The following is a 57,671-nucleotide window of genomic DNA, read 5'->3' as shown; positions in this document are numbered from 1 at the left end:
ATGATGCTTCTAAAGATGCTGGTCTACGTCCGAGGTGACCGCACACGATGCAGTGCGCACACCGGAGAGTCTGTGATGTGGCCTGTGGCTGGGACAACAGGTCACCGCGCTGCCGTTCGAGCCGACGGGTCGTGTTGAGTTGTCGTCGCCATCCGGGGTGACGGCGAAGGCTGGCTGGCCGGGCGTCCGTGTCGTGGTGCTGATCGTTCGGTCAAGGAGGTCTAGAAAGGCGATCACGGACGTGCTGATGCTATCAATGCCTGACATCGCTCACCAGAGCCTGGCATGTCCGCGCGATCCGACCTACCCACCCACCGCCGAAAGACGGCATTACCTTCATAGAGCCCCCGTCCAGCTGGCCGATGGCCGACTGCGGCGGTCTACTTATCCTGATCAGTTGCGACCGGGTAAGGGCGGACTGATGCGGTCGGTGACGAGGAGAGCCACGCATAGGAGACCCGCGCAACCCATAGGGTCTACTCGATGCTGTGAATCTTCATTATCGCATTGACGATACTAGCGAAAATCTGTTGTGCCCAGCCTGGGAAATCATCTGCGCCTGCTGCGTCGAGAGCCTGCGTTGCCAGGTTCTCGGAGAGTCGTTCCGTCTCGGCACGCGCTCCTGTCGCTTCAAGGACTTCCTTTATCTCGTTCATCTGAACTTCGGAAAGGTCAGGACTTCCAACGTCCTTGAGTATGTCATTCTGCGCTGGCGTGGCCCTTTTCATTGCTATCGCGACTAGTGTGCTCAATCGCCGCTCTTGCAAGTCTTTTGGATATGCATCGATTGTGCTGGCATCTCCGAACACACCTTCCAGGTCATTCCGGAGGATATACGCCTCGCCGAGAGGTTCGCCGAACCGGGCCAGTGCCTGATCCAGGGACTTGCTGCCCCCGGCCAGTGCGGCGCCGAGTTGGAGTGGTGTCGCCGCCGCGTATCGCCCTTTCAGCCGAGCCACCGTGCGAGCCGAGTCAACCGATTGGGCGCTGCTGCCATGGGCCGACTCGAGAAGGTCAAGGTGCTGAGAAGCCCACACTTTGGTCAGTGCTCGCGTCCACACGTCTCTCGCATGGTTGGCCGCTTCGGTGGGAACGTCGAGCAATGCCTCGGCGAAGACATCGTGCGACCAGAAATACAGCAGATTTCCGAGCCATATGGCCACACTATGACCGAACTGCGACGCCCACCGCTGCGAAGCATGTAATGCCGCGTACTGTGCCCACGTTGAAGGCTGCCAGTCTCGCGTGGTACCGCCATCGACGATGTCATCGTGGATCAGTCCGCCACGGTGAAACAGTTCGGACGCGATAGCTACCCGGGCCGGAAGCCTGGATTCCGGATCTCCGCCTGCCATCAGCCAGGCGGTATACGTTAGCGTCGCCCTCTCACTTCTATGATGCCGCACCGTCAGGGAAATCAACTCGTCGACCGCCGATTGCATCGGATCACCGACCCCTTTGAGCATACATCCACGAGTTTCGAGTAATGCCCTTCTTTCCGGCTCCACCACTTCGGAATAGTAGCGTGCCACGATAAGACGAGCCTCGCTGTCGGCCAGCGGCTCGTAACTCCCACGCAACGGGTTGTCCACCTTTTCCCTCGTTCGATTTCAGCTTCGGACCGGACAATAACGGCCTAACATACAGTGCAAGACATATAAGCGCTGACCAAAGTCGCATCCGCCCTAATCAATTAATGATTTGCATTCCCTCCAGCCTCGATTTGCCGAGGGAATCGCCGAACGGACCCCCGCGAAAGGTCGTGAGTGGTCGGCAGAGCGTAGATGCGGGTGGTTTACGACCTCAGCGCTCGGGTCGCGCGGTCACCAGCGTTTGCGCGTGGTTCACGGGACCCGATCTCGAACACACGGTCACGCGCTCGGCACCGGAATCGCGAAGGGCGGCCAACCACCCGATGTGGCGGCGGATCTCTTCGTAGGATTCCCGTGACCCGAAATAATCCATCGGAACACGGAATACCGCAGCGATGTCTGTGACAGTCGATAGGGCGGGAGTGCGCTGGTCCCCCGACAGCAGCTGCGATAGGTGCTCGATGGTCACCGAGCCGCCACTCGCGCGGATCATGTCCACCACTTCGGCCTGAGAGAAAGGGCCTCGCCCTCGCGGATGGACGTTGTCGAAAAGGACGCGGAGCCTCTCGGCGAACGACGGGCCGTCCCCGGACGCCGAAGGCTCGACACCGCTCGGATTCCCCATGATCCATCTCCTCTGCTCAGACCTGCATTAGTTGATCGTGATCGGACCCAGCTCCCCTACAGGCGCGATGAAGGTGCGCGACTGGGCAGCACGACGTTCCTCGGGGATGGTTTCATCGCTCTCGCCAACTCTTGCTTCCAATCGGAAGCAGCGTAGTCGACCTGGGGGTAACCGGGCGAATCGGATACTTGGGTGGTCGAGCAAACGAGCATCGGGGATGAACAAGAACCCGATGTCGACCCCCGGCTGCAGCCTCGACCGGACCAGCGGGAAACTGGCTCGCCCGTCGGCGCACCGGCCCAGAACCGGACCGTCGCCTACTCGACGTGCGCGGGTGCGGGCCGCACTCGACAAAGCTGCAAGCGCGATGTCCGATGTCGGCCATTCTCGAGGAGTCCTTCCGGTGAAAGCACCTTGCTCACCGAAAGGAATTCACCATGCCCGAGCAGGAAAACGCCGTCACCCCGGCAGACTCTGCCGATGGGGTGACGCGCATCAACCGGCGTGACGACTTGCTGACCACCGTCGAAGTCGCAGAAGAGTACAAGTTCAATGTCGGCACTCTCCGGTACTGGCGGCACCGCGGCTACGGTCCGGCGTCTTTCGCCCGGGGCCGCAAGGTGGTCTACCGCCGCTGCGAAGTCGAAGCCTGGATCGCCGAGCAAGAACAGCTCACCCGGCGCGGCGGCACCACCGCCGCATGAATACCTTCTCGAATAACCAATATATTTCTAGAAATACCCGATAGAATCGGTGGTCGTGAAGCGACCCGACAAGCGGGATTGGTCCCGCGCCGACTTCGCGACCATGAACGCCGACCAGCGCAAGGAGGTGGCCCAGCAGATCACGGCCGAACGGAAAGCCCGCAACATCACCCAGGAGGATTTGGCACGGCTGGCCGATGTCCCAGCGAAAACCATCAGCAATCTCGAGACCGGGCGGACCCCGCACGCGGGGACGCTGCGCAAACTGGTCGACGCGCTCAGTGGCAGCCCACGTGGCAAGCCGACCGATGACAGCGCACTGCAGATGTTCACCGATGTCACCGCACCGATGTATCTGCGACTGTCCGAACACGGCAGAGCGCAAGCCTTGCGCGACATCGTGCTTCTGCTCGGCGCGGCACTGGATCGCGAACGAACAGACAGGCAGAAGGCGCAAGCGACCGAACGCCCTTGACGAAAAGAGCTGGCCCCCGCCGGTTTACCCCGCTGTTGGCGCAGCGGGCGACGGAGGCCAACGCCCCCACCACGACCAAAGGAGTAGGAGGCATGGTCCAGAATAGACGTGGTCGCCCCGAGTTGGATCCGGGTGATGTCCCGGAACCGAATCTGAAACCACATCCGACGAAACCAGGCGTATGGGAGGCATCGGGACGGCCCCGCGACTGGAACGGCAACTACCAGCGCATCTACCGGTCCTCGCCGCCGGAGACCGACAGCCGAGGCCGCGCCAAGCCGGACCGCTGCGGCGAACGCGCCCGCCGCGCCTACTTCGACGCCGCCCACGAGTGGATCGACTCGTCGGTCACCCTGGCCAGCAAACTGACCAAACGGTCCACCGTCGCGGAAGTGTGGGCCGCGTACAAGGACGATCTCCGCAAACGTGGACGGCTCGAAGAGACGATCAACAACTACGAGCCGATGATGCGCGACACCATCATCCCCCAATACGGACGCCGCGAGATCGGCCTCACCAACACTGCTGTCATCGAAGACATGCTCGACTACGTAGCCCGTGAGCGTGGTGGCAGCGCCCCGCGCATCCTGAAAGAGAACATCCTGTCCGGAATGTTCCGGTTCGCGATCCGGGTCGGCGCGCTCCCTCCGGGCAACCCGGTCCGGGAAGCGTTGCTACCCAAGCCCGGGAACTTCCAGCGTCGACGCGGTGGTTCCGCGTTCGTGGACTCCGCGACGGTCGAGCGCATCCTGATCGACGTGTACACCTCCGATGCCCCATGCCCCACACTCGACAAGCGAAAAGGCAAGGGAGCGTGGAAACAGCGAGTGCCTACGGTCGCGGAGTACTGCCAGACCTACGATGTCGCCGACTGGGTGGTGTTCGTCGCCGCCACCGGCTGGCGGCTCGGCCAAACACTCGGTGTCTGCGAATCCGACATCGACTTCGAGACCGGGATCGTCACCCCGCGCGGCGCGGTCCGTACCCGCGACGGCTCGGCACAGGTGTGGATCGACTACACCAGCGACGACGCCGAAGACATCCACCAAGGCAAGTTCGCGAGCAAGCCCGTCCAGCTGCCACGCGCGGTGCTGAACGTGCTGGCTGCACGTGTGCAGCGGTCGCAAGCGGTGCGGCAGGCTATCCGCAAGCGCCGGTTGAAGGCGGGTTTGCCGCCGCGGCCCAAGGATGCGGACTGGCCCGAGGATCTGCTGTTCTTCGATCTCGACGACGGTGGACCCCGCAACCTCAAGAGCATGCTTCATCGCTGGCGGCGGCTCGCCGCCGCCCTCGGGCTCCCCGCAGGGGTCACACCACACAGCTTGCGCAAGTACATCGGCACCGAAGGCATCACCGCCGGACTCGACGCCACCAAGGTCGCCGACCAACTAGGAAACACCTCACGCGTGCTACGCAAGGCGTATGTGCGCCGCTACCAGCCCCACGCCGACGTGACCGCACTCATCGGCGACAAGATCGGCCCCGCACTCGACGAAGTAGCCCGCCGCCGCTCCTGCTAGACCACCGCCCGGCGGGACGTTGCCTATATTCTTGACGACTAGATGGCAAACGACCGCAGGTCACGCAGTACCGTTGATGCCGTGACCTGCGGCCCACCCTTTAGTCAGCACATAGGTAACTCGCCGGGTACGCCCGAAACCGACCCCGCCCCCAACGCAGGACCTGCACAAAACACTTCCCCCTCCCAACCCGTATGGCCAAAAAACCCGGAGAGGCGGGTGGGCGTGCAGATCTTGGGGCCGGTGCGGCTCCTGATCGACGGCGTATCCGTACCCATCGGCGGCCCGAAGCCGCGGGCGCTGCTGGCCGCGCTGGCGGTGAATCGGCGGCGGGCGGTGTCGTCACAGGCGCTGGCCGACATCGTGTGGAACGAGGAGCCCCCGGACTCCTATCAGGCCAGCCTGCAGGTATTCGTCTCGAATATCCGCAAGACGCTGCGCACCTCGGGCGTGGACCCGGCCGCGGTGCTGCGCACCGAGTCCTCCGGATACCGGCTCGAGATCCCCGACGACGGCTGCGATCTGGGCCGCTTCGAGGCCGCCCGGCGCGCGGGCGCGGCCGCCGTCGAGGCCGGTGACCACGCGGGCGCGTCGCGCTGGTACGAGGCGGCGCTGGCGGAGTGGAGCGGCAAGGCCCTCGACGATCTGTCCGGCCTACAGTTCGCCGACACCTTCGCCACCGCCATGGGCGAGGAGCGACTGCTCGCCGCCTCGGCCCGCATCGATGCCGAAATCGCCTGCGGCCGAGCGTCTTCGGTGGTCGGCGAGCTGATCGCGATGACCACCGAGTTCCCGCTGCGGGAACCGCTGTGGGTGCAGCTGATCACCGCGCTGTATCTGTCGGGCCGCCAGGCCGACGCGCTGGAGGCGTGCCGCCGGGTGCGCACGGTGCTCGCCGACGAGCTCGGCATCGATCCCGGTCCGGCGCTGATCGAGTTGGAGAAGCGGGTGCTGCGGCAGGAGCCGCTCAACACCATGGAGATCGCACAGGCCGAGCGGATGGCCAAGGCGATGACCGAGACGGTGACCGAGGTGCCGCGCTCGGCCGCCGGCGGCCGGTTACGCACCGTCGACGGCCGGGTGCTGCCGATTCCCAAGGGCGGCTTGAAGATCGGTCGCATGACCGATAACGATCTGGTGCTCGACGATCCGAAGGTCAGCCGGTACCACGTGCACATCCTGCCGAGCCGGGCCGGGCTGATGATCAAGGACCTGCACTCGGCCAACGGCATCTATCTCGACGAGGAACCCATCGATAGCGGGGCCATGCTGGTGGACGGCGTCGTCATCCGCATCGGCGCGACGCTGCTGCGGTTCGAGGCCGACGCGTAACGGAATTGCCGACGGAATTCGTATCGTCCCAGGTAATCTCGGGCGCTGGGTGAGCGGTGCACCGAACACACGACGCGAGGGATACGACGATGGCCATGCGATTGCTGGCTGCCATGGGAACGGTGGTAGTGGGTGCAGGGGTGCTGGCGGGCGCGCAGCCGCCCGCTCAGGCCGAGCCCGCATCCGCCGCGGCGATTCCCGGAATCGGGCCGTGCGCGACCGATCCGGTGCCCACGCACAATTCGCTGGTGCCCAAGACGCTCGAGGTGCCGGTGCCGTATCCGGTGGTGACCCTGGATCCCGGTCCGGCCCCGGCCGCGAAACCCGTTCGCACGCGCATGCAGTTGCCGCCGAACCCGTGCACCGATCCCTGCCCGGATCTCACCGATGCCCCGCCCCCGCCGCCCGGGCTGCTGACCCGGCTCGGTCTGCCGGAGCTGCTGGTGAATCCCAAGCCGTTCTTCTTCGCGCTGCCGCCGGGACCGTCGCCGCAGACCGGTCCGCCGCCCCCGCCGACGGCGCATCCGTCGGTCGACGCGGCCCCGCAGACCGCCGAGCGGCCCGCCCCGCGCATCGGCGAGGTGCGCGAGGTGGGCAAGGTGACCGGCGCGAATTCGATCAACCGCACCGACAAGCGCTGGCAGGTGTACGGCACCGATCTGGGCATCATGTGGGAGAGCGCGCCCGGTGAGATCGCCATGGCCTTCGGCGACACCGTGGGCGTCGGCTTCCATCCGCCGGGCGGGATGGGTGGCGACTGGCGCAGTAATCTCCTGGCGTTCAGCAGCAATCGCGATCTGAGCAAGGGCGTCGTGTTCGATCGCATGGTCACCGACTCCCGCTGCCACGCCGCCGAGGTGCTGGCCAGCCGCAAGCTGGACAATATCGAGATCACCACGATCCCGACCTCCGGCTTCGCCATCGGCGACCGGCAGTACCTGAGCTACATGTCGATTCGCACCTGGAACAGCGTGCCGGGCACCTTCTACACCAACTACGGCGGCATCGCCTATTCCGACGACCACGGCCAGACCTGGACCAAGGACCCGTACGCGCACTGGGACAACATCTTCGGCCTGGCGAATTTCCAAGTGGCGGCGATGGTTCCGCAGGGCGACTACGTGTACATGTTCGGCACGCCCAATACCCGCCTCGGCTCGGTCGGCCTGGCGCGGGTGCCGAAGGCACAGGTGCTGAACACCTCGGCGTATCAGTACTGGCACGACGGAAACTGGACCCCGGTGGGCGGATCCGAGTCCGCCACACCGATCGTCGACGGCCCGGCGGGCGAGCTGTCGGTGCGCTACGACGCCGACCGCGGCGTCTGGCAGATGAGCTACCTGGACACCTCGAAGGCGGCTCTCGTTGTGCGCGAATCGGATTCGCCGCAGGGCGTGTGGTCGGACGGGGTGCCGACGGTATCGGCCTCGCAGTACCCGGAGCTGTACGGGGGGTTCATCCACCCGTGGTCGTCGGGGTCGGATCTGTATTTCACGATGAGCACGTGGAGCGATTACAACGTGTATTTGATGCACGCGCAGGTGGACGACTGAGGGCTCGACCCTTGATTCCGGCGTGCTTTTGGCCGGAATCCAATGGTGACCGTCTGGGGTGTGTGGATCCCGGCCAAAAGCACGCCGGGATCAAGGGAAAGGGGAAGGCACGCCGGGATCAAGGGGAAGAGGAAGGCACGCCGGGCTCGTGTCCCGCGCGATCCAGTCGGGAGGCGAGTCTTCGGCAGCGCTCGCGGAATTCGGTGGGCTGCTCGATCGTGAAGTCCGCGTCCAGGACGACGAGGTTCAGGATCAGCCACTCGAAGGAGTCGACCCAGGTGGTCAGGGTGCAGCGGTCGGGGGTTACGGCCTCGATGTCGCAGTCCTGGAATTTCAGGGCGTCGGCTACGCGGGCGGCGGGAGCGGCGACGGTGACGACGGCGCGGTGGCGGGGGGCGGTCAGTTCGCCGCGCAGGTAGGCGGCCGCGGAGTCGGCGGGAAGCGGGCGGGGGGCGAAAACGGTTCCGCCGACCGATGTTTCGGCGATTCGGTCGATGCGGAAGGTGCGCCAGTCGGCGCGGTCGCGGTCCCAGGCCAGCAGATACCAGCGCAGGTGCAGGTGCACCTGGCGGTACGGTTCCACGCGGCGGCGGGAGGTGCTGCCGTCGCGGGCGGTGTAGGTGAAGGCGACGTGCTGGTGCCGGGCGGCCGCGGCGGCGAGGGTGGCCAGGACCTCGGCGTCGATCGGCGGCGCGGCCTGGGTCGCGGCCTCGACGGTGGCGCGCAGGGCGGCGGTGCGCGAGCGCAGCCGGGCCGGGAGCAGCTGGTCGATCTTGCCGAAGGCGCGGTCGGCGGCGACGCCGATCTCGGCGGGCGCGGCCTCGGCGGGCGCGGCGGTCGAGGCGAGCAGGCTCAGGCCGACCACCGTCGCCACCGCCTCGTCGTCGTCGAAGACCAGCGGGGGCAGGGTCCGGCCCGCCGACAGCCGATAGAAGCCGCCGGGCCCGGGCTGGGTGGTGACCGGATAGCCGTACTCGCGCAGGCGTTCCACATCCCGGCGCACGGTGCGCGGGCTGGTCTCCAGCCGCGCCGCCAGCTCCGGGCCACCGAATCGGCGGCCGGTCTGCAGATAGGTCAGCAGTGCCAGCATCCGGCGGGTCACATCGGCCACGATCCACCTCCACCGTCCAGCATAGGAAAATTGCGGTCATGATCCGGCCACATCTGGCCCTAGCGTCGAGGCATGACCGATTCGCTCAGCGCCGTGCCCGCGATTCGCATCCGGGCCGCGCGGACCAACAATCTGCGCCATGTCGACATCGATGTGCCGCAGCGGCGGCTCGTGGTGTTCGTCGGGGTGTCGGGGTCGGGGAAGTCGTCGCTGGTGTTCGACACCATCGCCGCCGAGGCCGGGTATCAGGTGAACGAGACCTATCCGCCGTTCGTGCGCAATCGGCTGCCGCGCTGGAGCAGGCCCGAGGTGGACCTGATCGAGGGGCTGTCGCCGGTGGTGGTCATCGATCAGAAGCGGCTGGGCGGCAATGCCCGATCGACCGTCGGCACCATCACCGACGCGTATACCTTTCTGCGCCTGGTGTTCTCGCGGGTGGGCGAGCCGTATGTCGGTGATTCGAACCATTTCTCGTTCAACGATCCGGCCGGGATGTGCCCGACCTGCTCCGGGCTGGGCGAAACGCTGGTCCCCGATGTGGACGGCATCGTCGACCGGCGAAAGTCCCTGTCGCAGGGCGCGATCGCCATGCCCGGCTTCACCGGCGACAAGAAGTACTGGTACCGGCGATACGCCGAGCTGGAGCAGTTCGATCCGGACGTCCCGATCGCCGACTGGCCCGCCGACGCGCGCCACGCCCTGCTGTATCGCGGGGCGGCGGCCGCCCGGCTGGGCCTGCCCGCGGACTACGAGGGCGTCATCGACCTGTTCGAGCGCATCTACCTGCACACCGCCGACCACCTGTCCGATCGCAAACAGGCCGTGCTGCACCGCTTCACCCATGCCGCGCCGTGCCCGGACTGCCACGGCGAGCGGCTGAAACCCGAGGCGCGGGCGGCGCGGGTGCTGGGGCGCACCATCACCGAGATGAGCCGGATGGAGATCGGCGAACTGGCCGATCTGGTGCCCGGCATCCGGGAGCCCCGCATCGCGCCGGTGGTCGCCGCCCTGCACGACAAGCTCGCCGCGCTGACCGAGATCGGGCTCGGATACCTGTCGCTGGCCCGGCCGACCACCACGCTGTCGGGCGGTGAATCGCAGCGCATCAAGACGGTCCGGCACCTGGGCAGCAGCCTCGTCGAAATGCTGTACGTGTTCGACGAACCGACCGTCGGGCTGCACCCGCACGATGTGCGGTCCATGGTCGGGCTGTTGAAATCGCTGCGGGACAAGGGCAATACCGTGCTGGTGGTCGAGCACGACCCCGATGTCATGCGGGTCGCCGACCACATCGTCGAGGTGGGCCCGGCGGCGGGGGCCGCGGGCGGGCGGCTGGTGTTCCAGGGCGAATTCGGCGCGCTGCGGTCCGCGGACACGCCCACCGGCCGTGCCCTGCGCGCCCGGCGCGGCGCCCGGACCCCGCGGGTGCCGGGCGGAAAACTGCGGATAGACAACGCCACTCGCAACAATCTGCGCGGGCTCAGCGTCGACATTCCCACCGGCGTGCTGACCGTGCTGACCGGTGTGGCCGGTTCGGGCAAGTCGAGCCTGGCCGCCGAGTTGGTCGCCCAGCATCCGGCCACGGTGGTCGACCAGCGCGCGGTCTCCACCAATCGCCGCTCCAGCCTGCTCACCTACTCCGGTATCGCGCCCGCGATCCGAAAGGTGTTCGCGCAGCACAATGCCGTGCGCCCGGCGCTGTTCAGCGCCAACTCCGCCGGGGCCTGCCCCGCGTGCAAAGGCGCGGGCGTGATCTACACCGACCTCGCCTTCATGGAGGGCCAGGAGAGCGTGTGCGAGACCTGCGGCGGCCGCCGTTTCACCGCGGAGGTGCTCGCCTACACCGTGGACGGCCTGAGCATCGCCGATATCGACGACCTCACCGTCGACGAGGCCGTGCGCCGCCTGCCCGATCGATCCATCGCCCGCGCGCTGCGCCACCTGTCCGAGGTCGGCCTCGGCTACCTGCGCCTGGGCCAGTCGCTCACCACGCTGTCCGGCGGGGAGTGCCAGCGGCTGAAGATCGCGAAGGAGCTGTCCCGCACCGGGAGTCACACGCTGTATGTGCTGGACGAGCCCACGACGGGATTGCATCCCTCCGATATCGACACGCTGCTGCACGTGCTCGACACCCTGGTCGAGAAGGGCAATACGGTCGTGGTGATCGAGCACAACACGGACGTGATCCGCGCCGCGGACTGGATCGTCGACCTCGGCCCGGGGCCGGGCAGGCACGGGGGGCGGGTGCTGTGCGAGGGGACGCCGCGGCAGGTGGCGGCGTGCGCCGAGTCGGCCACGGCGGCGGCATTGCGGCCGGGGAGCCGACCTACCGCCCGCGCCGCGGGCGATGGTCGTCCTCGTGGACGATGACGAAGCCGCGGTAGTACTCGTCCTCGTCCTCGAGGTCGTCCAGCGACGGGTCGTGGGTGACCGGCGCCGGATCGGGTTCGAGGGGTGATCCGATCACGCCGTCGCGGGGGGACGCGTTCTCGTCGAATCGGACGGGGGTGGCGGCCATTTCGCTGGCGCGGGTGGCCTCGTCCACCATGGCGCGGGCCGCGGCCAATGCCCGCTCGTGCAGCGCCGCGATCAGCGCCGCCACCCGCTCCGCGGGCAGCCGCTGTCCGGTATCGGACAGATCGATGCCGTGGATCGCGCCGTCCGCGCCGACCTCGATCGTCACCGCCCCGGTGCGCGAACTCGCCGTGGCACGGTGCTGTTTCGTCGCCTCGGCACGAATCGGAGTGTCCGCCATGCGTGTTCCTCCCGTATCGTCACACGACCGGTGTTCTCGAGCCGCTCCTGTGGCAGAATCGCCCCATCCCGGTGCAAACCGTGGGTCAGAGCATAGCCCTCGTCGGCGTGCGTCACCGGCGAGGAGACCGCAGCAGGGGGTGCCGTGTGCATGAGCCCGACCAGCGCGAAACCGATTGCGGGCGGCCGGAAGTCGTCACGGGGGGTTGACGTGGCCGTCCTAGCCACAGGCATCGCGGGCGCGCTGCTCGTCGCTGGATGCGGCGGCGGCGCAGGCGGATCCCCGCGGCCCGCGACCTCCGCGGCACCACCGGTCGCGCCATCGCCGCAGGCCACCGGCTTCGATCCGTGCCGGGACATCCCCGAAACGGTGCTGCGCGCCGAGAATCTGGAGCAGAGCGGGCCGCAGGACGCCAGCGTCGGCGGTGTCACCTCGACCGGATGCGGATACGTCGACCGGCAGGGTGACGGCTATTTCGTCCGCGTCATGAAATCCAGCCTCACGCTGGACATGATCAAGGCGAGATACTCCGACTCCTACCGTGCGCAGAGCATCGCCGGACGCAGAACCGCCTATTACACACCGCATCCCGACCGAGCGGCGCAGAGCTGCGCACTCGGCCTCGAAATCGCCTCGGGCACCGTGCTGTTCGATCTCTCGAATCCGGAGACCGCCGCTCGGACCGCGAGTCGGAATGCCTGCGACCTGCTCGATCATTTCGTGCGGCAGGTCGTCGGGTCCATATCACCCAACGCTTGACCGATACGCGAAAGAAAAGGGGCCGAGGTGGCCGATGACGACGCGCAAGGGGTGTTCGGGCCCCTGGTCGACCAGGCCCGCAACGGCGGGGTGTCGCTGCGGGTCGATCCGGCGACGTTCGTGGCGCTGGACAGGGCACTGGTGCAGCGCAAGAAGGAGATCCGGCAGATTCAGATGATCATCCAGGACATTCACGACCAGGAAACCTGGAAGATCGGCGAGGGATCGCAGTATCTGACCTCCGCGAAAACCATGGTGCAGAGCTTTCGGGAAAAAGCGGCCAGCGGCGCGAACAATGCCGATGCCACGCTCGAGGAGCACTTCCGCGTCGCCGACGAACTGCAAACCCTGCTGCGCACTATTCGCGAACGCTACGAACAGACCGATGCCGATTTCGCGGCGAAGTTCCGGGCCGCGGAATCGGCGCACCGACCGGAAGGGGGAGGCGGGCGATGACCGATTACGATCCGCCCCGAATCGTCAACCCGGAGAACGTCGATGCGCTGACCCACCGACAGATACTCGATGCGTTCGCTCAGGTCGGGGACGGCGTCGGGCCGATCGTCGCCAACTGGGACCGGGCGCGCAACGACTGGCGCAATTCCACCGAGGCCCTGGTGCGCGCCATCCGCACCGCGGTGGACGGGCACTGGACCGGCGCGGCCGCCGACGCCGCCGCGAACGCCGTGCTCGACTACTGCGCGCACGCCGAGGGCCTGGCCGATCTGTTCGAGGGGACCGCCAAGGTGGTCACCAATACCGCGGCGGCCGCGGCGGAGACGAAAGCCTTTCTGCCGCCGGAGTTTCCGGTGACGGCCGACCAGAAGAAGGACCCGACCGGCTTCGACAGCCAGACCCGCGAGGCGGCCCGCGCGCAGGACGAGGCCCGCCAGATCATGCAGCAGCGGTACGTGATCCCGTTCCGCACCCAGGACACCCTCATCCCGACCTTCCCGCCCGCGCTGTCCCCGATCGTCGACCCGGTCGCCCCGCAGGTTCCGGGTGGCACCACGACACCGGGCGGCGGCACCGTCGCCGATTCCGACGGATCGGACACCGGGCCCGGGGATACGACAGATCAACGGCCGCAATCTGATACACCCGGTACCGATCACCACGGCGACTCGACGGCGGGCGACTCCACGAAGGACGACTCCGGCCGGAGCGATTCCAAGCAGGATGATTCGACCCGAACCGATTCCACGCAGCCAGCGTCCACATCGTCCGCGCCGACCGCATCCTCGCCGCCCGACCCGACGACCTCGCATGCCCCGGCGAGTACCACCCCCGCCGGGACCGACGACGGAAAGCCCAGCGCCCCAGCCACTCCGGAACCGGCCACGGCCCCGACGTCGGCAGGCGCCCCCTCGTATGTCGAGGCCACCCCCGCCGCCCCGCCGGAACGGCTCGGCGTGCCGAGCCATCTCGCGCCGCCGCCCGCCGCCGTACCGGCCGATCCCCCCGCACCGCAGAGCGGGCGGCCGGGCGAGATCCCCACCGGCGGTCCCGCCCGAAACCCGGCCCCGAGCATCGGCCCCGCGCCCGCCCCGGCCCCGAAGCCCTCGGTCTCGGTGCCCGCCACCTTCGCTCCCGCCGCCACCGCCGCCGCGGCGGCCGGGGCCGCGACCGGCAGCGCGGCACACCCGCACAACACCGCACCCCCGCCCCGGGTCCGCCGCGCGCGCCGCACGGACGACGAGGAGAAGCAGGACAAGAAGGTCGACCTGCGGCACGAGTCGCACACCACCGAGTTGCTCGGTAAGAGCAGATATGTGCCGCCCACGATTGGTGAATGAATGGCGTCCTGGTCGTTCGATGCAGAAGAGTTCGCGGCGCTGTGGTTCGGGCCCGCCAACGATCGAATGCTGTACCCGCTCGGCTATTTATCGCAGTTCAGCCACGTCAACGAGCGCGATCTGCACTGGGCGCGGGTGCGCTGCGAGTACTCCGAGCAGGGCCGCCTGAGCTGGGGCGAGGCCGATCTGCTGCGCCGCGCGTTCGCGGTGCTGACCGAGCCGGAGACCTGGGCGGAGGTGCACGGCGCGTGCGATGCCGCCGGACCGATCCGGGTCTGCGCCGCCCGCCACGACCGGCACGGCGTGCTCGCGGTGCAGTTCACCCGGCGGCCCCGCATCCACGTCACCATCACCACCGCCGACGCCCTGCCCGCGGCCCTGACCACGCTGCTCCCCCGCCGCCCGCCCGGCACCCGCCGCGCCGAGGCGTTCGTCGCCGCCGACCTGTATCCCGAACGGCAGCCGGTGATCCGCTACACCGGCGATTCCACGCCGCTCGAACGCTACCGCCGCCTGATCCGCCGCCCGGCCACCGGCGCGGGCGTGGTCACCGTCTTCCGCGGGCCCCGCCACCGCGGCACCCGCCCGCCCCGCAAGGTCGGCACCGTGCGCTGGTACGACATCGAATCCGACGGCCGCTACATGGAGACCGGGACCCGCACGCTCACGGTCCAGCCCGCCGACGCGGACGCGCTGCAATCGGTCTGTGCCCGCCTGCTCGATCACGCCCTCACCGAATATCGCGAATACATCGAGGAACTCGGCCAATTCGCGCACTGATCAGGTCGCCGGACGGTTGTCGTCGGGGCGGGTTGCTCGTATTGTCGTGCCAGGCAAGTAGTTCGACCATGAACCGCTGCGTATTTCGCCCGTTTTTGCGCTTCACCACATCGATCAGATGAGTCAGATGAGCAAGTCCGGGCGCCGGGGAGGTGTCCGGGGCCAAAGCGCTTGGAGGACATGATGGATGGTACTGCCGCTGCCGAGACGCCCGAGGGCCACCCGGTGTCCTACCGGTGGGAGGCGGTCCGGCTCGTGCCCGAGGGCGAGCGAACGGTGCTGGAGCGCGGGGAGGGCGTCTTCGGCGCCGCCGATCCGACGTGCGGGCGGGTGTGCTCCAACTATGTCGAGGTCGGGACGGCCGTCTTCGACGATGTCTGCGAGGGGCTGATCGCGGAGCATCACGCGGACGTGCTCGACGCGCGCATCGAGGAGCGCGCCGATCCGGAGCCGAAGGCGCGGCAGGTGCGGATGGTGGTCTTCGATCCCGAGGGCGCCGAGCGGATGACGGCGACCGCGCGGCTCAGCTTCCGCGAGGTCACCGGCAAGGACCTCGCGGACTACCGAAAACAGCTGGCGCTGTGGGAGAAACGGGAGAACGAGCGGCGCGCGCGGCGGCTGCGCGCGGTGGTCGCGGCGGGGCGGCCGCTCCCCGAGGGCGACGAGATGCCGCGGCTGGTCCCGGCCGACCCGCGACTACGCGGACTCATCTCCACCCTGCGGGTGGAGGCCGACACCGTGCGCGAGGAGATCTACGACCTCGACCACTGCCGCGAACAGCTCGCCCTCGCCGAGAACACGGTGGCGGCGGCGCGGCGGGCGGAGCAGACCGCGCGCGCCAACGGCGATCTCGCCGAGGCCGTGCACGCCCGGGCCTACATCGACCGCTGGACGCCGCGGATCGGCCGCTGGGCCAGCCTCCTCGAGCTGACCACCGAGGCGTACATGGACGCCGCCGCCGTCGACGACCTGGCCGACCGGCTCAGCCTGCAACCGCCGATCGACAACTGAAAACCGCTGCGCCCCAGCGCATTACCACGCCGTGGTCAGGTCGGCGTGCTGGCTCACCCAGGCGTGCATGGCGATACCCGCGGCCACCCCGGCATTGATGCTGCGCGTGGAGCCGAACTGCGCGATCGACACCGTCATCACCGCCGCCTCGCGCGCCCGCGCGGTGACGCCCGGCCCCTCCTGCCCGAACAGCAGCAGGCAATTGCGCGGCAGCCGAGCGGTTTCCAGGGGAACCGAACCCGGCACGTTGTCCACCGCGACCACCGTCAGCTCCTCGCGCCCGGCGAACTCCAGCAGCTCGTCCACATCGGCGTGATGGACGATGTGCTGATAGCGGTCGGTGACCATGGCGCCGCGCCGGTTCCAGCGGCGGCGGCCGACGATGTGCACCGCGGCCGCGGCGAACGCGTTGGCGGTGCGCACCACCGTGCCGATATTGGCGTCGTGCCCGAAGTTCTCGATCGCGACATGGAACGGGTGCCGGCGGCGGTCGATATCGGCCACGATCGCCTCCCGCGTCCAGTAGCGATAGGCGTCGACCACATTGCGGCGATCGCCGTGCGCCAGCAGCTCGGGGTCCAGCCGCGGATCCTCCGGCGGCGGCGTGCCGAACTCCTCGCGCCACGGCCCGACGCCGTGCGGATGCTCGCCCCACTCGGTGGGGCCGATGAGTTCGAGGGTGCTGCTCACGGCGTCATCGTAGCGGCGGCCGATAGGCTGGCCGGATGGTGTGGCTGGCCCCACCACGGATTCGGTGGGCCGCTCCCTCGCCGCGCACCACCGTCCCGACCACCATGGATGCTATGACCGAGACCTCCGCCGAGCAGACGATCGCCCTCGAGCGCCCCGCGCGATCGCCGTCGACCACCGCGCGCGTGACACTCGCGATCCTGCGGGCCCCCTTCGCGGCGCGGACCTGGAAGGACCTCGTCTACCTGATCGCGGCCCTGCCGCTGGGCTGCCTCGTGTGCGCGTACCTTTTCTTCGCCTACGGCGCCGGAGTGTTCACCTCGGTCGTCGTGCTCGGTATCCCGCTGCTGGCCACGGTGCTGCTGAGCGGCCGGGTGTGGGGGCAGATCTACCGCGCGCTGGGCCGGGCCCTGCTCGATCTGTCGATCGAGGAGCCGCGGCCCCTGGAGCCGGAGCCGGGCCTGCTCGGCTGGCTGCGCGGGGTGTTCACCGACGGCGTCGCCTACCGGGTGCTGCTGTTCCTGATCCTCGAGGCCGTGCTCGGCGTGGGCGTGGGCTATCTGGTGCTGACGGGCTTCGGGATCGCGGCGTTCACCGCCCTCTCCCCGATCGTCTGGGCGGTGTTCCATCCGACGAACGTGGATTCCCAAGGGCGCGAACGGCATTCGATGCTGCAATTCGGCGACTACTACTTCGACACCTGGCCGCGGATGCTGCTGCTCGGCCTGGTCGGCGTGCTCGTCTTCTACCTCGTGGTGCCCTGGCTGATTCGCGGCACGGCCTGGGCGCACCGGCTGCTGATGCTGGTCCTGCTCGCGCCGACCGCCCGCGAGCGCCGGATGGCCGAACTGCGCGAGGGCCGCCGGGTCGCCGTCGCGGACTCCACCGCGACGCTGCGCCGCCTCGAACGCGATCTGCACGACGGCACCCAGGCCCGGCTGGTCACCATCGCCATGACGCTGGGCCGGGCCGAGGACCGGATGGCCACCGGCGCCGACCCCACCCAGCTGATCGCCGACGCCCGGGCCAGCTCCAAGGAGGCCATTACCGAGCTGCGCGAACTGGTGCGCGGCATCCATCCGCCCGCGCTCGAGCTGGGCCTGGAACCGGCGCTGGAGACGCTGGCGGCGCGCTGCGCGGTGCCGGTGGAGCTGCGGGTGCGGCTGCCGCGGCGGCCCGTCCCGGCCATCGAGGCCATCGCCTACTTCTCCGCCGCCGAACTGCTCACCAATGTGGTGAAACACTCCGGCGCCGACCGGGTCTGGGTCGCGGTGCTGCCGTCCGGCTCGGACGGCCTGGTGCTGACGGTCCGCGACAACGGGCACGGCGGCGCGCGGCAACCGACGCTGCCGACCGGGGAGGCGGTGGTCGGCGGCGGGCTGTCGGGCCTGGCCGCCCGCGCCCGGTCGGTCGACGGCACGCTCACCGTGGACAGCCCGCCCGGCGGGCCGACCGTCGTCACCCTCACCCTGCCGATCGGAGGACCACAATGACCACCGCCGACCCCACCCTGCGCGTGGTGATCGCCGAGGACAGCGCGATCCTGCGGAACGGGCTGGCCGGACTGCTCGCCGACCGCGGCCACGAGGTCGTCGAGATGGTCGGCGACGCCGTCCGGCTGAGCGAGGTGGTGGCCGAGCACCGGCCCGATGTGGCGGTGGTGGACGTGCGCATGCCGCCGACGTTCACCGACGAGGGCCTGCTGGCCGCGATCGAACTGCGGCGCAAGTTCCCCGACACCGGCGTGCTGGTGTTCTCTCAGTGGGTCGAAACCCGGTATGCCACCGAGCTTCTCGCCTCCGGCGCGAGCGGGGTCGGCTATCTGCTCAAGGACCGGGTGGCCGATGTGCGCGAATTCGTCGACGCCCTGGCGCGGGTCGCCACCGGCGGTACCGCCCTGGACCCGGAGGTGGTGAGCCAGCTGATGGGTGCGACCCGGCAGCAGGACTCGCTGGCGCGGCTGACCCCGCGCGAGCGCGAGGTACTGGAACTCATGGCGCAGGGGCTGTCGAACGGGGCCATCGCGCAGTCGCTCACCGTCACCGAGCGGGCGGTGGAGAAGCACATCGGCAATATCTTCCTGAAGCTGGACCTGCCGCCGTCGGACACCCACCACCGCCGGGTGCTGGCGGTGCTGCGGCTGAAGGGGTAACCCGCCGCGCGACCGGGAACCGCCGCCACGAGGGGCGTCCGGGGCCTATCCTGGAATCCCATCGGCGGTGGTGGAGGTCGTCTTGGACCACACACGCATTGTTCGCACCGTGCTCGGCGTGACCGTCGGGTACCTGGTCGCCCTCGGGTTCTGGCTCGGCTGGGTGGTCCGACATACCCCGCCGGGAACCATCGCGTTCCAGATCGTGGCCCTGGTCGGCATGTTCGGTTCCTGCGTCGGGCTGGGCATGCTGCTGTCGCAGCGACCCTCGCGCGCCGACCGCCGCCTGCTCCGGCACGGCCTGGAGGGCTGGGCCACCATCGAGGGCGTCCACCGGCTGGAACGAACCGACCATCACACGGAACTGACCGAGATCGACCTGGAGCTGACCATTCCCGGTTCCGAAACCTACCACGGCACAATAGTTTTCGACGTGGAGCCGGTAGATCAGCCGAAAATAGCGGTGGGGGAGACCATTTCGATTCGCGTCGATCCTGCCGATCGGGACAGGATCATTCTGTGCCTGTAACCGGGTCGGTCAGAAGATATTGTGCCGCAGCGTAAGTCGAGAGAATTACGCCCTCGGTGATCCTGCGGGAGCGCTCGCCGCGGGCGAACAGGCGGCGCAACACGACGAGGCCGTCGGACACGGTGAACAGTAGCGCCCCGAGGCCGAGGCGGCTGCGGGCAGATTTTCCCGGAACATTTACCCCGGCAACGGTTTTCGCGTCGGGAGCCAGGGCGGGATCGGAGGCGAGTACCGCGGCGGAGCCGAGGGTCGCGCCGTAGGCCGTCAGCGGGACGGCGAGATTCGGTGCGCGCCAACGCAGTAGCGCACCGGCACCGGCCCAGGCGAGCAGTCGCGGCCCGGCCACCGCGGCCCGCGGGCGCGCACCCCGCCGCCACCACAGCGCCGCGTAACCCGCCTGCATGATCGCGAAAGACGAAGCGCCCGCGACCAATCGACGGTCGTCGTCCGGATCGATGAGCAGCACGTCGCCGAGCGTGGCCGCGCCCAGCGAGCCGAGCAGCAGGGCGCGGTCGGCGGGCGCGAGATCGCCGCCGTGCAGCGCGTCGGCGGCCAGCAGCGGCATGAGCAGCGGCTTGGCGGCCCACTGCCAGCGGTCCCGGCCGGTCACCGCGCCGAAGACGGTCACCGCCGCGGCCGCGGCGTACGCCGCGCGAAAAGGCCGGGCCACGACCGGATCAGAAGCTGGGCTCGACCGGAGCCGGCGGCAGCGTGACCACCTGTCCGGCGTAGCTGAGCCCCGCGCCGAAGCCGAGCACCAGCGCCAGCTGACCGCCCTTGGCCTTGCCGCTCACCAGCATCTCCTCGATGGCCAGCGGAATCGATGCGGCCGAGGTGTTTCCGGTGTTCTCGATGTCGCCCGCCATCGGGATCTCCTCGGCCAGGCCGAGGTTCTTCTTCATCAGCTCGTTGATGCGGGCATTGGCCTGGTGCGGCACGAACACCTCGATGTCGTCCTTGGCCACGCCGGAGACCTCGAGGGCGGTCGACAGCGCTCGCGGCAGGGTGACCGCGGCCCAGCGGAACACCCGCTGGCCCTCCATGCGCAGCGACATCCGGCCGATCGGCGTCACCGCGGGATCGGTGCCCTGCATGGCCTGCGCCTTGTTCATGAACTCCAGGAAATCGACGTCCTGCGAGATGGCCTCGGCGTTCTCGCCGTCGCTGCCCCACACCGTGGGCGAGATGCCGTTCTCCTCGCTGGGCCCGACCACGACCGCGCCCGCGCCGTCACCGAAGATCATCGCGGTGCCGCGGTCGGTCGGGTCGAGGCCGACGGTCATCGTCTCGGCGCCGATCACCAGCACGTACTCGGCGGAACCGGCCCGGATCAGATCGGCCGCCACGCCCAGCGCGTAGCCGAAACCACCGCACCCGGAGGTCAGATCGAAGGCCGGAATGCCGTTGATGCCCAGGTCGAAAGCGACGCTCGGGGCGCCGTGCGGGGTGAGCTTCAACCAGCTCGACGTGGCCAGAATCACGGTGCCGATCAGGGCGCGATCGACCCCGCTGTTGACGATCGCGCGCTCTCCGGCGGCCGCGGCGATGGACCGTAACGTCTCATCGCCGCTGATCCAGCGGCGGTTGCGAATACCGGTGCGTTCGTAGATCCACTCGGGCGTGGAGTCCAGAACCTCGCACACCTCGTCGTTGCTGACGATGCGTTTCGGCCGGTAGGCACCGATACCGAGCATCGCAACATTCTCGCGACCCTTGTTGACTGCAATGCTCACCACTGGTGACTCACACGACCCTTCACCGCTGAACGGACATCTGACCACGTCAAGGCTAACTCAGGAGTAATGGTCAGCCCAGCGCCAGATCCTTCAGACTCAGAATGGACCGGTACTCCAGCCCTTCGGCGGCGATCACCTGGTCGGCGCCGGTTTCCCGGTCGACGACGGTGGCCACGCCCACCACGGTGGCGCCGGCGTCGCGCAGCGCCCGCACGGCCGTCAGCGGTGAGTTTCCGGTGGTCGTGGTGTCTTCCACCACAAGCACCCGCTTGCCCGCGACCTCCGGGCCCTCGATCTGGCGCTGCATGCCATGGGTTTTGGCGGCCTTGCGCACCACGAAGGCGTCCAGGGGGCGGCCGGGGGCATGCAGCATCGCCAGAGCAACCGGGTCGGCGCCCATCGTGAGGCCGCCGACGGCGTCGAACTGCCAGTCGGAGACCAGTTCCCGCAGCAGCTTGCCGATCAGCGGCGCGGCCTGCTGCTGCAGGGTGGCGCGGCGCAGGTCGACGTAGTAGTCGGCTTCCTTGCCCGACGACAGCGTCACCCGGCCGTGTACGACGGCGAGCTCGCGCACGAGCTCGGCCAATCTATCCCGGTCGGCGGTCGATTCGATCATGGTCGTGTCTATGTCCTTCCGCGTGCGTTGAACAGGCGTCGATTCAGCCGGGCCAGCGTCGACCGCGGGAACACTCCGGCGACCGACGTGAGCACCTTGTACTGCACACCGGGCACACTGATCACCCGGTCCTTCTCCAGATCACGCAGTGAACCGGCCACCACCTGGTCGACGGTGAGCCACATCGGTTTCGGCAGCGACGAGGTCGCGATACCGGCTCGCTGGTGGAACTCGGTGTGGACGAATCCGGGACACAGGGCCTGAATTCTGACGCCCGTCCCGGCCAGCCCGCCCGCCAGTCCTTCGCACAAGGATACGACGTAGGACTTCGACGCCGAGTACGTCGATCCGCGTCCGGGGACCAGCCCGGCCACGCTGGCCACGTTGACGATCGACCCCTTGGCCGCGGCGATCATCGACGGCAGCGCCGCCCGGGTCAGGTGCAGCACGGCGGTGACGTTGACGTCCAGCTGGCGCTGCAGATCCGCCGGGTCGACGGTCCACAGCTCGCCCGAGAGCCCGATTCCGGCATTGTTGACCAGGAATTCGACGCCCTCGGCCAGCCGGGCCGCGACCCTGTCCCGGTCGGCGGCCACGGCGAGATCGGCGGGCAGCGGCTCCGATCGAGTACCGAAGCGGCGCTGCATTTCCTCGGAGAAGCCGTGGAGCCGCTCCTCGTCGCGGGCCACCAGCACCAGGTCGTAGCCGAGGGAGGCGAGCCGCTCCGCATAGCCGTGGCCGATGCCGGAGGTGGGCCCGGTCACCAGGGCGACGGGGCGGGTGGCGCCGGGTAGGCGCGGACTCGAGGGGGATTCGGTCATGGGGTCATCAACCGCCTAACACTCGACGAGCTGGGTTCGAACGCGAATATCGCCGCGCGGTCGGCGGCGATACGGACGGCACGGTCCGAGACGGCCTCGGAGTGTCGCAGGCGGCCCCGCGAGGGGGCGGTCACCGGGGTGCGGGGCCCTGATACGGGCGGAACCCGGGGTGGAACGGGCCGCCCGGGCGTTCGGGCTCGTCCCGGTCGTGGTCGCGGCGCTCCGGCCACTCGTCTTCGACGAACTCCTCGTCGAAGGCGCGGGATTCGTCGGGCTCGTCCTCGGGTAATTCCTCGGCGGGCGGCCAGTTGCGGCGGACGCGACTGCGCGGATCGGGCACCACGGCCAGGGCCGGGCGGCGCGGGGGTTCGGGATCCGATTCGCCCGCAATGTCTTTCACCAGCGGGGCGTAGTCCTCGGGATCGTCCGCGGGCGGTTCCGGGAAGCGCGATTCGGGAGCGGGCGGCTGTTCGGCCTGCGGGTCTTCGTGGTGCGGTGGCTCGGAGAACGGGGCGTGCTCGGCGGCGGGGGCCACGATCGGGTGGGGGTGCTCGGGCCCGGTGTTCTCGTTCTCGGGGTCCGGGCGGTTGCGCGGGCGGGGGCGGCCCGGATCGTGTCCCTCGTCGGGTCGGCCGCCGCGGTCACCGGCCACCGGGGGTAGCACGTGTAGCAGGCCGGACAGCCGCAGCACGGCGTCGATGGCGGCCTCCCACTCGCGCGAGGAGGTGCCGACGGGCAGCATGCCCAGCGTCCAGTTGCCCTCGCTCCACAGCTGCTGCACGGAGTCGGGCAGGGTCTCGATGAAGGCCACCATGCGCTGGTCGACGGCGTGCCGGGCGATGTCCGGGTTGGTCGCGAAGACCACGCGGTCGCCGATGGCGCCGAGCAGTTCCAGGTCGTGGTCCTTGGGCGGGGTGGCGGTCTTGAGCCGCAGGTCGATATCGATGTCGGAGCCGATCTGGCGGCGCACGGCGACCAGCGTCGCGGCGTCCTCCAGGTCGAAGAGCACGAACTTCTCGCCCCTGCGGTTGCCGGAGACCACGTCGACCGCGGACAGGTACCCGAGTTTGGCCATCGCGCCGCGGCGCCACGTCGACGCCAGCGCCGGCTCGACCGAAACATAGGTGTAGCCCTGGGATTTCGCCCAGACCTGACGCACGTGACCGGTCCGCTGGCGCTGGAGCCGATCGAAATACAGCAGCACGATCGCACCCACCAGTGCGATCGCCGCGAGCCCGAACCACATTGCCGTCATCGCTTCGGAGTCTAGTAGCTCCGTTGTCCGACGCCTCCTTCGTCGGCGCGTGTTCGTGGGACCGGCGACTCGTGTCGGGACTTCAACGCGGCGGCGGGAGCGTGGTACTGATGATGATCTTGGCGAGGATCGACTTGTCCTGCTGTTTATCGCCCTGGACGACGACCATGTCGCCGACGTGCAGATCCGCGACCTTGCCCGCGCCGCTGGTGACGATCTGGGTCTTGTCGTCGGTGTGCACGGTGACGGTGGAGCCCAGCAGGGAGTCGATGGTCAGGGTCGAGCCGTCGTTGGCGGTGATGGTGCCCATGGTCGCGCCGAGGTTGTCCATATCGCCCAGGCCGGGCAGCGGCGGGAGGTTGGGCTGCGGGCCGTTCGACGGGCGCTGCGGCGGGATCACCGGGACCTGGCTCGGGACCGGGCGGTAGCCGTTGCCGTCGGCGGACGACGTCGACGACGAATTGTGCCCGGCCAGAACCAGTCCCGCGACCACGCCGCCCAGCACGACCAGCGCGAAGACGCCCGCCGTGAGGGCGATCCACAGGCCGGTGCGCCGCCGCGGCGGCGGCTCGACCGGCAGCCCGGTCGGCCCGATCGGCCCCTGCGGGCCACCGGGACCGTAGGCCGGGCCGCCCATCGGCGCGGCGCCGGGCCGCCACTGGTCGTAACCGTCCGCGGGCTCGTACACGCCGTACTGGCTCTCGTACGGCGGCAGCTCCCGGGTCGGATTCGGCCCGGGTGGCTGATCGAAATAGTTGTACGGCACCCCGACCCGCTCGGTCGGCGCATCGGCCGAATCCGGTCGCTGCGCCCACGGGTCGTTGGGATTCGTCATGCGAACCAGGGTAGGTGCAGATGGGGATGTATGTCCGGACCTCAGCGACCGACGATCAACCCGTCACCGTCCGGCGACACGTTGACCTTGACCAGATCCCCGTCGGTCACCTCGCCCGCCAGCAGTTCCTTGGCCAGCGAATCGCCGATGGCCTGCTGGATGAGGCGGCGCAGCGGACGGGCGCCGTAGACCGGGTCGTAACCCCGCACGGCCAGCCAGAACCGGGCCGAATCGCTGACGTCCAGCTTCAGGCGACGCTGCGACAGCCGCTTCTGCAGCTGGTTCAGCTGGATGTCGACGATGTCCTCGAGCTGTTCCTCGTTGAGCGCGTGGAACATCACCACGTCGTCGAGGCGGTTGAGGAACTCCGGCTTGAACGCCCCGCGCACGGCATTCATGATCTGGTCCCTGTCGCCACCCGCGCCCAGGTTCGAGGTCAGGATGAGGATCGTGTTGCGGAAGTCGACCGTGCGGCCCTGGCCGTCGGTCAACCGGCCCTCGTCGAGCACCTGCAGCAGAATGTCGAACACGTCGGGGTGGGCCTTCTCGATCTCGTCGAACAGCACCACCGTGTACGGCCGCCGCCGCACCGCCTCGGTCAGCTGACCGCCCTGGTCGTAGCCGACGTATCCGGGCGGGGCGCCCACGAGCCGGGCCACCGAGTGCTTCTCGGAGTACTCGCTCATGTCGATGCGGATCATGGCGCGCTCGTCGTCGAACAGGAAGTCCGCCAACGCCTTCGCCAGCTCTGTCTTACCGACGCCGGTCGGGCCGACGAACATGAACGAGCCGGTGGGCCGGTTCGGATCGGCGACCCCGGCACGCGCCCGGCGCACCGCGTCGGACACCGCCTGCACGGCTTCCTTCTGCCCGACCACGCGCTTGCCGAGTTCGTCCTCCATGCGCAGCAGCTTCTGGGTCTCGCCCTCGAGCATGCGGCCGACGGGGATACCGGTCCACGCCGACACCACCTCGGCGATATCGTTCGGGCCGACCTCCTCCTGCAGCATGACCTCGCCATCGGCGGCGGTCCCGGCCTTGCGCTCGGCCTCGGCCAGCTGCTTCTCCAGCTGCGGGATGCGGCCGTAGCGCAGCTCGGCGGCCTTGCCCAGGTCGCCGTCGCGCTCGGCGCGCTCGGACTCGCCCTTGAGCGCCTCGAGCTGCTCCTTGACCACGCGCACGGCGTCGATGGCCTGCTTCTCGTTCTGCCAGCGGGCCATCAGCTGGTTCAGCTTCTCGCGGTCGTCGGCCAGTTCCTGGCGCAGCTTCTCCAGCCGCTGCTTGGACGCCTCGTCGGTCTCCTTCGCCAGCGCCATCTCCTCGATCTCGAGGCGGCGCACCGCGCGCTCGACCTCGTCGATCTCCACGGGCCGCGAGTCGATCTCCATGCGCAGCCGCGACGCCGACTCGTCGACCAGGTCGATCGCCTTGTCCGGCAGGAACCGGGAGGTGATGTAGCGGTCGGACAGCGTGGCCGCGGCGACGAGGGCGGAGTCGGTGATGCGCACGCCGTGGTGCACCTCGTAGCGCTCCTTGAGGCCGCGCAGGATGCCGATGGTGTCCTCCACCGACGGCTCGCCGACCAGCACCTGCTGGAACCGGCGCTCCAGGGCCGGGTCCTTCTCGATGTGCTGGCGGTACTCGTCGAGCGTGGTCGCGCCGACCAGGCGTAGCTCGCCGCGGGCCAGCATCGGCTTGATCATGTTGCCCGCGTCCATGGCCGACTCGCCGGTCGCGCCCGCGCCCACGATGGTGTGCAGCTCGTCGATGAACGTGATGATCTGCCCGGCGCTGGTCTTGATCTCCTCCAGCACCGCCTTGAGCCGCTCCTCGAACTCGCCGCGGTACTTGGCGCCCGCGACCATGGCGCCCAGGTCCAGCGACACCAGTCGCTTGCCGCGCAACGACTCCGGCACGTCACCGGCCACGATGCGCTGGGCCAGGCCCTCGACGATGGCGGTCTTGCCGACGCCGGGCTCGCCGATCAGCACCGGGTTGTTCTTGGTGCGGCGGCTCAGCACCTGCACCACCCGGCGAATCTCGGTGTCGCGGCCGATGACCGGGTCCAGCTTGCCCTCGCGGGCGGCGGCGGTGAGGTCGGTGGAGTACTTCTCCAGCGCCTGGTAGCTGCCCTCCGGGTCGGGGCCGGTGACCCGGGCGTTGCCGCGCACGGTGGTGAACGCCTCGCGCAGCGCGTCGGCGGTGGCGCCGTACTTCAGCAGCAGCTGCGAGACATCGGAATCCCCGGCGGCCAGGCCGACCATCAGATGCTCGGTGGAGACGTACTCGTCGCCGAGTTCGGTGGCCAGCTTCTGCGCCGCGGTGATCGCGGCGAGGGCCTCGCGGCCCAGCTGCGGGGTGGTGGTGGCACCGGTCGCCCGGGGAAGCCGGTCGACGATGTCCTGGGCCTCGCGCCGAACCGTTGCCGGGTCGACCGCGGCAGCCTTCAGCAGGGGGGCGGCGATGCCGTCGGTCTGATCCAGCAGCGCCACCAGCAGGTGCGCCGGACGGATCTCCGGGTTACCCGCGGCCGAGGCCGCCTGCAGGGCGGCCGTCAGCGCCGCCTGAGTCTTGGTGGTGGGGTTGAACGAGTCCACTGTCACCTTCCTACTAGTTGTCGTTTCACGACGTTCAACGCCGTAGGAGTTGAGTCTGTTCCACTCAAGTCTGACAGATTTCGCGGCCCGATTCGAGACCGAGCCAACACACCTGCGTCACCACCGCTCAACTTTACGCGCCGCCAACCCGACCGATTGGCCTGAATTGCATAACTATTCGGCTCCGCCCGCCTACGATGACTCGGACCACTCGTCATTGCCCCACCCACGCTGACCTCGGACGACCCCGAACCGAACGGAGCGGCATGCACGCGATGGTGGTACGCGAATTCGGCGGTATCCCCGAATCGGCCGAGATGCCGGTCCCCGAGGCCGGCACCGGCCGCATCCAGATCCGGCTCGCGGCCGCGGGCGCGAATCCGGTCGATCGCAAGATCATCGACGGCATGCTGAAAGATCATCTCCCGCACGACTTTCCGATGATCCCCGGCGTCGACGGCGCGGGCACGGTCTCGGCGGTGGGTGCGGGCGTGCGGGCCTTCGCGGTCGGCGATCGGGTGGTGGGCCGCTTCCTGACCGCTCCGGTCGGTCACGGCACCTTCGCCGACTACATCGCCGCGCCCGCCAACGGCACCATCGCGCACATCCCGGACGAGCTCACCACCGTCCAGGCCGCGGCCCTGCCGACCGCCGGGCTGACCGCGCTGGACCTGGGCGACACCGCCGAGCTCGCCGCCGGGCAGACGGTGCTGATCGTCGGCGCGGCCGGGGGCGTGGGCTCGTTCCTGGTGCAGCTGGCCGCCACCGCCGGGACCCGGGTGATCGCGACCGCCCGCCCCGACGACACCGACCGGATGCTGCGCCTGGGCGCGGACGAGGTGATCGACTACACCGCGGGCCCGCTCGGCGACGCGGTCGCGCGCGCCCATCCGGACGGTGTCGATGTGCTGTTCGATCTGGTCTCCTCGCCCGAGGCGCTCACCGATCTGCTGCGCCTGGTGCGGCCCGGCGGCCGGGTGCACAGCGTGCTCGGCGCGGTCGACGAGGCCGGGCTGCGCGCCCGCGGCCTGTCCGGCGGCAATATCGAATCCACCGGCGGCGCACCGCAATTGCGCCGCCTGCTGAGCCAGGCCGCCGAGGGCGAGCTGGTGATCCCGATCGCCGCCACCCGCCCGCTCACCGACGCCGCGCAGGTGCTCGGCGCCCCGGGGGCGCGCGGCAAAACGGTCCTACTGGTCTGATCCGAGCGGGTCCGTGCGGAACCCTCCGGGCCGCCCGCACGTTTCACCGACGATCACCGTGGGTAGTGTGATCCGCCCATAACCATGCGACCACGGTTTTTTCAGGGATACTTGACCGCGAAGGGCCGCCGGTACGCGGCGGGTCCCCGAAACGAATTACGCAGAAAGGGAGCTCGACGTCGTGGATGCGCGTTCGGCAGCGCTGGTCCGCGCCAACTTCCGGTCGATCATCGAGGCGCCGAACGGGCCCGAACGGCTGATAAGCGCGTTCTACGGTCACCTGTTCGCCGAGAATCCCCGGCTGCGTGAACTGTTCCCGCCCGCCATGGATATGCAGCCCAAGCGGGTGGTCACCGCCATCGGGTTCGTGCTCGACCACCTGGAGCACTGGGATCGCGCCCAGCGCTTCCTGGAGCAGTTGGCGCGCGACCATCGCAAATACGGTGTGGCGGCGGCCCATTACGACATCGCGGGCCGCGCCCTGCTCGCGGCGTTCCGCACCTATCACGGGTCGCCCGGGCTGGAGGACATCTGGACGCGCGAGCTGGAGGAGGGCTGGCGCGACATCAGCATCCTCATCTCCGCGTCGATGGCGATCGGCGCCAATTCCGACAAATCGCAACCGTATTGGGAGGCGACGGTGGTCGGCCACCGCCGCGTGCTCGACGACCTGGCCATCGTGCGGTTGCAGTCCGAGAGCCCGATCCCCTATCAGGCCGGACAGTACGTACCGGTGTCGATTCCGCAGCGGCCCAAGATGTGGCGCTACCTGTCGCCCGCGATCCCGACCAATCCCTACGGCGAGATCGAGTTCCACGTCCGCAAGGTCCGCACCGGCTGGGTGAGCCCGGCCATCGTGAACGAGACCCAGGTCGGCGACACCTGGCAGATCGCCGGGCCGCTGGGCGGCCTGCACGTGGACCCGCACCTGGGCCGCGACGTGCTGATGATCGGGTCCGGCACCGGCGTGGCGCCGCTGCGCGCGCAGCTGATCGAGATGGGGCGGCGCGGCATGAATCCGCGGGTGCACTTCTTCATCGGCGGCCGCTACCCCTGCGACCTGTACGACGTGGAGAACATGTGGCAGCTGTCGCTGAGCAATCCCTGGCTGACCGTGGTTCCGGTGTGCGAGAACGAGTCCAACCCGTGGTGGCATCCGTATCCCCCCGCCGATCCGCCGTTCGGCATGCACCGCCGGCTCATCGGTAATCTGGGCGCGGTGGTGGCCAGCTTCGGCGCCTGGGCGGACCGGCAGATCCAGATCGCCGGGTCGGCTCGCATGATCGCCGACACCAAGCGCGCGCTGCTGGCGGTCGGCACGCCGGACGCGGTGATCAGCACCGATCCGGTCTAGTTCACCGTCGCCTCGGCGTGCACCACTTGTTGTCCCGGCGTACTGGGCCATCGTCATCCCGGCGTACTGGGCCATCGTCATCCCGGCGTACTGGGCCATCGTCATCCCGGCGTGCTTTTGGCCGGGATCTCCCGTAGATTCCGGCCAAGGGCGCGTCGGAACGACGGTGTGAGTGATAGGGGATACCAGTGGCCCTCGGACCGGACGAGACCGGCGAGATACAGCTCGACACCCAGGAGTGGAGCTCGACCGTGGTGGGACACCACCGGTTGCGCCACGACCTGGCGGTGATCCGGCTGATCGGGGAGTTCGTGCCGTTCGCCGCGGGACAGTCGCTGGAAGTGCAGGTGCCGCAGCATCCGGGATTGCGCCGGCGGCTGTCGCCCGCGCTGCCGCCCTCGCTGGACGGCAAGCTGGAGTTCCACGTGCGGACCGTGCCGGGCGGCTGGTGCAGCGGCTCGATCGTCGCCGACACCCGCCAGGGCGACGAGTGGCTGGTGGGCGCGCCCGCGGGCTGGATGAGCGTCGACGAGAACGCCGCCGATGTCGTGATGATCGCGGGCGGAACGGGTTTGGCGCCCATGTGCGCGCTGCTGCACGACCTGTCGCGCCGCCCGGTGCCGCCGCGCACCCACCTGTTCATCGGCGGCCGCTCCCCGCGCGACCTCTACGCCTCCGACATGCTGTACCTGCTGGCCGAGAAGTTCCCGTGGCTCACCGTGATCCCGGTGGTGGAGAGCCCGGAGGACCCGAACTGGGTCGACGAGTGGTACGAGCGCTCCCGCGTCGACATCGGCTTCGACGTGAACGAGATGCTGGAGGGCACCCTCGCCGACGTGGTCGGCGACATGGGCCCACTGCTGAACCATCAGGTCCTGGTGTGCGGCTCGCCGGGCATGACACGAGCCACGGTGGACCGATTGATCCAGACCGGGACCCCGGCCGAAGCCATTCGGTACGAGGGGGTTTGATCCCGGCCAAAAGCATGCCGGGATGACGAGGGCCACGCACGCCATTCCGGGCAGGGGCCACGCATGCCATTCCGGGCAGCGGCCACGCACGCCATTCCGGGCAGCGGCCACGCACGCCATTCCGGACAGCGGCCACGCACGCCATTCCGGACAGCGGCCACGCACGCCATTCCGGACAGCGGCCACGCACGCCATTCCGGACAGCGGCCACGCACGCCATTCCGGGCAGCGGCCACGCACGTCATTCCGGCGTGCTTTTGGCCGGAATCGCCTAGAACAGTGGGTCGTGGCGGATGTTGTGGGTGGTCAGGCCCGCGGACATGAGGCGGAACTTGGTGGTTTGGACCATGGAGGGGGGGCCGACGATCTGGACGTCGTGGTCGGTCCAGGGGCCGTATCCGGCGACCACCTTGCCGATCTGGCCGGTGCGGCGCGGCTCCAGGCCCGGCCATTCCGGGTCCGGGTCGCCGGAATCGTAGTTCCACCAAGGGTTTTCGTCGCTCTCGGTGACGGGGACGACGGTGAGCCAGCGGTTGGCGGTGGCCAGGTTGCTGAGCGTCTCCAGGTCGTAGAGGTCGCACGGGTGGTGGCCGCTCACGAACAGGTGCACCTTCGGGTTCGAGCGGCGCCGGGTCATGGCCAGCAGTTGCGCGCGCAGCGGGGCGATTCCGGTGCCGCAGCCGATCATCAGCAGCTTGCGCCGGGTGTTGCGGGGGACGCCGAGCCCGCCGAGCGGCGAGCCCAGCAGCCACCGGTCACCCACCGCGGTGCGCCCGACCATGGCCGGGCTGACCCAGCCGCCGCTGACGCCGCGGATGTGAAATTCGATCTCCCCGTTGGCATTCGCGGGGATGGCCGGGGACAGGTAGCGCCACATCCGGGGCCGGGCGGGGATCTGCACGCTCACGTACTGCCCCGCCGCGTACGACATCGCCTGGTCCAGCTGTAGTCGCACCACGACGAGATTGTGTAGCACCGTGCGATGCTCGACGACCGTGCCGGTCCAGTACGGGGGCGTGTCCTCCTGGTCGGCGGCGCGCATCATGGTCTCGGCGATGACGCCGATGGCCTCGTTCCAGGCCCGCTCCACCTCGTCGGTCCACAGCTCAGTGCCCGCGTAGGCGCGCAGCGCGGCATGCAGCGACTTACCCACCGCCGCATAGTGTTCCGTCGACACCCCGTACTTGCGATGGTCGCGCCCCAGCTGGGCGAGGAACGGGAGGAGCTGGTCGGGCTCCTCCAGCCGGTCGACCACGTAGGCGATGGCCTTGACGAGCCGGTCCCGCTGCGAGTCGAGGGCCGCCGGGAAGAAGTCGCGCACGAACGGATGCTCGGTGAACAGAATGGCGTAGAACGACCGAGCGAGCTTCTCCGGTCCCCCGTCCTCCGCAGCAACCGCCTTGAACGTTGTTCTGATCAATGCGACGGTCCGCGAATCCATTTGTCTCACAACCCCATTTCGCACTAGAACGCAGGGCGGGCCGGCGAGTGAGGTGCTGCGGGACACTCGACAGCAGCCGATGTGAATCGAGTGTAGGGGAGGTTTGCCAGCCACGGAACGTTCCTTTTGAACAACATGCTTGCAATTCTTGTGAAACGAGGAAAACGAGCGTGGCCAACCCCGGAAACCGACCGTTTGCCTAGGACACGCCGCGGCTCTCCGCCTGCGCCGGATCCGATTTGCGCGCTTCCACCTCGAAAGCCACAGGGTTGCAGTGGCCTTGCTCGCCACTCGATCCAAGCATCGATTCCGACACCGATCGACCCCTATCGAGCACTCCGCAATACCGACGCCAACGCCACAAGAAATTTCAGCACGAACGTCCCACTCCGACACTATGTTTCCGCACTTGCAAGTACAGCACATAACTCGCAACAAAACGCATTCGTGCATAATGCCGATCCGCCACATAAACGAAGACAGCGCCCCTGTTCCCAGGGGCGCTGTGCTCCAACTACTTTCGGGCTATCGGCGTTTGTGGCGCGGCTGCCACACCACCAGCGCGGTGCTGCGCTGGGGTGGGGTGAGGTCCGGCCGGTAGCCGGCGCGCAGGCGCTCGACCTCCGCCGTCAGGTCGCGCAGCCGCTCCTGCAGCTCCTCGACCTGGTTGGTGAGTTCGATGATCCGCTTGATGCCGGCCAGGTTGACGCCCTCGTCCTGGGACAGCCGCTGCACCTCGCGCAGCAGCTCCACGTCCCGGGTCGAGTAGCGTCGTCCGCCACCCGAGGTGCGTTGCGGCGTAACCAAACCCAGCCGGTCGTAGGTGCGCAGGGTCTGCGCGTGCATACCGGCCAGCTGGGCGGCCACCGAGATCATGAAGAACTCGGTGGCGCCGCTCTGCGACCTCTTCGGATCACCGTTCATTACGCACCTGCCCATCCGGCGCGCGGGTCGAACCCGCCGACCTTCTCCGCCTCCGCGTAGCGCCGTAGCGCCTCGGTGGCATTGTCGTCCAGCTTCTGCGGCACCGCGACCTTCACCGTCACCAGCAGATCACCGGCGCCGCCACCGCGCTTGGGCACACCGCGCCCGCGCACCCGCAGGGTCCGGCCGTCGGCGGTGCCCGCGGGCACCTTGACCCCGACCCGGCCGTCCAGCGTGGGCACGGAAACCGTGGTGCCCAGCACCAATTCGGCGTAGCTGACCGGCAGCACCAGGGTCAGGTCGTCGCCGTTGCGGCCGAAGACCTTGTCCTGGCTGACATGCACCGTGACATAGAGATCGCCCGCGGGAGCGCCCCGTAAACCGGCTTCGCCCTGGCCCGCCAGCCGAATTCGCTGTCCGTCGCGCACCCCCGGCGGGATCCGCACCGTGATGGTGCGGGTCCGGTTCTGGATGCCGGTGCCGTGGCAGTCCGGGCACGGGTCGTCGATGATCGACCCGGTCCCGCGGCAGTCGTCGCACGGCTCGCTGAATCCGAACGCACCCTGGTTGCGGCTGACCACGCCGGTTCCGTTGCAGTGCGGGCAGACTCGCGGGCTGGTGCCCGGCTTGGCGCCGCTGCCGTGGCAGGTGGTGCACGGCGACGGGCTGGTCATCCGCAGCGGGACGGTAACGCCCTGCGCGGCCTCGCGGAAACCGAGGGTCGTCTCGGTCTCCACATCGCTGCCCCGCCGCGGCCGCGACGAGGTGCGCGCGCCACCGGCACGATTGAACAGGCCACCCAGCAGATCGCCCAGGCCACCGTCCCCGGCGGCGGTCGCACCGCCGAAGATGTCGCCCAGGTTGAAATCGCCGTTGAAGCCGCCCTGCCCGTAACCGCCGGGCGAGAACCCGCCGCGGCCGAAGCCGCCGCTCGCGAACAGCCGCCGCGCCTCGTCGTACTCCTTGCGCTTGTCCGGATCCGACAGCACGGCGTGCGCCTCGCTGACGGCCTTGAACCGCTCCTCGGCCGCGGTGTCCCCCGGGTTCTTGTCCGGATGCAGGTCACGGGCCAGCTTGCGGTAGGCCTTCTTGATCTCGTCCGGGGTGGCGCCGGAGGAAACACCCAGCTCGTTGTAGAAGTCCTTTTCCAGCCACTCCCTGTTCACCGGGCATCTCCCCCTTTCTGTTTACTCCTCGTCGGTGCCGGCATCCGAGCCAGCGTTCGTCGTGCCCGGCGTCTCCACCAGGTCTGTCACCCCGTCGGTCACGCCCACGAGCGCATGCCGCAGAACGCGATCACCGAAGCGGTAACCCTTGCGCATCACCATGCCGATCACCGGATCGCGGCCCTCGCCCTCGTGCTGCACGGCCTCGTGCAGCGTCGGGTCGAAAGGCTCACCCTCCGTACCGAATTCCTCCAGGCCCTGCTTCTGCAGCGCGGTGGCCAGCTTGTCCGCCACCGACTTCAGCGGTCCCGACTCCAGATCGCCGTGCGCGCGGGCACGGTCGAGATCGTCGAGGACGCCGAGTAGTTCGGTGACCACCGCCGCCTTGGCCGCATCGGTCGCGGACCTGCGATCGCGCTCGACGCGTCGCCGGTAGTTGGCGTACTCGGCGGTCAGTCGCTGCAGATCCGCCGTGCGCTCGGCCAATTCGGCGCTGATGGCGTCGGCGAGCACGTCCTCGCCGGCCTCCGGGCCCGGGGCCGCGGCATCCGCCGCGGCCTCGTCGACCTCACCCTGGAGAGCGGAGTTGTCCACGATGGTGTTCGGCTCCTGTTCCGGGTTCTGGTCCGTCACTTCTTCTCCGGCTCTTCCACGACCTCGGCGTCGACGACGGTGTCATCGGTGTTCGAGCTCGCGGCCGCGCCGTTGCCCGAGGCGGCCGACTCGGCGGCCGACGCCTCGTAGATGGCCTGGCCCAGCGCCTGGGACTCGGTGGCGAGCTTCTCCATGGCGGTGCGGATGGCCGCGATGTCGGTGCCCTCGAGCGCCTCGTTCGCCTCGGTGATGGCGGCCTCGACCTTGCCCTTGATGTCGGCCGGGACCTTGTCCTCGTTGTCGGCGATGAACTTCTGGGTCTGGTGCACCAGCGACTCCGCCTGGTTGCGGGTCTCCGCCTCCTCGCGCCGTTGCTTATCCTCGGCGGCGTGCGCCTCGGCGTCGCGCACCATCCGGTCGATCTCCTCCTTGGACAGGCCGGAGCCGTCCTGGATCTTGATCGTGTTCTCCTTGCCGGTGCCCTTGTCCTTGGCGGTCACGTGCACGATGCCGTTGGCGTCGATGTCGAAGGTGACCTCGATCTGCGGCACGCCGCGCGGGGCCGGCGGGATACCGGTCAGCTCGAAGGAGCCGAGCAGCTTGTTGTGCGAGGCGATTTCGCGCTCGCCCTGGTAGACCTGGATCTGCACCGACGGCTGGTTGTCGTCGGCGGTGGTGAAGGTCTCCGACCGCTTGGTGGGGATGGTGGTGTTGCGCTCGATGAGCTTGGTCATCACGCCGCCCTTGGTCTCGATGCCCAGCGACAGCGGGGTCACATCGAGCAGCAGGACGTCCTTGACCTCACCCTTGAGCACACCGGCCTGCAGGGCGGCGCCGACGGCGACGACCTCGTCCGGGTTCACGCCCTTGTTGGGCTCCTTGCCGCCGGTCAGCTCGCGCACCAGCTCGGTGACCGCGGGCATGCGGGTCGAACCACCCACGAGGACAACGTGATCGATGTCCTTGACCGAGATGCTGGCGTCCTTGATGACCGACTGGAACGGCTGCCGGGTGCGATCCAGCAGATCGGAGGTGATCTTCTGGAACTCGGCGCGGGTCAGCTGCTCGTCCAGGAACAGCGGGTTCTTGTCCGCGTCGACGGTGATGTAGGGCAGGTTGATCGACGTCGACTGCGAGGACGACAGTTCGATCTTGGCCTTCTCGGCGGCCTCGCGCAGGCGCTGCATGGCCATCTTGTCCTTGGTCAGGTCGATGCCCGCGCTGCTCTTGAACTTGTCGACCAGCCACTGCACGATGCGCTCGTCCCAGTCGTCGCCGCCGAGGTGGTTGTCACCGGCGGTGGCGCGGACCTCGACGACGCCCTCGCCGATCTCCAGCAGCGAGACGTCGAAGGTGCCGCCACCGAGGTCGAACACCAGGATGGTCTGTTCCTTCTCGCCCTTGTCCAGGCCGTACGCCAGCGCGGCCGCGGTGGGCTCGTTGACGATGCGGAGCACGTTCAGGCCCGCGATCTGGCCGGCCTCCTTGGTGGCCTGCCGCTGCGCGTCCTCGAAGTAGGCGGGGACGGTGATGACGGCGTCGGTGATCTCCTCACCGAGGTACTCCTCCGCGTCACGCTTGAGCTTCATGAGCGTGCGCGCGCTGATCTCCTGCGGGGTGTACTTCTTGCCGTCGATCTCGACGTTCCAGCTGTTGTCGCCCATGTGCCGCTTGACCGACTTGATGGTGCGGTCGACATTGGTGACGGCCTGGTTCTTGGCCGGCTGACCGACCAGCACCTCGCCGTTCTTGGCGAAGGCGACGACCGACGGAGTGGTCCGCGATCCTTCCGAATTGGCGATGACCTTGGGCTCACCGCCCTCTAGAACGGCGATGACCGAGTTCGTGGTCCCGAGGTCGATACCGACCGCACGAGCCATAGTGAGTTCCTCCTCGTTGACGTACCTGTGTGCCGCAGTCCTGGTCCCGGCGCGTTTTCGGCAGAGACCGAGCAACACTGAGCGTGGTCGACTCAATCCTGCACGCAGACCCGATCCGAGTCAACCTGAGACTTGAGCCGTTCTCGCTCAACCTTGCACTGATCAGCTCAACGGGCGACCGAGGTCGTTCATTCCCGAACGGGGAAGAAATTTCTCTCGTGCCGGTCGCGACGGCTCAGCGGGCGGCGGCCAGCACCTCGTCGGCGAGGTCGGTGTCGAGAGACACCCGGACCAGGGCGGCGGCGAATTCGGCGGCGCGGCCGGACGGGGCCAGCCGGTCGAGCTGGGCGGGGTCGGTGGGCAGGCCCAGGCGCTCGGCGCCCCGCCGGGCGCGCTCGTCGAAGTGCGGGCGAACCCAGGTCCACACGTCCTGTATCTCGCGCAGAAAGATGTCGCCCCCGGTCGGCCCGATGCCCTCGAACTGCTGCACCAGCCCCGCCAGCCGCCCCGGTTCGCCCCCGGCCTCCTTCGCCATCCGCCGCAGATCCCCGTGATACCGATCGAGCACCCGAGAAGCATTGACGCCCAACCGAGTAGCCGTGGACTCGTCATAGCGGCGGTAGTGCGCACGACCGAGCGCATCAACCAATTCCTGCCATTCGGCATCGGCAACCCGCTGCGGCGTCCGGTACCCGGAACCGACCAACTCCCGCGCGGCCGCCACCGCCAGCTGCGCAGAGATCCGCGTACTCAACAACTGCGTAAGCATCAACAACTGAAACACCGGCGCAGGCTTATCCGCCAGCCCAATCCCCGCCTCCGCCGCATAACTGGTCCCCGCCCGCTCCAACAACCCCCGCACAACATCCGCATCCATCTCACCACCACCCCTTTCCAAAACCGGTCTCCCGCCACCCCTCCACAACCCAATGCACCCTCCTACACCCCGACATACCCTCCCTCCATCCCGCCATGCCCTCCATCCCGATGTGTCCTCCCACAACCCCCACACACTTTCCCGCCCCGGCCCGCCTCCCCCGATCCCGCCGAACTCTCCCCAACCCAACACGCTCTCCCCGACCCCGCCGCGTCCCCCGCTCCCGGCACACTCGTCCCCAACCCGACGCGCCCTCCCTGATCCCGGCACGCTCTCCCCAACCCGGCACGTTCTCCCCCAACCCAACGCACCTCCCCAACCGGCGCGCTCCCCCTGATCCCGGCGCGCCCTCTCATGATCCCGGCATGCTTTTGGCCGGGATCCCCCCGCCGACCACCGCCCGGCGTATACGGTGCCGGATATGAAGGCGGTGGTCTGTTCCCAAGGCAAGCTCGAGGTCGCCGATATTGCGTCGCCACGACCGGGTCCGGGGCAGGTGCTGGTTCGCGTATTGCGGTGCGGCATCTGTGGATCCGATCTGCATGCGCGGCTGCACTGCGACGAACTCGCCGCGCTGGCCGCGGCCACCGGGTACGACCATTTCATGCGGTCGGATCAGCGGGTGGTGCTCGGGCACGAGTTCTGCGGCGAGGTGGTGGAGTACGGGCCGGGCTGCCGGAAGCGGTGGCGGGCGGGCACGCGGGTGGTCGCGCTGCCGATCCTGCGGAACGGGCGGCAGCCGCACCTGACCGGGCTGTCGGCCGCCGCGCCCGGCGGCTACGCCGAACTGGTCGTGGTGCAGGAGTCGATGACCTTCCCGGTGCCGAACGGACTGTCCGCCGACCACGCGGCGCTTACCGAGCCGATGGCGGTGGCCTGGCACGCGGTGCGCCGCGGCCGGGTGGGCAAGGGGCAGACTGCCTTCGTCGTCGGCTGCGGCCCGATCGGGCTCGCGGTGATCTGCATGCTGAAGGCATCCGGCGTGCGAACCGTTGTGGCCAGCGACTTCTCACCGCGCCGCCGGGAACTGGCCGCGCGCTGCGGCGCCGACGTGGTGGTCGACCCCGCCGCCGAATCCCCCTGGGAGGCCGCGCCGAAGGGCCGGATCACCGGCGCGAACGATGTGCTCAATCTCGGCTTCGACACCATGCAGCGGCTGCGCCGCATCCCGAAACTGCCCTGGTGGCACCTGTTCCGGTTGCTGCACACCCTGGACGCCGCGCCCACCGGTCCGGTCATCTTCGAATGCGTCGGCGTCCCAGGCATTATCGACGGGATCCTCACCGCCGCGCCGCCCCGATCCCGCGTGGTCGTCGTCGGCGTGTGCATGCAGGCCGACACCGTGCACCCCGCCATGGCCATCAACAAGGAACTGGAGCTCCGCTTCGTCCTCGGCTACGACCCCGGCGAGTTCCGCGACACCCTGCACATGATCGCCGCGGGCAAGGTCGACCCGACCCCGCTCGTCACCGCCACCGTCGGCCTCGACGGCGTCGACAATGCCTTTGCGGCCCTGGGCAATCCGGAGCGGCACGCCAAAATCCTGATCGATCCGGCCAGCACGACGATCGTGCCCTGAAAGCGCCCTCGATCGGTCACCTGTCGGGCAGGCAGATTCGGTCCAGCGGCGTGGTGGGCGGGTCGCGGAGCAGTTCGACCACGCCCTCGGCGCTGCGGGCGGCGGTCAGGCAGGCGTCGGCGGTCGCCCGGTCGGCCAGCGGGTGACGGGCGCGGGCGCGCCACCTGCGCACCGCCGCGGTGGCCTCGGCGCGCAGGGCCGCCGGATCGGCGTCGGCGGGCAGTCCCAGGCGCAGGTGCGGGGCGATGCCGGAGCCGCCGAGCAGGCGATGCAGTTCGGTGAGATCGTCCGCGGGCAGCGGTAGTTCGTCGGTGCGCAGGCGGCCGAGCAGGCGCAGTTCGGCGAAGCCGTGCACGTCCGCGAGCAGGGCCCGCACCCGCCGGAGCAGGTGGTCGGCGGGGGTACCGGGGTGGGCGGCGAGGACCCGGGCCAGGGCGGTCAGCGCCGAGTGCGCCTTCAATTGGTCGGCGCGCTGGGCGAATTGCACGTCCAGCACCGAGCGCAGCTCGTCCAGCCCGCTGCGCCGGGTCAATTCGGCGGCCAGCGTGGTGGAATCGCGGGCGCCGAGCCGAATCAGGGTGACCGCCAGCCGAATTCCGAACAGGCCGAAGCGGGCCGCGAGATGCGCCCGCAGCTCCGGCGAAATCGGCAGGGGCGGTTCGGGACTGGCGAACCGGTCGGCGGACAGCAGCGCGGCGGTCAGCCCATCCACCGGCACGGCCGCCAGCGCCGCGAAGGCGTCGAATTCGCGCTGCCGCAGCGTCGCGGCAGCGTAGGCGAGCAGTCCGGCGACCGGGATCACGGCCTGGCACAGCCCGGTTCGCTCCAGCTCGCCGGAAAACCGTGCGGCCACATCGCGAGCCGAGTGCAGCGCGTCGATGCGTCCCGCGCCGATCTCGTCGGCGCGCGACACCACGCCGATCACACCCAGCGGACCACCGGAAAACCCTTGCCGCGCTTCGCCTCCCGCGCCGATCCGGTCCAGGAACGAGACGTCGGCGGCGTCCAGCCGCCGCAGCAGGTACACCACCGCGTCCGCGCCGGGCAGCGGCGTCGCGGCGGCATCGTCCGGGGTCAGCAGCCGGGCCGTGCGCCGGGACACCTCCCGCGACAGCGACGAGGTGCCGGGGGTGTCGATGATCGTGGTGCGCGACAGCGCGGTCGCGGGCCAGTCCACCTCGAGGTGGTCGACCTCGCGCGGACCGCGCGTATTCCAGCGCAGCGCCGACAGATCGAAGCCGAGACCGTGGGCGCCGGGCAGGCCGTCGGCACCCGGCCGCCGCCGCACCACCACGTCCGCGGCGGCGCCGTCGGCGGCCCGGGCCGTCACGCGCGGGGCGGCACCGTGCCGGTACCAGGTCACCAGGCGCGTGCACTCGGTGGCATCGGTGGGCGCGATGTCCTGTCCCACCAGCGCGTTCAGCAGCGTCGACTTCCCGGCCTTCAGCTGCCCCGCCAGCGCGACCCGCAGCGGTTGATCCAGGCGGCGCGCGCAGTCGCCGAGCAGCGCGGCCGGTCGCGACCCACCCGGAAACGCCTGCCGGGCCGCGGCGATCAACCGGCGCGCCTCCGGCACGATTCCCGGTGCCGCGCCGGTGACCTCGAAACTCACGCGGCCACCGTACCGGAGAACGCGCCCGCGGCTAGTGCGTGCGCGAATCACCGGTCGGCTCGACGCCCGGCGGCGCCATCGCGGCGGCGTGCCGGCGCAGCTCGGCCACGATTCGCAGCTGCCGCTCCAGTTCCCCGGCGCGCTCGGCCCGCCGGGCCGACTCGATCCCGGCGGCGTCCTGCGCGGCCTGTAGCGAATCGTTGATCGACCGCAGGCTGCGGTCGGCGATGCCGGTGAAGTGATCGCGCAGCACCCGGTGGATGCGATGCAGCCGATCCCGCGACTGCTTGCCCGCCTCGAAGGCGACATCGTCGAGGAAGCGGCGCACGGCGGCCTTGGCCTCGGCACGGCGGCGGACCAGACGCTCCCGCTTGTCGTCGCGGAATGCCTTGCCGCCCAGCAGCATTCCCGCGCCGACCGAGACCGGATTGACCAGGGCCAGCCCGGCGACGGTGCTGACCAGGCCGACCATCACCATGCCGCCGTAGGAGCCGCGCATGCCGACCAGCAGCTTGTGGCCCGGGCCGAGGTCGGGTTCCAGCTCGGCCAGGGTGACCGCGTCGATACGAGAATCGGTGGGGTTCAGCACATCTCGCACGGCGGGCAGGTCGACGCCGCCGAATTCGAGGAAGTGCTCGGCAATGCGTTCGGCCAGGCCGACGGCGCGATGGTGGGTGCACAGCAGGTTGTCGCCGAGCGCGGAATCGGCCGTGGTGGTGAGCCATTCGCGCATCTGCTCCCAGAGGCGGCCGGGATCGTTGGCGTCGATCCAGTCCTCGGCGGTGCGGCCGATGGTGCGCAGGCGATCGCGCAGATCGTGATCGATATCGGCGACCAGATCGGTGATGCCGTCGCCCAGGGTCTGCTGCCAGGCGGCGGTGCGCCGGTGCAGGTCCTCGGCCTGGGTCTTGGCGAGCCGCAGTTCCCGGATGGCGGCCGCGCCGCGTCCGGGATCGCGCAGCGCCACCAGCTCACTGCCCAGGGCGAGGGCGAGATGCTCTGCGGCCGAGGCGATGTCGGCGGCCACCGCGCGCCGGGTGGCGGCCTGGTCGCGCGCCACCACCTGCCCGCGCAGGAAGTCGTACAGCACACCGAAACCCGACTCCCGGCCCAGCTGCTCGTCCTGCCAGCGCAGGGCGTGGGTGCGCAGCACCGACGAGACGGGGATGATCGGCAGCTCCAGCCGGTGCCTGCACAGATGTTCCCGATCGGCCTGTAGCACCTGCCGCCAGTGCGGATACAGGTCGATCTTGCTCAGCAGCAGCGCCACCGCCGGGCACAGCTCGCGCACCTGCCGGAGGAATTCCACCTCCGGTTCGGTGAGTTCGGCGGAGGCGTCGGAGAGCACCAGCACCGCGTCGGCGGTCGGAACCAGGCCGAGAACGGCTGCGGCACTGGCGGTTCCGTGCCCGCCGACGGCCGGGGTGTCGATCAGGACGATGCCGTCGGCCAGCAGCGGGTTCGGCACCCGGATCTCCAGCCGGGACGCCCGTTCGCGATGGATGCTGCCGTGAATATCGGCCAGCGGCACCGTGATTCGCCGCCCCTCCGCCGCGCCGCCCGGACCGGCGAGTACCAGTTCGGCGACCGGTTGCGGCCCGTGGGCGAGCAGCGTGGGGACCGTGGTGGTCGCATCGTCGCCGACCGGGCAGACCTCGAGGTTCAGCAGGGCATTGACGAACCGGCTCTTGCCCTGATTCCCCAACCCCGCGACCACGATCCGCCGCCGCGGATCCCGCACCCGATCCGCCAGCGCCTCCAACCGACCGACCAGATCGCCCCGCTGCGCCGCCCGCGCGACCGCAACGGTCTCCGCCAACACCGCCAGCAACGGCGAGGCGGGCGGCCCACCCGCCACCACTGTCCCCATAGTCGTCACCCCACAACTTCCACTCAGTGCCCGATCCCACCGACAACGTCACCGCCGCCGTGCACATCGGCCACCCCACCCCCCTGCACATCCCCGAACAACCCACCGCCCCCTCCCACGTGCCCACCATCGATCCCGCCCCCGAGCCCCCCACTCCCGCCACCCTGCAACACACCATCGACCCCACTCTGCCCCCCATCCAGCCCCACCCCGAACACATGCGAAACATCCACTCCCGCCCAAGGATTCGCCCCCACCCCCACCTCTCCCCCATGCACAGCAGACCCCACCCCACCCAGACCCACCACAGAATCCCCACTCCCCACATGCAAACCCGAATCCACACCCCCACCGACCCCACCCGACAATCCACTTCCCCCCTGCAACACCGAACTCCCATCTCCCACCCCGGCCAACCCACTACCCACGTGCACCCCCGAATCGACCCCACCACCAAGCCCCGCCGCCAGATCACCACCCGTGTGCACCCCCGAATCCACACCACCCGACAAGCTCGTCGCCAACCCACCACTCCCCTGCGCCGCAGAACCCACCCCACTATCAAGCCCAGCCGCCAGATCACCACCCGTGTGCAGCCCCGAATCCACACCACCCGACAGAGTCGCCCCCAACCCACTACTCGCCTGCACCGCAGAGTCCACACCACCCGCGAGACCCGTCACCAGACCACCACCCGCATGCAGCCCAGAATCCACACCCTCAGACAGGCTGGCCCCCAACCCACTACTCCCCTCCACAACCGAATCCACCCCGCTAACAAGACCAGCCGACACACCACCACCGGTATGCAGCCCCGAATCCAACCCGCCCGACAGGGTCGCCCTCAGCCCAGTACTCGCCTGCACCGCGGACTCCACATCACCCGCGAGATCCGCCGCCACATCACCGCTCGTGTTCAGGACGGAATCCATACCGCTCGACAGGCCGATCCCCAACCCGCTACTCGCCTGCACCGCAGAGTCCACACCACCCGCGAGGCCCGCCGCCAGATCACCTCCTGTGTGCAGCCCTGAATCCACACCGCCCAAGACACTCGCTCCCAACCCATTACTTCCCTGCACGACCGAATCGACCACAGCCGCAAGGCCCGCTGACACATCGCCACCGGTGTGCAGCACCGAATCCACATCGCTCGACAGGGTTGCCCCCAGCTCGGTACTCGCCTGCACCGCGGACTCCACATCACCCGCGAGACCCGTCGCCAGATCACCGCTCGTGTTCAGCACGGAATCCGCACCACCCGACAGGGCTATCCCCAATCCACTGCTTGCCTGCACAGCGCTGTCGGCCAGGCCCGCAGAAAGATCACCACCTGTGCGCAACACGGAATCCATACCGCCGGACAGGCTTGTCGACAGGGTGCTGTCCATGCCGCCGGTTATGCCTGTGGACACGTCGGTATTCACAGGCAAGGCCGAATTCACGCTGCCGGTGACGGTGGTGTCGGTGTTCGTGAGACCGGTTGTCACCGTGGTGAATCCGGAATTCGGGCTGGTGGACAGGGAGGTGTTCACATTGGCGCCGAGACCTGCCGCGACGATGGCCGCCAGTTGTGAACCGCCGGTCACCACGGCCGATTCGGCGACCATGGGGGCGACGGCGGCGATGTCCTCCGGCGTCACCGCCTCGAGGCCCGCGGCCGTCAGGGCCTCGGTGGGGTTGGTGCAGTAGGCGACCGCAGCCTCGTGGTCGCGGAGCAGGCCGAGGATGAACTCGAGGATCGCGTTGGGACTCATCGCACATGTCTCCTGGATCGGCGGATCGTCGGCGATCCGCGGTGTCGTATTTCCTTTCACGCTAGGAAGACCGACCGTTACGGGGAACGGGGTGAATCCCCCCGATATCGAAGGCAGCCCGAGTAGGGGCAAACACCGCATTAGGGGAATTCCCCCACACCTCTCCGCATCTCGGTAACGAACATCTCCCAGCAACCGACACGCACGGTAGGTCGAGACGACCACACATCTTTGCGAACAGGGGTTCTCGAATGACTCAGGGCCTGGCGCTCGGTATCACCGTCGGGTCGTCGATCACGGTCGCCGTGACGACTTCGGGGGGATGCGACGAGGCGCACGTGCACACGCGCCCGCCGGAACCGGCACCGACGGCCTCGGAAGACTTCCTGTCCCGGGTGGGGGACCCCGTGGACATCCTCACCGCCGACGGCACCTCGATCGCCGCCGCCGACCTGGTGGCGAGGGTGATCGGCGGCGCCGTCGCCGACCTGTCGCCCGCGCGCACCGTCGCCGGTTACCCGGCGTGGTGGTCGCGGCACACCGTCGACGCCCAGCGCGCGGCCCTGGATCGCGCGGGCCTCGGCGCGGTCACGCTGGTCCCGGAGCCGATCGCGGCGCTGCGAAACCACCCCGCCACCGCGCCCGTGGTCGTCTACGACCTGGGCGCCACCGGCGTGAGCGTCGCGGTGGTCGGCACCGGCCCCCGCCCGAGCCTGCTGGCCGAACCGCTGCGCGACGCAGGGATCGCCGGTTCGGAATTCGATCTCCTGACCATGCGCTACGTGCTGGCAAACAGTCTGGAAGATAACGATTTCGATCCGTTCGACCCGATCATCGAAAGCGAATTGTCCGCCCTCCGCCATCGCTGCAAGAAAGCGAAGGAAGACCTTTCCGGAAATACCGTGACAACAATCCCGGTCCGATTGCCGGGCCCGCCCGGTACCGTTCGCGACATCCGCCTGGTCCGCGACGAACTCGAAGACCTGCTGCGCGACCCGCTGTCTCGATCGCTGACACTCGTGCACGAAGCCCTGCGGCGCGCCGGTCTGTCCCGCGACGCGGTGGGCGGAATCCTGCTGACGGGCGGCGGCGGATCGATCCCCCTGCTCACCGAGTTGCTGTCGACGGAGTTCGGCTTGCCCGTCCGCACCGCCCCGGACCCCGCCCACACCGCCGCGCGGGGGGCCGCCCTGCTGGCGAGCGATCTACTCGCCGAGCCCCCGGCAAACGCCGCGCCACTCGCCGCCCGGCCGACTCCGATTGTCCCCCAGCCGGATTCGACGCCGATCCCGCCGCCGGAACGCAACCCGATCCTGCCCCCACTCCCGCGGCAACCCGAACCGCGCAGGCTCCGAACCTGGCAGCGTGCCACTCTGGTCGGCGGCGCCGTGGCAGTGGTCGCCGCGTTGACCACCGGCACCCTGGCCCTGGGCACTTCGACCCAGTCCACACCCCGGACCACCGCCCCTTCGACGAGCGCGCCCCCGGCCCCTACCGCACAACCCGCCGCGGGCCACGCCTCCCCCGCGATCGCCCCGGCGGTCGGTGCCGCGACCACCCACGGCGCGACCGGAGCGATTCAACCCACCGGCAACGCGGCCGCCGATCCCCCGGGATCGCCGGCACCGACGGCGGCGCCCAACCAGCCCGCACCCGACGCGCCCAACCCCGCCGCATCCCCGGGTTCCCCTGCCCCACAACCGAACCCACCCGCCCCGGCCCCCGTACCACAGCCACCGACCGCCCCACCCCCGCCCGACCGGCCAGCCCCCGATCTGGGAAACACCCTGAACGGCGGCCTGGACCAGGCGGGTAACACCCTCGGCACCGTCCTCCAGGCGCCGGGCCGGGTAATCCCCCATACGGGGGGCTGAGGACAGTCGTGGTCGCCACCATTGCCGTCGCGCTCGAAACCCTGCCGGGCGCACGAGAAATCGTCCGAGAGCTCGGTTCCCATCCGGAACCGCATGTCTATCTGATCCGGGGCCGCTCCGGCACCGGCAAGTCCACCCTGCTCGCCGCGATTCGACAGCGCTTGCGGGACAACGGAATCCAGGGGCGCATCGTCGACGATGCCCACACCCTGCCCGCGGCGGAGCTGGAAAAGCTCCGCGCCACAGTCGAATCCGCCACCGAGACCGTCGTGATCGCGACCCGTCCGAGCCCGCACTGCCCGGCGCTGCGCACCCTCGCCGACGCGGTGTCGCGGCGCGGCCGGGTGGTGGAGCTGCGTGCCCTCGGCGCGGCCGATATCGCGCCGTTCGCCCGCGAGCTGGGAATGATGGTGCCGCGCACCGTCGCTCAGCACATCCACCGTCAGACCGCGGGCATTCACGGCGGCGTGGTGGCCGCCCTGTCCGCCGCCTGCGCCGCCCGGCTCGATGCCGGTATAGAGGCGGTGGATGCCGCGGTCACCGCCTGGGCCCGGCGGTTGCTCGACGATACCGATCCGGAACTGCTGGAGGCGTTCGTCGTCGCCGGGACCGGAACCGGCCTGGACCCCGGCGAACTCACCGAGGTGCTGGGCGTCGAGCCCGAGGCCGCCATGCATCTCATCGACCGCGCCCGCGCCAGCGCCCTGGTGACCGACGCCGATCTGTTGCTAGCCCCCGCCGTCGCCCCGCTGCGCACGCTGGTCGGCGACCGCCGCTACCTGGCGGTGCAGCGCCGACTGCTGCAGGCGCGCCTGGACGCCGAGCTGCTGCGCGACCACACCGCGCTGCTGCTGGCCGAGTCCGGGGTCCGCGATCCCCGCCTCGCCGAATTCCTGTGTGCCGCAGCGCGCCGGGCGGGCGACGAGGCGGTCCGCTACTACGCCGCGGCCGCCGCGAGCGGGTCCGATCCCGACGATGTCGCGCTCGGCTGGGCCGAGGCCGCCGCCCGATCCGGCGACGGCGACACCGCGCTGCGCCTGGCCGAGCCGATCCTGGCCCGCCCCGACGCCGCCCCTGCGGAATTGGCCGCCGCCGTACGAATCTGCGCGGGAGTGTGGACCCGACGCGGGCTGACCGCCCGCGCCGCCCAGCTGTACACCTGGCTGGGCCCGCAACGCGTGGGCCCCGACTGGGCAATCGGCGCGACGGTGCTGTACCTCGCAGGCGAGGTAGCCCAAGCCCGATCCCTGTCGACCTCCGCCCCCCACTGGCCCCCCACCGAAGCCACCACCCGCGCAGAACTGATCGCCACCGCCCTCTCCCGCTCCCTCACCAGCACCACCACCCCCGAACCCAACACGGAGACAAACACTTCGAAACCCCCCACTGACACAACGACCTCGGAAACCGAGCACACAGTCGAAGCTCCTCCCCACCATTCCGTCTTGCTTGTGTCCGGAATCCCCCCTGTTACAGGAGATCCCGGCCAAGAGCACGCCGGGATGACGAACAAACACGCCGGGATGACGAGGGAGCACGACGCCGGGACGACAAGAGGGAACCACGCCGGGATGACAATCGGCATCCACACCGGAACAACAAGCGGCACCGACGCCGCGACGACAAGCGAGACCCACACCAGGACAACGAGCGAGACCCACACCGGGACGGTAGGCGGAAACCACACAGAGGCAACAAGTGGAACGCGTGCCGGAATGACGCGAGGGAACGACGCCGAGCTGACAAGCGGGACTCACTCCGAGAGGACAAGCGGGACTTCCGCCGACGCGTCCAGCGCGGGGGCGCTGACCGCGGAAACCAGCGCCGGAACGGCGATGCCGGAGACCGCACGAACAACTACTTCCGAGACAAGCACACGGGCCACGACACCCGAAAGAGACACGCGAGCGACCACCTCGGCAACGGACACACGAGCCACGGCACCCGAGACAAACACGCGAGCAACAACTTCAGCGACGGGCACACGGGCCACGACACCCGGAAGAGGCACACGAGCGACCACTTCGGCAACGGACACACAGGCCACGACACCCGAAACAAGCACGCAAGCGACAACATCGGCAACGGGCACGTGGGCCACAACCTCCAGGGCAGGCGCGCAAGCAACGGCTTCAGCAACAGACACGCGGGCCACGACGCCCGAAAGAGACACGCGAGCGACCACCTCGGCAACGGACACACAAGCCACGACACCCGAAACAAGCACGCCAACAACGACATCGGCAACGGGCAAGTGGGCCGCGATCTCCGAGGCAGACGCGCGAGTATCAACTTCAGCGACGGATGCGCGAGCCACAACCTCCGAGACCGGCAGGACCGCTGCTGCGGCGGCGCTCATTCAGGTCGCTCGCACCGAGACCGCCGACCGATTTCTCCCCGTCACCCCCGTGTCGCTTGCCGCGCTGTTGTGCCTGAGCATGGGTGAACCGCGGCGCGCGCTGGATGCGTTGCGGGGCGGGCGCTCGGTGGTGGGGCGGGCCAACGGTTCTTCGGCGAGTGGGCATCTGCTGGTGTTGTCGGCGTGGGTGGCCATGCTGGGTGGGGACGAGCAGGAGGCTGGGTCCTGCGTGGATGCCGTGCATCCGGACACGCTGTCCACTCGCGACCGGCTGCTCGCGCACGGGGTTGCCGTCGGGTTGGCCCGGCGCGGCGGGGATCACAGCGCGCTGACTTTGGCCTGGCAGGCCGCGGCACCGCTCTTCGACGACGTCGGCGTGGATCTGCTGACGCTGCTGCCGATCGGCGAGCTGTGGCTGGCGGGGATTCGGCTGCGTGACGAGGGGCGGATCGCGGGGCTGGTCGACGCCGCGCGAGAGCTGTTGCGCCGCTTGCACAATCCCCCGGCCTGGGCGAACGCCTTCCACTGGTACGCGCTGCAGGCCGCCATCGCACACGAGCGCCCCGACGAATTGCTGTCGCCCGCACGGCAATTGAAGGCCGCCGCCGCGGCGGGCGACCCGCACGCCGCCGTCCTCGCCGACGCGGGCCGCACCTGGGTGCTGGTGCTGCGCGGCCAGGTCGACCCCGAGGAGGTCAGCGCCGCGGTCCGCCGCCTGGCCGGGATCGGCCTGAGCTGGGACGCCGCCCGCCTGGCCAGCGAGGCCGCGCTGGCGGCTGGGGATTCGGCGACCGCGACGGTGCTGCTCAAGCTCGCCCGCACGGTGCGCGCCGAGGCCCGCCCATCGCCGCGCGCGGCACGACCCGCCGACCCGGCCGAGCCCGCGCCGCCGAAACCCGCACCCGTCGTCGACGCCGTCCTCAGCGAACGCGAGCGCGAGGTAGCCGAATTGGTGCTGCTGGGACTGACATACCGAGAAATCGGCGCGAGACTGTACATCTCGTCGAAGACGGTGGAGCATCATGTCGCGCGAATCCGGCGTCGAATCGGAGCCGGTTCCCGATCGGAGTTATTGTCGATGCTCCGCGCCATGGGACACGGTTCGCTGCTCGTGTGACGCCGGTGCGGGGCGTCGCGGAAGCGCCGCCACTGACACCGAAGCGAGGTACAGAGGATGGCCACAGGGGTGGGCCTACGCATCGCCGAGGACGAGTGCATCGCCGCGATCGTCACCGGCAGCGGCGAGCTCGACGAGGACTCGCCGGAACCCCGCTATATCGTCCGCGACTCGGTCCTGCACATGTCCGACGACGGCGACACCGCGCTCGGCGGCGCGGCCCCCGCCGGGCACACCCACTCCATCACCGGCTTCTTCGCGGCGGTCGGCGATCCGGCGGGCATCCCGGTCGACGACGGCGAGGCGTACCGCGCCGAGGATCTGGTGGCGACGGCCCTGTTCTGCCTGATCAATTTGGCCGCCGAATACCTCGAGGGCGCGGCCGAGTTCTACGCCACCCACCCCGCCGACTGGCCGCAACCGCAGGTGCGCGCCCTGCGCGATGCCCTGGACTACCTCGGCTTGCGCTCGGTGGTGCTGGTCAGCGAGGCCGATCTGCCCGGCTCCGAGGAAAGTTCGGGCCGCGGCTACGCGCACGACGCGGCGCGCGCGGCCCTCGCGGCGGTGCTGGCCACCCCCGCCGGCAGCGCGCCGCCCGACCCCACCACCTCCGAGAACGCCATGGTGGCCACGGATGTGCTGCCCGCCCTGCCGACACCGGAGACGACGGTGCAGGCGTACTCGGCGGCGATTCCGGTGGCCGTCCCGGTCGCCGGGGAGACCGCGGTCGTTACCGAGGCCCCCGCCCCGACGGCGACACCCGAACCGGCACAGCGCAATCGCCGCATCCCGCTGCTGATCGCGGGCGCGGCGACGGCCGGAATCGTGATCGGCGGCATCCTGGTGGGCACGCTGTTCCACGGCGCCACACCCCCTCCGGCCCCGACCCCGGACGCGCGCTCCGAGCTCACCGTCACCACGCCGCCCCCCGCCCCGCCGCCCCCGCCGGTCTTCGTCGCGCCGCCTCCGGTCACCACCACCGTCCCCGCCCCGATCACCACCACCGACACACCCGAGCCGACGACCACACCGCCGCCGCCCACCACGACCCCGGAGCCGACGACACCCAGCACGACCACCACCCCCACGACCACACCGACCACCACCCCGCGGCGTTCCCGCACCAGCACACCGCGGCGGCCACCCACGGTGCCCGACAACCCCTTCGATCCCTACGACCCGTACAACGACGGCTTCCCGCTGCCGCCGGGGCTGGAGATCCCGCAGGTCCGAACACCGTGATCATTTCGTAGCGAACTTCGCCCATTTGTGGCCTAAAGTGATGCGCTGAACCGGTATCTCCGGATCCGCCACCGGGCGATCGGTCTGCTCTGAACGAGGGTCGTTGCCGCACAACGGGTTACCGGCCTGCGGAGCTAATGGCACACCACCGGGTGCCTGACGAAGGGACTTCATGCGCAAGTTGTCGGCGCGTCGCGCCACGGTCAAAGCCGCCGCTCTCGCGTGCGCCTCGACCGTCCTCCTCGGCCCCCTGCTCGGCTCCGCACCCGCCTCGGCGAGTCCGTCCGGCCCGGCGACCCAGCTGTCCGCGGACCAGCTGCCCCCGGAACTGGCGCAGGCGATTTCGCGCGATCTGAAGATGACCCCCGCCGAATACCTCGATCGGGCGGCGCGCGCCCAGCAGCTGCGCGACTACGCCCGCGAATTCCGCACCGAGCGCCCCGACGCCTTCGCCGGCGCCTGGCTGGGCGCCGACGGCAAGCCGGTCATGGCGGTCACCTCGCTGGACGCCGCCCGGATCGCGAATTCGGACGGATATCAGACCCGCCTGGCGCCGATCTCCGCCGACAATCTGGAGGGTTCGCTCGATCAGCTCACCCAGTGGATCAACGGGCTGCCGCGCGAAATCTCCTCGGCGATCAATTCGGTGGCCATCGATTTCCTGGACAGCCAGCTGGTGCTGAGCGTGGCCAACACCCCGGCCGGGCACATGCTGAACCTGCCCACGCTCATCGCCAATGTGAAGGTGGTGCTGTCGCCGGGCGGCGGCGGCCCGATCGAGCGGCGCCCGATGGGCGGCGACACCTACATCAGCGCGCCCACCAGCCTGGACGATTCGGCGCTGAAGTCGGTCGACGTGTGCTCGTTCGGCTTCAACAGCGTCGACGCGGCCGGTAACGCGCTGAATATCAGTGCCGGACACTGCGATCCGAATGTCGACAAGGCCGACGACAAGGCCGGTGTGTGGGTGCCGAACGTGCACGACCTGAAGTCCAGCCCGCAGGTCGGCTCGTTCATCGGCGCCAAATTGGGCGGCAGCAACGGCCTGGACTACTCGATCATCAAGCTGAACGATCGCGCGGTGCGGGCCGGAATGGACCAGCCCTCGGTGCGCGGCGCGAACGGCACGACGGTGAACATCACCGGCACCGCCGACCCCGTCACCGGCGCGCCGGTCTGCAAGTCGGGCCAATCCTCCACGTTCACCTGCGGTTTCGTGGTTGCCGACCGAGTGGAGACCCAGCTGTACACGACCGACGGCCAATCCAAGACGGTCCGCGGTTTCGCCAGCAGCGCCTGCACCCTCGGCGGCGACAGCGGCGGCGCGATCGTGTCCGGCACGCTGGCGCTGGGCATCACGAGCGGTTCGAATGCGGCCGACGCCCCCGACTGCGGACAGGCGAATATCGGTCTCGCGCAGTACGGCGGCACCGCCTCGCTCGGTATTCCGATTCGCTCGATCCTCGCCGATATCGATGCCGATTCCGGCGGCGGTGTCGGATCCGGCATCACGGTGCGGACCCGCCCGAACGCCGGGTGACTGTTAGCTGAAACAAACTTCACGACAAGTAGGCATAATGGCCCGAACCCCATATAGTCGCCTCATGCTCCTGCCACGCATCCGTCTGTCGTCGCCCGGCGCGGGGTCACACTCGCGCATCCGTCTCCGCCACGCCGCCGTCGCCGCCTCGGCGGCGCTCCTGGTCCTAGGGCCTACGGCGGCAACGGCTTCCGCGGACCCGGCGCCGACCCTTCCGGCCGAGCTCAGCGCGGCGGTGCAGCGGGATCTGAAGATCTCACCGCAGGAGTACCTGCACCGCGCCGATCTGGCTCAGCGGGTGGGCGCCTTCGCCACCTCCGCGCAACGGCAGTTCCCGCAGGTGTTCGCGGGCGCCTGGCTCGACGACGCCGGCAAGGCCGTGGTCGCGCTGGCGCAGGGGCAGGGCCTCGACGAGGCCCGCAAGGCCGCCCAGGACGCCGGTTTCCAGGTCAAGGACGTCGCCAAGAGCGAAACCTCGCTGCGCGGCGAGAAGAACGCCTTCCAGCAGTGGCTGTCCGGCCAGCCGGAGGCCGTCGCCAAGGCCGTGCGCGGTGTGGTGATCGACACCGTCAACAACAGCATCGCCGTCCGGGTCGACAAGGCCGGGCTGCCGATGCCCGGTTTCGTCGACCCCGCCCGGGTGATCGTGATGGCCGCGCCGCCGGTCGGACCGGAGCAGTCCGAGGCGGCGGCCAAGCCCATCGCCGGTGAGCGCAATTCCGGCCCGGTGGCGGCCGGCGACGCCTTCGCCTCGGTGGCGGGCCGCATGCAGCTGGTCTGCTCCTCGGGCTTCAACGGCACCGACGGCCACGGCAATGTCGTGAACATCACGGCGGGCCACTGCGATCCGAACATCCCGGCCGCCGGTAGCGCGAACGCGCCCGGCATGTTCGAGCTGCTGCCCGGTAATCACCTCGGCAACCAGATGGGCGAGTTCGCGAAGTCGGTGCTCGGCGAGCAGGATTACTCGATCGTGAGCATCGACCAGGGCAATCAGGATCGCTTCAGCAACAACCTGGTTCGGGTGCCCGGCGCGGGTCCGATCGCCATCACCGGCGTGGCCACGCCGGTGGTCGGCCAGCCGGTCTGCAAGTCGGGCTCCCGCACCGGCTTCAGCTGCGGCGTGGTGAACGCGGTCGACCAGACCGTGGAGGTCGGCGACCGCAACCTCACCCAGGCGTTCTCCGCCAACATCTGCGCGCTGCCCGGCGACAGCGGCGGCCCGATCGTGAGCGGCACCCAGGCCCTGGGCATCTCCAGCGCCTCCTCCGTCGCCGACTACCCGATCTGCGAAATCCCCAACCTCATCGGCGCCCTCACCGGCAACGCCCCCCAACTGTTCGCCCAGCCGCTGAACGCGGTCCTGTCGGACAACCCGGGGTTGCAGGTGCGCACGAACTGATCCCGGCCAAAAGCGTGCCGGGAAAGGGATGTGACGCATGCCGGGAAAAGGGATGTGAGGCGTGCCGGGAAATGAAGACTGAAGTGTGATGGTGGAGGTCGGCAACCTGTGGTTGCCGACCTTCGTCGTTGTGGCAGCCGAACGGCGGTGGGCGGCGGTACCTCGGGGGGTGGGGTGTCCGGCATGCTGGAGGCATGTGTCTGGTGTTGACGGGGTGGCGCGCTCATCCGGAGTTTCGGTTGATCGTGGCGGCCAACCGGGACGAGTTCTTCACGCGGCCAACCGAATCGCTGCGCTGGTGGCCGGAGGCGCCCGGATTGCTGGCGGGGCGGGATCTGGGGGCCGGTGGCGCGGTTCCGGGTACCTGGCTGGGGCTGGCGCCCGGTGAGCACCGATTCGCGACGGTGACCAATGTGCGCGGCCCCCGGGAGGAGCGCGGCGACGCCCGCTCTCGCGGCGCGCTGCTCATGGATTTTCTGCGCGGCGAGAAGGGGCCGGAGAAGTTCGTCCGGGCGACGGCGGCGGCCCCGGACGACTACAACGGCTACAACCTGATGGTGTCGGATCTGGAATCGCTGTGGTGGCACAGCAATCGCAGCACCCGCACCCCGCTGGAGCTCTCCCCGGGCCTGCACGGCCTGTCCAACGGCGCCCTGCTCGGCTCCCTGAACCCGGACGGCCACAGCGAGATTCGCACCGACACGGGCGCCCCGGCCTGGCCGAAGGTGCGCGAGGGCGTGCGTGCCCTGCACGCGGTGATCGAGTCCGACCCCGGCGACGTGGCGGCCTACTTCCGCGTGCTCGCCGACCGCACCCTCGCCCCCGACGCCGAACTACCCGACACCGGCATCCCCCGCCGCCGCGAACGCGCCGCCTCCGCCCGCTTCGTCACCGACCTGGTACACGGAACCCGCTGCAGCACAGTGCTGTTGATACGCGAAGACGGCACCTTCTCCTACTCCGAACGCTCCTTCGCCCGCCTGGGCCGCCGCACCGGCGACACAACATTCACCGGCCGCCTGGAACTGCCCGCCTGAACGTGATCGCCTGAACGCAAACAGGCCCACCCCCGACAGGGGCAGGCCCGATAGCAAAATACAACCGGAATGGTTGCGACATAACCGGAATGGTTTGCGGCCGCCCCGTTGTTCAGGCCCCGCTGCGCATGCGACGAAGGAGCAAGCAGCGGGGCCTGAACAACGGGGTCACGAGGCCGCAAACCCGCGCCGCCGAAGGCGGCGCCAAGGACTCAGACTCAGATTCAGTTGGCGGGCTGCTGGGCGGCGGCCGCCTGCTGCTTGGCGGCGGCCTGCTGGGCCGGGTCGGCCCACTGGGTGGTGCCGTCCGGCGCCTGCAGGGTGTTGACCAGGTCCACACCCGCCGCGACCAGCGTCGGGCCACCGGCCACGACGGTGCCGATGATGCCGCCGACACCGGCGCCGGTGAGCAGGCCCGGGATGCAGGCCAGGGGCAGGGTCACGACGCAGCCGATGGCCGCGCCGATGGCGGTGCCGACGAAGCCGCCGACCGCGGTGGCCAGACCGAACTTCGTGGTGAAATCGCCCATGGCGCGCTGGTTCTCGGTCGCCGAGGCGATGGGCTGGGCCTTGGCCACCGGAGCCGCGGCCTGCGTCTTGGCATCGGCATCGGCCTGCTTCTTGGCGTCCTCGGCCCGCTGCAGCTCCTCGGCCGGAACCATCGGCCGCGCGGCCACCTGCTGCGCGCCGTTGATCACGACGTCGGCGGGCTTGTCCGGGGTGATCTCGAGGACGGTGCCGTCCTCCTTGACGTCCGACTTCACCGGAATCTTCACGCCCGCGAACCGGAAGTCCAGCGGCATCTCCATGGCGATATTGCCGGCCGGATCCTTGACGTTCACGACCTGCTGGGCGTCCTCACCGGGCGCGCCCGGCTTCTCCGCCAGCTCGAAGGTCCCCCCCTTGAGCTTGGTGACAACCGTCTTGTCCACGAGCTTGGCCGCATAGTCGATCGAGGGCTGAGCCGGCGCGGGAGCAGGGTCAGCATGGGCGGTTCCCAGGCCGATGGTCATCGCGCCGATGACCATCGCGGCCGCCGCAGTACCTCTGCGGAACTTCATTCGGTTTTCCAATCCATCATCAGGTTTCGCCGGCCGCGTCTTCTCCGCGAGAGCCCACGCATCCCTCGGGCATTTCGCCCGTGGAACCCTCCCCGAGCAGAGTGAAGACACGTTCAGCAAGCAGGACGACCAGAGCCTAAACCAAGACCACCCGAGAAGCGAGATTCATTTCACGTCGGTACGACTAAGCCTGTCCTGGCTCACCGACCGGATATGCCGGGTTTTACCGTGAGATCGGATCGCACCAGCACATAAGCGCAGGAAGGCGGGTGAGCCCGAGCACACGCCGCGCGCGGTCAAGCCCCAGCAAGCTGGGGCAGGCCGACCCGACATTCTATGATGGACAGACCAAGTTACCGGCGGGTAACTTACCGCCCGTTAGGATACGTGCAACCCGGCGGCATCAGCCCGGCCGCCGGATGCTCGTCGAACCGAAGGAAGGTCGCGACATGAATGCCCTGACAGTGACGCTGGGCACGATCGGGGTGGCGTTCAGCCTGGTGGCTTGGGCGTCATTCGTCGGCGGTGTCGGCACGATGGTCCGCGCCATCAGGATCGGACAACCCGCCCCCGATCGTTGGCGGCCGTTCCTCCCGCGCCTGAAGACGATGATCGTCGAATTCCTCGCGCACACCCGGATGAACAAATTCCGCACGGTGGGGTGGGCGCACTGGCTGGTGATGATCGGCTTCCTCGCCGGGTTCATCCTGTATTTCGAGGCGTACGGCCAGACGTTCGACCCCGAGTTCCACTGGCCGATCGTCGGCAACTGGCACATCTACCATCTCGCGGACGAGCTGCTCGGCATCGCCACCGTGATCGGCATCGTGGTGCTGATCGTCATTCGCCAGCTCAATCACCCGCGCGTACCGCAGCGGCTGTCCCGATTCAGCGGCTCGAGGTTCGGCCCGGCGTATGTCATCGAGGCCATCGTGCTGGTCGAGGGTCTGGGCATGGTGCTGGTGAAGGCCGGGAAGATCGCCACCTACCACGAGTCGACCGCCTGGACCGACTTCTTCACCATGCAGGTCGCCAAGCTGCTGCCCGACAGCGTGGCGCTGGTGGCGATTTTCGCGTTCGTGAAGATGGTGTCGGGCAGCACCTTCCTGCTGCTGGTCGGTCGCAATATCAACTGGGGTGTGGCCTGGCACCGGTTCGCGGCGTTCTTCAACATCTACTTCAAGCGTGAGGACGACGGTGACGTCGCGCTGGGCGCGGCGAAGCCGATGATGTCCAAGGGCAAGGCCCTGGTCGATATGGAGGCGATCGACCCCGACAACGACACCCTGGGTGTCGGCAGGGTCGAGGACTTCTCCTGGAAGGGCTGGCTGGACTTCACCACCTGCACCGAGTGCGGTCGCTGCCAGAGCCAGTGCCCGGCCTGGAATACCGGTAAGCCGCTGTCGCCCAAGCTGTTGATCATGTCGCTGCGTGACCACGGTCAGGCCAAGGCGCCCTATCTGCTGGCCGGTGGCCGCAAGGACATGGGCGGCGACGAGGTCGGCCTGGTCGACGCCGAGGGCGCGCCGAACGAGGCCGCGCTGGCGAAGATTTCGGCGGCGGCGCGG

The 57,671-nt window shown here is 69.2% G+C and carries 47 protein-coding genes (1 of these 47 cut by a window edge); 25 read left to right on the top strand and 22 right to left on the bottom strand.

Annotated features, from left to right (window positions below; translation table 11 throughout):
- Nucleotides 1-476: 476 nt before the first annotated feature.
- Nucleotides 477-1,592 (bottom strand): polyprenyl synthetase family protein, encoded by a 1,116-nt coding sequence (locus tag HPY32_RS21015; protein WP_156673911.1) that lies wholly within the window; start codon nt 1,590-1,592, stop codon nt 477-479.
- 211 nt (nt 1,593-1,803) lie between these two features.
- On the bottom strand, nt 1,804-2,217 hold the full coding sequence (locus HPY32_RS21010; RefSeq protein WP_067578726.1) for a helix-turn-helix transcriptional regulator: 414 nt from the start codon (nt 2,215-2,217) through the stop codon (nt 1,804-1,806).
- 437 nt (nt 2,218-2,654) lie between these two features.
- Here HPY32_RS21010 and HPY32_RS21005 point away from each other — a divergent pair, with 437 nt between their 5' ends.
- From HPY32_RS21005 to HPY32_RS20985, 5 genes are all read left to right on the top strand, one after another.
- A complete protein-coding gene (locus tag HPY32_RS21005; RefSeq protein ID WP_082870631.1) occupies nt 2,655-2,921 on the top strand; it encodes a helix-turn-helix transcriptional regulator in 267 nt (88 codons plus the stop codon).
- Between the two features lie 103 nt (nt 2,922-3,024).
- Nucleotides 3,025-3,396, top strand: coding sequence for a helix-turn-helix domain-containing protein (locus tag HPY32_RS21000; RefSeq protein WP_156673912.1), 372 nt, complete (start codon nt 3,025-3,027; stop codon nt 3,394-3,396).
- A 92-nt stretch (nt 3,397-3,488) separates the two neighbouring features.
- The gene (locus HPY32_RS20995) at nt 3,489-4,916 is read left to right on the top strand and encodes a site-specific integrase (RefSeq protein ID WP_156673913.1); all 1,428 of its coding nucleotides are present in this window, start codon (nt 3,489-3,491) and stop codon (nt 4,914-4,916) included.
- Nucleotides 4,917-5,135: 219 nt separating this feature from the next.
- The gene (locus HPY32_RS20990) at nt 5,136-6,248 is read left to right on the top strand and encodes a BTAD domain-containing putative transcriptional regulator (protein WP_067578731.1); all 1,113 of its coding nucleotides are present in this window, start codon (nt 5,136-5,138) and stop codon (nt 6,246-6,248) included.
- Between the two features lie 89 nt (nt 6,249-6,337).
- Nucleotides 6,338-7,801, top strand: a complete 1,464-nt coding sequence (locus HPY32_RS20985; protein ID WP_067578733.1) for a DUF4185 domain-containing protein — start codon at nt 6,338-6,340, stop codon at nt 7,799-7,801.
- A gap of 118 nt (nt 7,802-7,919) precedes the next feature.
- Here the strand turns inward: HPY32_RS20985 and HPY32_RS20980 are convergent, their stop codons facing one another.
- On the bottom strand, nt 7,920-8,912 hold the full coding sequence (locus tag HPY32_RS20980) for a helix-turn-helix transcriptional regulator (protein ID WP_067578736.1): 993 nt from the start codon (nt 8,910-8,912) through the stop codon (nt 7,920-7,922).
- A 72-nt stretch (nt 8,913-8,984) separates the two neighbouring features.
- Here HPY32_RS20980 and HPY32_RS20975 point away from each other — a divergent pair, with 72 nt between their 5' ends.
- Entirely contained in the window at nt 8,985-11,282 is a 2,298-nt protein-coding gene (locus HPY32_RS20975; RefSeq protein WP_067578738.1) for an ATP-binding cassette domain-containing protein, read from the top strand.
- On the opposite strand, the gene HPY32_RS20970 is transcribed toward HPY32_RS20975, so the two are convergent.
- Nucleotides 11,239-11,667, bottom strand: coding sequence for a YbaB/EbfC family nucleoid-associated protein (locus HPY32_RS20970; RefSeq protein WP_067578742.1), 429 nt, complete (start codon nt 11,665-11,667; stop codon nt 11,239-11,241). The genes HPY32_RS20975 and HPY32_RS20970 overlap by 44 nt on opposite strands.
- Nucleotides 11,668-11,817: 150 nt before the next feature.
- On the opposite strand from HPY32_RS20970, the gene HPY32_RS20965 reads away from it, so the two are divergent.
- The 5 genes from HPY32_RS20965 (at nt 11,818) to HPY32_RS20945 (ending at nt 16,013) form a co-directional block, all read left to right on the top strand.
- Nucleotides 11,818-12,426, top strand: coding sequence for a DUF3558 domain-containing protein (locus tag HPY32_RS20965; protein WP_082870633.1), 609 nt, complete (start codon nt 11,818-11,820; stop codon nt 12,424-12,426).
- A 27-nt stretch (nt 12,427-12,453) separates the two neighbouring features.
- Nucleotides 12,454-12,882, top strand: a complete 429-nt coding sequence (locus tag HPY32_RS20960) for a hypothetical protein (protein WP_067578745.1) — start codon at nt 12,454-12,456, stop codon at nt 12,880-12,882.
- Complete coding sequence (locus HPY32_RS20955; RefSeq protein WP_171982957.1) at nt 12,879-14,222, top strand: PPE domain-containing protein; 1,344 nt, start codon at nt 12,879-12,881, stop codon at nt 14,220-14,222. The genes HPY32_RS20960 and HPY32_RS20955 overlap by 4 nt, the downstream gene beginning before the upstream one ends.
- Nucleotides 14,223-15,002: an ESX secretion-associated protein EspG gene (locus HPY32_RS20950; protein ID WP_067578748.1), complete on the top strand. Its 780-nt coding sequence runs from the start codon at nt 14,223-14,225 to the stop codon at nt 15,000-15,002.
- 180 nt (nt 15,003-15,182) lie between these two features.
- The gene (locus HPY32_RS20945; protein ID WP_067578750.1) at nt 15,183-16,013 is read left to right on the top strand and encodes a hypothetical protein; all 831 of its coding nucleotides are present in this window, start codon (nt 15,183-15,185) and stop codon (nt 16,011-16,013) included.
- A gap of 21 nt (nt 16,014-16,034) precedes the next feature.
- On the opposite strand, the gene HPY32_RS20940 is transcribed toward HPY32_RS20945, so the two are convergent.
- A complete protein-coding gene (locus tag HPY32_RS20940) occupies nt 16,035-16,703 on the bottom strand; it encodes a TrmH family RNA methyltransferase (RefSeq protein WP_067578751.1) in 669 nt (222 codons plus the stop codon).
- Nucleotides 16,704-16,816: 113 nt separating this feature from the next.
- Here HPY32_RS20940 and HPY32_RS20935 point away from each other — a divergent pair, with 113 nt between their 5' ends.
- The 3 genes from HPY32_RS20935 (at nt 16,817) to HPY32_RS20925 (ending at nt 19,384) form a co-directional block, all read left to right on the top strand.
- Complete coding sequence (locus tag HPY32_RS20935; protein WP_082871068.1) at nt 16,817-18,196, top strand: sensor histidine kinase; 1,380 nt, start codon at nt 16,817-16,819, stop codon at nt 18,194-18,196.
- Nucleotides 18,193-18,855 (top strand): LuxR C-terminal-related transcriptional regulator, encoded by a 663-nt coding sequence (locus HPY32_RS20930; protein ID WP_082870634.1) that lies wholly within the window; start codon nt 18,193-18,195, stop codon nt 18,853-18,855. The genes HPY32_RS20935 and HPY32_RS20930 overlap by 4 nt, the downstream gene beginning before the upstream one ends.
- Before the next feature lie 82 nt (nt 18,856-18,937).
- Complete coding sequence (locus HPY32_RS20925) at nt 18,938-19,384, top strand: hypothetical protein (RefSeq protein ID WP_067584624.1); 447 nt, start codon at nt 18,938-18,940, stop codon at nt 19,382-19,384.
- Here HPY32_RS20925 and HPY32_RS20920 read toward each other — a convergent pair.
- The 7 genes from HPY32_RS20920 to clpB all read right to left on the bottom strand — a co-directional run bounded on the left by HPY32_RS20920 (nt 19,368) and on the right by clpB (nt 27,244).
- On the bottom strand, nt 19,368-20,054 hold the full coding sequence (locus HPY32_RS20920; RefSeq protein WP_067578753.1) for a lysoplasmalogenase: 687 nt from the start codon (nt 20,052-20,054) through the stop codon (nt 19,368-19,370). The two genes, HPY32_RS20925 and HPY32_RS20920, sit on opposite strands and share 17 nt — an antisense overlap.
- A gap of 7 nt (nt 20,055-20,061) precedes the next feature.
- Complete coding sequence (locus tag HPY32_RS20915; protein ID WP_067578754.1) at nt 20,062-21,120, bottom strand: beta-ketoacyl-ACP synthase III; 1,059 nt, start codon at nt 21,118-21,120, stop codon at nt 20,062-20,064.
- A 70-nt stretch (nt 21,121-21,190) separates the two neighbouring features.
- Complete coding sequence (gene pyrE / locus HPY32_RS20910) at nt 21,191-21,736, bottom strand: orotate phosphoribosyltransferase (RefSeq protein ID WP_067578755.1); 546 nt, start codon at nt 21,734-21,736, stop codon at nt 21,191-21,193.
- Nucleotides 21,737-21,744: 8 nt separating this feature from the next.
- The gene (locus HPY32_RS20905) at nt 21,745-22,557 is read right to left on the bottom strand and encodes an SDR family NAD(P)-dependent oxidoreductase (RefSeq protein WP_067578757.1); all 813 of its coding nucleotides are present in this window, start codon (nt 22,555-22,557) and stop codon (nt 21,745-21,747) included.
- Nucleotides 22,558-22,687: 130 nt separating this feature from the next.
- The gene (locus tag HPY32_RS46200; protein ID WP_309247539.1) at nt 22,688-23,812 is read right to left on the bottom strand and encodes a TtfA family protein; all 1,125 of its coding nucleotides are present in this window, start codon (nt 23,810-23,812) and stop codon (nt 22,688-22,690) included.
- 82 nt (nt 23,813-23,894) lie between these two features.
- A complete protein-coding gene (locus HPY32_RS20895) occupies nt 23,895-24,647 on the bottom strand; it encodes a DUF5666 domain-containing protein (protein WP_067578761.1) in 753 nt (250 codons plus the stop codon).
- A 41-nt stretch (nt 24,648-24,688) separates the two neighbouring features.
- Nucleotides 24,689-27,244, bottom strand: a complete 2,556-nt coding sequence (gene clpB / locus HPY32_RS20890; RefSeq protein WP_067578763.1) for an ATP-dependent chaperone ClpB — start codon at nt 27,242-27,244, stop codon at nt 24,689-24,691.
- A 266-nt stretch (nt 27,245-27,510) separates the two neighbouring features.
- On the opposite strand from clpB, the gene HPY32_RS20885 reads away from it, so the two are divergent.
- The 3 genes from HPY32_RS20885 to HPY32_RS20875 all read left to right on the top strand — a co-directional run bounded on the left by HPY32_RS20885 (nt 27,511) and on the right by HPY32_RS20875 (nt 30,771).
- Nucleotides 27,511-28,446: an NADP-dependent oxidoreductase gene (locus HPY32_RS20885; protein WP_067578766.1), complete on the top strand. Its 936-nt coding sequence runs from the start codon at nt 27,511-27,513 to the stop codon at nt 28,444-28,446.
- Nucleotides 28,447-28,627: 181 nt separating this feature from the next.
- Entirely contained in the window at nt 28,628-29,800 is a 1,173-nt protein-coding gene (locus HPY32_RS20880; RefSeq protein ID WP_067578769.1) for an FAD-binding oxidoreductase, read from the top strand.
- Nucleotides 29,801-30,018: 218 nt separating this feature from the next.
- Entirely contained in the window at nt 30,019-30,771 is a 753-nt protein-coding gene (locus HPY32_RS20875) for an FAD-binding oxidoreductase (protein ID WP_067584627.1), read from the top strand.
- A 271-nt stretch (nt 30,772-31,042) separates the two neighbouring features.
- Here the strand turns inward: HPY32_RS20875 and HPY32_RS20870 are convergent, their stop codons facing one another.
- From HPY32_RS20870 to HPY32_RS20845, 6 genes are all read right to left on the bottom strand, one after another.
- Nucleotides 31,043-32,212: a globin domain-containing protein gene (locus HPY32_RS20870; RefSeq protein ID WP_067578771.1), complete on the bottom strand. Its 1,170-nt coding sequence runs from the start codon at nt 32,210-32,212 to the stop codon at nt 31,043-31,045.
- 525 nt (nt 32,213-32,737) lie between these two features.
- Nucleotides 32,738-33,136, bottom strand: a complete 399-nt coding sequence (locus HPY32_RS20865; protein ID WP_067578773.1) for a heat shock protein transcriptional repressor HspR — start codon at nt 33,134-33,136, stop codon at nt 32,738-32,740.
- Nucleotides 33,136-34,302 (bottom strand): molecular chaperone DnaJ, encoded by a 1,167-nt coding sequence (gene dnaJ, locus HPY32_RS20860; protein WP_067578775.1) that lies wholly within the window; start codon nt 34,300-34,302, stop codon nt 33,136-33,138. The genes HPY32_RS20865 and dnaJ overlap by 1 nt, the downstream gene beginning before the upstream one ends.
- 21 nt (nt 34,303-34,323) lie before the next feature.
- Complete coding sequence (grpE, locus tag HPY32_RS20855) at nt 34,324-34,935, bottom strand: nucleotide exchange factor GrpE (protein WP_067578776.1); 612 nt, start codon at nt 34,933-34,935, stop codon at nt 34,324-34,326.
- Nucleotides 34,932-36,776: a molecular chaperone DnaK gene (dnaK, locus tag HPY32_RS20850; RefSeq protein ID WP_067578778.1), complete on the bottom strand. Its 1,845-nt coding sequence runs from the start codon at nt 36,774-36,776 to the stop codon at nt 34,932-34,934. Before dnaK ends, grpE begins: the two co-directional genes overlap by 4 nt.
- A gap of 235 nt (nt 36,777-37,011) precedes the next feature.
- Nucleotides 37,012-37,653, bottom strand: coding sequence for an HhH-GDP family DNA glycosylase (locus HPY32_RS20845; protein ID WP_067578780.1), 642 nt, complete (start codon nt 37,651-37,653; stop codon nt 37,012-37,014).
- Between the two features lie 421 nt (nt 37,654-38,074).
- Here HPY32_RS20845 and HPY32_RS20840 point away from each other — a divergent pair, with 421 nt between their 5' ends.
- Nucleotides 38,075-39,232, top strand: coding sequence for a zinc-binding dehydrogenase (locus HPY32_RS20840; protein ID WP_067578782.1), 1,158 nt, complete (start codon nt 38,075-38,077; stop codon nt 39,230-39,232).
- A 16-nt stretch (nt 39,233-39,248) separates the two neighbouring features.
- On the opposite strand, the gene HPY32_RS20835 is transcribed toward HPY32_RS20840, so the two are convergent.
- From HPY32_RS20835 to HPY32_RS20825, 3 genes are read right to left on the bottom strand one after another with little or no spacing between them, the layout of a single operon-like run.
- Nucleotides 39,249-40,844, bottom strand: coding sequence for a dynamin family protein (locus tag HPY32_RS20835; protein WP_067578783.1), 1,596 nt, complete (start codon nt 40,842-40,844; stop codon nt 39,249-39,251).
- A 31-nt stretch (nt 40,845-40,875) separates the two neighbouring features.
- The gene (locus HPY32_RS20830; protein WP_171982956.1) at nt 40,876-42,714 is read right to left on the bottom strand and encodes a dynamin family protein; all 1,839 of its coding nucleotides are present in this window, start codon (nt 42,712-42,714) and stop codon (nt 40,876-40,878) included.
- A 23-nt stretch (nt 42,715-42,737) separates the two neighbouring features.
- On the bottom strand, nt 42,738-44,471 hold the full coding sequence (locus HPY32_RS20825) for an IniB N-terminal domain-containing protein (RefSeq protein ID WP_171982955.1): 1,734 nt from the start codon (nt 44,469-44,471) through the stop codon (nt 42,738-42,740).
- A gap of 251 nt (nt 44,472-44,722) precedes the next feature.
- On the opposite strand from HPY32_RS20825, the gene HPY32_RS20820 reads away from it, so the two are divergent.
- From HPY32_RS20820 to HPY32_RS20790, 6 genes are all read left to right on the top strand, one after another.
- Entirely contained in the window at nt 44,723-46,345 is a 1,623-nt protein-coding gene (locus tag HPY32_RS20820; RefSeq protein ID WP_171982954.1) for an Hsp70 family protein, read from the top strand.
- A gap of 8 nt (nt 46,346-46,353) precedes the next feature.
- Nucleotides 46,354-49,821 carry a LuxR C-terminal-related transcriptional regulator gene (locus HPY32_RS44735; protein ID WP_067578789.1) on the top strand — a complete coding sequence of 1,156 codons (3,468 nt, stop codon included), beginning with the start codon at nt 46,354-46,356 and terminating at the stop codon, nt 49,819-49,821.
- A 57-nt stretch (nt 49,822-49,878) separates the two neighbouring features.
- Nucleotides 49,879-51,063 carry a hypothetical protein gene (locus HPY32_RS20805; protein ID WP_216676155.1) on the top strand — a complete coding sequence of 395 codons (1,185 nt, stop codon included), beginning with the start codon at nt 49,879-49,881 and terminating at the stop codon, nt 51,061-51,063.
- Between the two features lie 172 nt (nt 51,064-51,235).
- Nucleotides 51,236-52,603 (top strand): S1 family peptidase, encoded by a 1,368-nt coding sequence (locus HPY32_RS20800; RefSeq protein ID WP_067578795.1) that lies wholly within the window; start codon nt 51,236-51,238, stop codon nt 52,601-52,603.
- 64 nt (nt 52,604-52,667) lie between these two features.
- Nucleotides 52,668-54,005, top strand: coding sequence for a S1 family peptidase (locus tag HPY32_RS20795; protein ID WP_231951335.1), 1,338 nt, complete (start codon nt 52,668-52,670; stop codon nt 54,003-54,005).
- Nucleotides 54,006-54,199: 194 nt separating this feature from the next.
- Complete coding sequence (locus tag HPY32_RS20790) at nt 54,200-55,042, top strand: NRDE family protein (RefSeq protein WP_067578798.1); 843 nt, start codon at nt 54,200-54,202, stop codon at nt 55,040-55,042.
- A gap of 224 nt (nt 55,043-55,266) precedes the next feature.
- Here HPY32_RS20790 and HPY32_RS20785 read toward each other — a convergent pair whose 3' ends face one another.
- Entirely contained in the window at nt 55,267-56,103 is an 837-nt protein-coding gene (locus tag HPY32_RS20785) for a DUF8020 domain-containing protein (RefSeq protein WP_067578800.1), read from the bottom strand.
- A 449-nt stretch (nt 56,104-56,552) separates the two neighbouring features.
- On the opposite strand from HPY32_RS20785, the gene HPY32_RS20780 reads away from it, so the two are divergent.
- Nucleotides 56,553-57,671 carry the 5' portion of a (Fe-S)-binding protein gene (locus tag HPY32_RS20780; RefSeq protein ID WP_067584633.1) on the top strand. The gene runs 1,845 nt beyond the window's last position, so 1,119 of the gene's 2,964 nt are visible here — the first part of the coding sequence; its start codon is at nt 56,553-56,555; the stop codon falls past the right edge of the window.

The organism is Nocardia terpenica, assembly GCF_013186535.1.
Classification (GTDB): Bacteria; Actinomycetota; Actinomycetes; order Mycobacteriales; family Mycobacteriaceae; genus Nocardia; species Nocardia terpenica.
Note: the sequence above shows the minus strand (reverse complement) of the source record. Positions and strands in the feature narration are given on the sequence as shown.

What these genes read in the sequence shown, in the direction of transcription:
- HPY32_RS21010 (WP_067578726.1), bottom strand. Translation starts at nt 2,217, where the DNA reads ATGGGGAATCCGAGCGGTGTCGAGCCTTCGGCGTCCGGGGACGGCCCG.
- HPY32_RS21005 (WP_082870631.1), top strand. Translation starts at nt 2,655, where the DNA reads ATGCCCGAGCAGGAAAACGCCGTCACCCCGGCAGACTCTGCCGATGGG.
- HPY32_RS21000 (WP_156673912.1), top strand. Translation starts at nt 3,025, where the DNA reads ATGAACGCCGACCAGCGCAAGGAGGTGGCCCAGCAGATCACGGCCGAA.
- HPY32_RS20995 (WP_156673913.1), top strand. Translation starts at nt 3,489, where the DNA reads ATGGTCCAGAATAGACGTGGTCGCCCCGAGTTGGATCCGGGTGATGTC.
- HPY32_RS20985 (WP_067578733.1), top strand. Translation starts at nt 6,338, where the DNA reads ATGGCCATGCGATTGCTGGCTGCCATGGGAACGGTGGTAGTGGGTGCA.
- HPY32_RS20975 (WP_067578738.1), top strand. Translation starts at nt 8,985, where the DNA reads ATGACCGATTCGCTCAGCGCCGTGCCCGCGATTCGCATCCGGGCCGCG.
- HPY32_RS20970 (WP_067578742.1), bottom strand. Translation starts at nt 11,667, where the DNA reads ATGGCGGACACTCCGATTCGTGCCGAGGCGACGAAACAGCACCGTGCC.
- HPY32_RS20965 (WP_082870633.1), top strand. Translation starts at nt 11,818, where the DNA reads ATGAGCCCGACCAGCGCGAAACCGATTGCGGGCGGCCGGAAGTCGTCA.
- HPY32_RS20955 (WP_171982957.1), top strand. Translation starts at nt 12,879, where the DNA reads ATGACCGATTACGATCCGCCCCGAATCGTCAACCCGGAGAACGTCGAT.
- HPY32_RS20950 (WP_067578748.1), top strand. Translation starts at nt 14,223, where the DNA reads ATGGCGTCCTGGTCGTTCGATGCAGAAGAGTTCGCGGCGCTGTGGTTC.
- HPY32_RS20945 (WP_067578750.1), top strand. Translation starts at nt 15,183, where the DNA reads ATGATGGATGGTACTGCCGCTGCCGAGACGCCCGAGGGCCACCCGGTG.
- HPY32_RS20935 (WP_082871068.1), top strand. Translation starts at nt 16,817, where the DNA reads ATGACCGAGACCTCCGCCGAGCAGACGATCGCCCTCGAGCGCCCCGCG.
- HPY32_RS20930 (WP_082870634.1), top strand. Translation starts at nt 18,193, where the DNA reads ATGACCACCGCCGACCCCACCCTGCGCGTGGTGATCGCCGAGGACAGC.
- pyrE (WP_067578755.1), bottom strand. Translation starts at nt 21,736, where the DNA reads ATGATCGAATCGACCGCCGACCGGGATAGATTGGCCGAGCTCGTGCGC.
- HPY32_RS20905 (WP_067578757.1), bottom strand. Translation starts at nt 22,557, where the DNA reads ATGACCGAATCCCCCTCGAGTCCGCGCCTACCCGGCGCCACCCGCCCC.
- HPY32_RS46200 (WP_309247539.1), bottom strand. Translation starts at nt 23,812, where the DNA reads ATGACGGCAATGTGGTTCGGGCTCGCGGCGATCGCACTGGTGGGTGCG.
- HPY32_RS20895 (WP_067578761.1), bottom strand. Translation starts at nt 24,647, where the DNA reads ATGACGAATCCCAACGACCCGTGGGCGCAGCGACCGGATTCGGCCGAT.
- HPY32_RS20885 (WP_067578766.1), top strand. Translation starts at nt 27,511, where the DNA reads ATGCACGCGATGGTGGTACGCGAATTCGGCGGTATCCCCGAATCGGCC.
- HPY32_RS20870 (WP_067578771.1), bottom strand. Translation starts at nt 32,212, where the DNA reads ATGGATTCGCGGACCGTCGCATTGATCAGAACAACGTTCAAGGCGGTT.
- HPY32_RS20865 (WP_067578773.1), bottom strand. Translation starts at nt 33,136, where the DNA reads ATGAACGGTGATCCGAAGAGGTCGCAGAGCGGCGCCACCGAGTTCTTC.
- dnaK (WP_067578778.1), bottom strand. Translation starts at nt 36,776, where the DNA reads ATGGCTCGTGCGGTCGGTATCGACCTCGGGACCACGAACTCGGTCATC.
- HPY32_RS20845 (WP_067578780.1), bottom strand. Translation starts at nt 37,653, where the DNA reads ATGGATGCGGATGTTGTGCGGGGGTTGTTGGAGCGGGCGGGGACCAGT.
- HPY32_RS20840 (WP_067578782.1), top strand. Translation starts at nt 38,075, where the DNA reads ATGAAGGCGGTGGTCTGTTCCCAAGGCAAGCTCGAGGTCGCCGATATT.
- HPY32_RS20830 (WP_171982956.1), bottom strand. Translation starts at nt 42,714, where the DNA reads ATGGGGACAGTGGTGGCGGGTGGGCCGCCCGCCTCGCCGTTGCTGGCG.
- HPY32_RS20825 (WP_171982955.1), bottom strand. Translation starts at nt 44,471, where the DNA reads ATGAGTCCCAACGCGATCCTCGAGTTCATCCTCGGCCTGCTCCGCGAC.
- HPY32_RS20820 (WP_171982954.1), top strand. Translation starts at nt 44,723, where the DNA reads ATGACTCAGGGCCTGGCGCTCGGTATCACCGTCGGGTCGTCGATCACG.
- HPY32_RS20805 (WP_216676155.1), top strand. Translation starts at nt 49,879, where the DNA reads ATGGCCACAGGGGTGGGCCTACGCATCGCCGAGGACGAGTGCATCGCC.
- HPY32_RS20800 (WP_067578795.1), top strand. Translation starts at nt 51,236, where the DNA reads ATGCGCAAGTTGTCGGCGCGTCGCGCCACGGTCAAAGCCGCCGCTCTC.
- HPY32_RS20795 (WP_231951335.1), top strand. Translation starts at nt 52,668, where the DNA reads ATGCTCCTGCCACGCATCCGTCTGTCGTCGCCCGGCGCGGGGTCACAC.
- HPY32_RS20790 (WP_067578798.1), top strand. Translation starts at nt 54,200, where the DNA reads ATGTGTCTGGTGTTGACGGGGTGGCGCGCTCATCCGGAGTTTCGGTTG.
- HPY32_RS20785 (WP_067578800.1), bottom strand. Translation starts at nt 56,103, where the DNA reads ATGAAGTTCCGCAGAGGTACTGCGGCGGCCGCGATGGTCATCGGCGCG.